Here is a 57,671-nt window from a genome sequence, read left to right as displayed (position 1 = left end):
AACAGCGGATGTTAGCTTATTTGGTGAAACAACAAGGGGTCAAAACGATTGTCCTGGAAGCTGACTTCTCTGGGAGCCAGGTGATGAATGATTACCTGATAAATGGTAAAGGTACTGCAGCACAATGTCTCCTTGGAATGGGGTTTTATGGTGTCAGTCAGGAGTTTCTTGACTTAGTTCATTGGTTAAAATCTTACAATGATACACAGTCCACTGAAAACAAAGTGAGCCTGTATGGTTGTGATATGCAGTATCCGGTATTTGCTGCCAATAAAATAAAAGATTATTTACTACAAAAAAACCTGCTTACTTCAGACCTGAAGGCAGGATTTGATGCCATGAACAAATATTACCCTGGCTTAACGAAAAATGAAAAAATGGCAATCCACAATACGATTGCTAATTTATCTGCTCTTAAATTTGAAGACCCGGATGTAGCTAAAAATCCCCTATACGAGCGCGACCTAAGACTATTACAACAATTTATCGGGCTTACTGATTCCCAATCAAAGCTATACGGATCAAAGGCAGCTATCCGTGATCAATATATGGCTGAAAATTGTGACTGGATTTACAATTACACGAAGCAAAATAAGATGATGCTTTGGGAGCATAATCAGCACATTTCCAAATCAAAAAACAACTCTGGTCAGGTTCCCATGGGTAATTTCCTGGCAGATACACTAAAGGATAAATATTATGCGATAGGCTTTGATTTTTACAAGGGCAAAATGAGGTCCTTTGATGTCACATCAATGAAAAAAGTGGATGTTGAGTTACCTCAGGCAAAAGATGGTTCAAGCGGAGCAATCTTTGCACAATGCAGCGCACCAAATTTCATTCTTGATTTTAAAACGGCCGTAGTAAACCCGATAGTTAGCGAATTTTTAAACACTAAACTACAATCATCTGCTTATGGTGCTGATTTTAAGGAAGGACAAGCCCCTTTTTACATCAAACATAAGCTAATGGAGTCTTATGACGCCATCATTTTCATCAAAGAAACAAGTCCCGCAACAGATATGAAATCTGCGAACTAAAACCTAGTAAAGTTTCCAAACCGAAATACGATTTGATTTTAGGAGGGTTTCCCCGGCATATGTGCCAGTTTATCCCTTAAAACCTGGTATTCTTTTTCCAGGTGCCGGAAGGCTTTGCTTCCAATGACTCCCTCCGCGTAGTCCATCTTTTTCTTTTCATAATCCGCAGCAACCTGAACAAAACGCGCTTTAATCCCTGTGTATTTCTCTTTTTCTGCTTTTTCAAGCGGACTATCCGGAGCACCATTTAGATTTCCTAAATAGGCACTATCAGAGATTAATTTCTCATTGGAAGATTTAAAGCAGACGTAAACTTCCATTTGTTCCTTCAGCATCCAGTCTTTGTCCAACGGAATGAAACAGCTCCCATCCCCTCTTCTGCCAGCATTCAGAAAGGTACTTGCCCGTTTTCTTGTTGGGTGACTAACCAGTACCATCATAATATCATCGAGAGCGCTATGCTCCTCCATCCCGGAATCCCAGCTTAACTGCAGGCCATCTGCTGCTTTACTGACTTTCAGATCTGTTGCCATTTCCAATAATCCCCGGCTCAATACAACTTTACTATAATCGACCTTAATATTAGGATAATCGCCTGTTAAAGCCTGTTTTTTGTTATAGGAAGTCGCCAGATTGTGCGGGTTTTTAACCGACCCTGCTGATTCCATCTTAAAACTGACATTGATAAAATCCTTCATCGGTTTCAGTAGTTCCATCGCCACCGACATTTCCTGACGATTGGCCTTTTGTTTTAGACTTACTTTACCTGGTTTACCGTTAGAACGGCACACCGGCTGCCCTTTTAACATATAGAAAATCGTATTGCCTATTTTCCCGGAAGGATGTCCAAAAGGACCTGGTTTGCATATTGCCATGATATTTAGCGTTAGTTCGTCTGAATTGACTGCTAACCAAGATACAGACAAACTTTAGTATATCCTATGAATCCCCTATAAAGTTACTAATTTTATTAGCAACCCTACAAAAACCTCCTACCCCTCTAAATCAAGGTTTTCAGGCCATTTTGCCCAACAAAGCCCTAGAAACATACAGCAAAATTCGCAAAAGAACTTACAATTTTAAAAGCTCATCATCCATTGTATTGCTCAAAATCCGCCCATGGCCAATACTAAAACAGCTTATTTTAACAAATAAGTTGTAACCCTGACTACTGTTTACGAGTCTCACGATTATTAAAACCACAACCTACCCTTATTTTCAACGAAAAACCATGAAATACCTCTTTACCTTATGCTTATTAGCAGCTACTCAGTTTACAAGCTTTGCGCAGGACTCCAATAAACCAACTGATGCCCGTCTGGCGGGAATAGACACCTTACTCAATAGAATATTAAAAGATCAACATGTAGCTGGCTTCTCTGTGGCTATAATTGATGGCGATCAGGTAATTTATAGCAAAGGATTTGGTTATAGAGATGTGAAAAACAAGAAACCAGTGACTACAAACACCCTATTTGCCGTCGGATCAACCACTAAAGCATTTACTGCCGGAGTGTTGGGAATGTTGGAAAAAGAAGGAAAGCTCTCCCTTGATGGCAATGCCGTTTCTTATCTACCGCAATTGCGTTTTATTAATGACCAGATGAATAACCAGATTACCGTACGGGATCTGATGACGCACCGTACAGGGATTTCCCGCTACGATATGTCCTGGTTTATCTTTAATACCAGTAATCGCGATAGCCTGATTAAAAGAGTGAGGTATATGCAGCCAAGTGCTGGTGTCCGGGAAAAATGGCAATACAACAATTTCATGTATTTAGCCCAGGGCATGATTGCTGAAAAACTAACCGGAAAAACCTGGGAACAAAACATAAAAGAGCGCTTCTTTTTACCCCTGGAAATGAGTCATTCGACAACCTCTTTAGCGGAATTTCAGAAAGATCCTGACGCTTCTCTACCCTACACCTATGATGGAAAAGAGATCAAAGCAGTAGATTATTATGATATTGATGGTATGGGCCCGGCCGGAAGCATCAATAGTAGCGCGAACGACATGGCCAATTGGGTGAAATTATGGATCTCAAAAGGCAGTTATAAAGGGAAAGAGATTTTACCGCCGGCTTATATTACAGCAGCCTCCAGTTCTCAGATGGTGATGAATGATGGATTGCCAGATACAGAAAATGACATTTATACGGATAATTACGGCTTAGGCTGGATGATCAGCTCTTACAGAGGTCATTACAAAGTAGAGCATGGTGGAAATATTGACGGCTTTAGTGCCAGTGTTTCCTTTTTCCCTACTGATAAACTTGGTGTGGTCATATTAACGAATCAAAGTGGCTCTGAAGTACCAGGAATTGTGCTGAATAGTATTTCCGATCGGTTATTCCAATTAAAACCTATTGACTGGAACGCTAGAATCGTTAAGAAGAATGAAACGAACGCTGCAAAAGCGAAGCAGCTGAAAAAAGCCGCAGATTTAAAGCTTATTCCAAACACAAAACCTTCCCATCTTTTAAAAGATTATGCCGCAGTATTCAGCAATCCCGGATATGGAGAGATCAACATTTCTCTAAAAAATGATACGCTATTTGCAAAAATGGGAAAATACAATACCTGGTTAAAGCACAATCATTACGATGTTTTTGAGGTAAAGGATGTCAATAAAGACGGAAGCGCAGATACCGCAGCAAGCAGTTTAAAGTTTAATTTTAGTACAGATATGGATGGTAAAATAGCAGGCTTGTCCGGTACATTTGAACGGGATATTCAGCCTATAGTGTTTACCATGAGCCCTAAACTGATTAACCTGGATATCAAAACGCTGGAACAATATACCGGAGAATACATGATGGGAAAGGTGCCTGTTAAAGTCTCTCTCAGGGAAAAAATTCTGTATGTATTTGTACCGGGACAATCAGATTATGAAACCCTTGCCTTAGGCGATCATACTTTTAGAATAAAGACTTTGGACGGTTTTAGCTTAAAGTTTGAGGTTAAAGACAAGAACAAGGCTGAATCTATGACGTTTATCCAACCTAATGGTTCTTTTAAAGCCATTAGGAAAGCAAAATAAGGTTCTTTAGATATTAATGAAAAGCTGCAGGCAGGATTTCTTCAATGATGACCTGTTGCAGCTTTTCTGGTTCAGAATTAAAAACGGTATGTCCGGATTTTTCAAACCAGAACATGGCTTTCTTTGGCGCTTTTAAAGCCTTATAATAATCGGCCACCAGGTAATGGGATTTCTGGATTATTCGTTACCGCCTGCTTCCACATTGGAACCCAGATGGCTAACCATGGATGACACCTATCAAACATGGTCTCAAACACCCCCTAAGATTGTCTTATTTTAACGCGGTTAAAACCAATTATTCCTGGCAACTTTATACTGCCGGGAAAACAGATCAAAAATGTTCCCCGGAAAATTGGAGCAGCGACCAACGAAAAACGGGCGAAACCGAAAAGCCAGACGAGTAGGAAACTAAAAACAATACATCATGTCGGATAACAGTGTTTCTCTCCATAGAGTGCTTAAAGCAACTCCGGAAAAAGTATATCGCGCATTCACTCAAGCCCTGGCAATTGCTTCCTGGCTTCCTCCATATGGCTTTCTTTGTACGGTTCATGAAATGACTGTAAAAACTGGTGGGATCTTCCGAATGTCCTTTCTGAATTTCTCTACCGGTAATGGTCATTCCTTCGGTGGAACATACCTGGAGCTCAAACCCAATGAGTTTCTGAAATACACCGATAAGTTTAATGATCCCAATCTTCCAGGGGAGATGATTACCTCTGTTTGGTTGCGAAAAACCATCGTTGGTACGGAAATAAAAATCACACAGGAAGGAATTCCCGAAATGATCCCTGTAGAAATGTGCTATTTGGGTTGGCAGGAATCCCTGGAGAAGCTGGCAAAATTAGTAGAGCCTGAGATACCTGATGCCTGATAACTATTAGTGCTGAAAGTAGTAGTTTTTTTTCTTTATAATTGCCGGAACCCCGGCAGTCAGGGTATGGTGTGGTGTATTCTTGGTTACAACGGCTCCAGCAGCGATGGTGACATAATTCCCTACAACCACCCCTGGCAATATAACTGCTCCTGATCCAATGTGCGTAAAATTACCAACCTTACAATGCCCCAAAATAATCGCGCCAGGAGATATTTCAACAAACTTCCCGATCACCACATCATGGTTGATCAGGCTATCATAGTAAATCATGGTTCCCATCCCTATTTCAACACTATTGGAGATTTTTACACCGGCCAAAATATTGCAACCCTCGCCTATATTTACATCATAGTGCCCTACATCTATCTTCTGACTAATGGTAGCCGTTAATACCCCACCTAAGGCTATAAACTTATGATACATTTTACCTCTTAAATTAGGGTTTCCAATCCCAATTGAAAACCTGTTATCAACGTTTAACAAGTATTGCCTGGCAGCCTCCATAGAGTTTATGATTGGGAACTCCCCAAATAATTTATCTTCAGTATCGGTATTTAAATCATCATAAAAAACCAAATGATTTAGTTCATTATTTTCATGAAGAATTCCCAACACATCCTTAGCAAACCCTTTAGCTCCTATTATTAACATAATCGATTTTGATGACAATTAACATTTAAAATAGAGCGCTAATTATTTGACATTTCAGTATCAGGGAAAAATGTACTTACAAGGCCTGAAATAGCCTTTCCATAACTTTACCACTTGGAAATTGAAAACGTAAAAGCCTGGCTGATTGATATTAAATTTGCAAACGATCAGAATTTGATAGCTGGCAAGAAATATTGACTTCGGGATAAACAACAGGTAAAGCATGCCGTTTGTTTTACCCTATTTTTAACCCCCTTTACTTCCGAAGAATCTTATCCATCGCTTTTCCTTTAGCCAATTCATCAATCAGCTTATCCAGATAACGTATTTTTTGCATGAGCTCCTCCTCGATTTCTTCGACACGATAACCGCAAATTACACCGGTAATTTTTGAAACATTTGGATTTAATTGCGGTGCCTGCGCAAAAAAGGTTTCAAAATCGGTTTTGTTATCGATAACCTCTTGTAGTCCTTGTTGATCATAACCTGTCAGCCAGAATATGATTTCATCTACCTCATCTTTTGTCCGTCCTTTTTTCTCTGCTTTTTGAATGTAATGCGGATACACACCTGCAAAAGACATTTTATATACTCTTGTATTGTTCATTTTAAGGGTTGCTAACTTTCAATTTATTCATTTTTCCGGAGAACTAAAAATAGGGAAAGCGAATCAGGTATTCCTAATTAAGGCAGGAATTTTTATGGAGTACTTCTATGTTTTTAAATCCCACCTTACGAAAGCGGGTCTGGGCGTCTCCATATTACCATTATCACTAAAAAAACAATACGATTCCTTAAAAGTATCCTTTATTGAACTCATAGATATTCCAGTGAATACCGAGGTTGTGGTCGCGTATAAATCAAGTAATAAAAATCCAGCATTGCAATGGTTTATTGACAATTATAGTAGCAAAAACGACTAAAACATGGAGAATCCGGTGCGGTATGAGTAAACCTTATTTGTTCATGATTTCATCTACGCTATTCAAAAACTTTCCTTGTTGATCTACAAAAGGATAATGGGAGCAATTTTCTATGGCGTAAAAATTCGAAGAGCCCGTGATCTTTTTTAAATCTGATAGTTGTTTCTTAGAGAAAACACCATCTTGAAGTCCATAAATAGCCGAAAGCTTTATCTTTTTATTTAGGAGGTCTTTTAGAATGGGCTTCGTGTCAATATTGACCCGTGATTCATTTTCATAAAACAGTAGCGGAGCTTTATCATTACGAATATTGGATTTGGAGAAGCTACTGTTCTCATACTGCTTATCCACTCTTTTTGATGCTTCGGTCGGTGCAGGCATTTTGAAGAAGCCATTGTGCGATGCCACCTCATAAGTCTGTTTCCGATAAACTGCACTTCGCTTGTCAAAGGATTTAATATTGGAAATCTTTTTAAGGATTGCTGTGTCCTTTTTTTGCGTTGCAATTTTTAGACTAGTATTAAGTATATGGTCATAAGATTCCTGTTGCGAAAACAGCCCCCCAACTAAAATGAGCCGCTCTACTTTTTCGGGAAAGGTGTTTGCAAACATGGTGGAAACCAGACCACCGAAACTGTGCCCTAAAAGACTCACTTTTGCTAATCCGTATTTTTTCATCAGACCATTCAGATCTATACCGGCCTCATCAAATGTCAGTTTTGCACCAGGATCAGCAGACCGCCCTTCACCTCTTCGATCATATACGATTACATAATAACCCCTCTCTGAGAGCGCTGCTGCAGTGGTTCCTTCAAATAAGGTGGAATTACCCCGGGGGCCACCATGTACATATATTAAAGCCGGATTCCCTTTTTCACCATAGGCTTTCGAATATATTTGTTGAGCAATTGTTCTTTGGGGTTTGACAGATAAAACGGCAATAAAAAGAACCAGTGTTATTTTAAATTTGAGGTTAGTTATGCGATTGCACATACAGGAAAGGCTAGACATTTGATGATGAATTCTGCTTTAAAAACTTGGTGAAGATAGGATTAAACTCATAATTTTTTGGGGTGTTCCCAATAAATTATACCTTTCCGGAAAAAACTGATGAAGAAAACCAACCTACTAATTCTATCCCTTTTTATTGCCAATTTCAGTTACGCACAAACCACATTAATGGATAGTTTAATTCAAAAAAACTACTCCAGCTTTAAAAAAAACAATAACAACGCTTTCGAAGGTAAAGGCTGGACTATCCTACAGGATGAGATCAGCAAAAGCAATTCTGTTTTATTGGGTGAATCTCATTTCTCCAATGAAATCCCTTACTTCACCAACGCGGTTGTCAACAACAATAAATTCGATAACTACATTCTGGAAATAGATCCATATACGGTAAACACCATAACGACAAAAATAAAATCCTTATCCCCTGCTGAACTCGACAAATTCCGTAAGGAATCCGGTTCGGCATTATCTTTTATGCAGGGTGAAGCCGAGTTCGAAATGTTCGCAAACATCATTAAGCATAACATTAAACCTTATGGAGCAGAACAAATCAGTTTATTTTCGGACAAGTTGCTCCTTTCAGAATTGAGTAAACAATCCAAAAATGCTAAAGCAAAGGAAATTTACGCGCAGATGATCGCTGCTTCCAGTGCTTTTGACACGAAAAAAAACACCACCTTCTATTTGTTCTCTGAGGATTTTTTAGCAAAAACAAACGCATTAGCTGCGCTGAATTTATCAGCCAATGAAAAAGAGCAATTGGAAGCGCTAAAATTAAGCAGGGAACTATATATGACCAGAATTCATCCTTTAAGGATTCAATACCTGAAACACCTGGTTCTTGAAAAACTCCCTGAATGGAAAGACAAGAAGAACCTGTTCAAATTTGGCGCTGTTCACCTACCTAAAGGCGAGAGTTTAAAGGAAATATTTGATGTCGGTAACCTTGTTTCCAATATTGAAGATGCAAACTATCGGAAGTCGCTCCACATTATGATCATTGGAAAAGAAGAAAGTGAAACATTGGCTGATTTAGAGGAATACAAACCTTTCCTAAAGGTCGTAAAAGATGACAATTGGTATGCTTACGATTTAAGGCCTTTAAAACAAGCGATCTCTAAAAATAAACTTAAAGTAGATGGCCTGGAACTGGAAAGAATCATCAAAGGCTACGACTATTTCATTTTCATTCCAAACCTTACTAAAACCCCGAAAACAGGAAAAATAGACCATTAAAACTGGTTAAGAGTCGGCTGCCTCACAGCAAGCCGACTTGCTAAAACCCTCATTTACAGCACCAAAATCCGGATTCTAAATCCGCTCTAATCTTCTGCTTATCCTATTCACAGGCGCTGATTATATAATTGTAATATGAAAAAACCATATTTCAGCTATATATTCTGTTTCCTCACCCTCGCTTCCCTATTGAGCGCCTGCCAATCCAAACAGGCAGATCAAAGTGGAAAGACCTACCCTATCCTTGCCGTAGATGCCTCCGGCGATACCATCCGACTTACAAAACCTGCACAAAGGGTAGTTTCCCTGGTACCAGCTGCACTTGATGCACTCTATATGCTTCAGGCAGATTCTGCTATCGTTGGGATTCCCAACCGCATTTATACCGACCCAAACGTCTATCCATACTTCTCAAAAATTGATGTCCGCATTAAAAACAAGCTGATTCCTACCCCTACTTTAACAGAAAGCGGTATGAACATGGAAACGATCATCAAGCTGAACCCGGACCTTGTCATCATCCCTTCGAACAACACCGACGCCATCCAGATGCTGAAAGAACTGGGGATTGCCGTATTCGGCATCAGCTCACAAAACTTCGGAGAGCTCAACCTGGAGGTACTTAATCTTGGAATCCTACTTGGAAAAGAAGCCAGGGCAAAAGAACTGATCGCCTTCAGTCAGGGGAAAATCGAAGAATTAAAGAAAATAAACAAAGACATTACCGATAAGAAAACCATTTATTACGCCTGGTCTGGTGGCCGGATTTACTCCACAACAGGCAGGAAAGGACTGATCAATGACTGTTTTGAAATGGCCGGACTAGAAAATGCCTGCCCATACGAAATTGATGCACCCAATATATCTCCGGAAACCCTCATCAGCTGGAATCCAGACATCATGTTACTTTGGAATACTGATGAAAGTGTATTATATGGTAAAAAAGAACTTTCCTCACTGGATGCGCTGAAGCAAAAACGGGTCTTCAATCTTAGTCCGCCATTCTTATACGATCCACATACCCTTAAAATTGTACTGGCCTCTATCGCCATTCATCATTACAGTTACCCAACCGCAGCTGCCAATAACCTTAGCGAAGCGCAGCTGGAGATTCTATCTGCCTTATATGGTCCGGAAAAAGCTAAACTAATCTTACAATAATGCGTCGTATATTCATCAATTTCATCATTTATGGGCTGCCCATTCCGGTAATCATCATTTCATTACTAATTGGCTCATCCGACAACATTGGCATCGCCGCATTTTGGGATTGGATCAGGAGCCTGGTCGATAGCAGCCATCCAAGTCCGATGGTTGTGGAAAACGTGATCTACAACATCCGCTTGCCCAGAGCATTGATGACATTCCTTGTCGGTGCGGCATTGGCTACTGCCGGCGGCGTACTGCAAGCAATCTTCAGAAACCCATTGGTAGACCCATATATCCTGGGAATCTCTTCAGGCGCAGCATTTGGCGCTTCACTGGCGATATTAGTACCCCTATTGTCTATTCACATCACCGCATTTATTTTCGGGGCCGCAGCCGTTTCCCTGACTTATATCTTTGGCTACACCAAAAACTCCTCTTCGATTACTATAATCCTGGCGGGAATGATTGTATCGGGCTTATTTTCCGCCAGTCTGGCCCTGGTTCAGTACCTCAGTGACCCTTTCAAATTACAGGCCATCATCCAATGGACGATGGGAAGTTTACACCTGAGTTCCTGGCATAAAGTACAGCAAAGCGTGCTTCCCATATCTTTAGGACTCCTCGGCTTGTATTTAATCCGCTGGAAGCTCAACCTCCTTTCTCTTGGAGATGATGAAGCCCGGGCGGTGGGTGTGAATCCTACCACGATCAAAATCATTGCGGTTTTACTGGCCACTATTGTTACGGCAGTTGCAGTGGCGAGTGCCGGTATCATCAGTTTATATGGTCTTTTTGTACCCCACATTACCCGCATGCTGGTGGGTGCGAGTAATACCAAAACCACGCCGGCAAACATCTTCTTTGGCGGTACTTTTCTGCTGATCATCGACAACTTTTGCAGAACGGTATTTCCCTACGAAATTCCGATTGGCATTTTTACGATGATCATCGGTGCGCCCTTTTTTATATTCCTTATCAAGAAACGAAAAATCAACTGGTCATGAGTGTAGCTGCGATAAACATAGAAAATGTGTCCTATTCTATTCAAGGAAGAACGATACTCGATAACGTTTCCCTTTCCCTGGCTGCCAATCAGTTTAGCGTCATACTAGGCCGGAATGGTTGCGGGAAATCAACGCTATTCAACCTGATTACGGGTAAATATCCTTATGCCTCAGGTCAGATTGACCTCCTGGGGAAAGAGCGCTCCGGCATCCCACAAAAGAGCCTGGCGAAAACGATTGGATTCCTTCCTCAGTTTCACCAAAGCGTATTTCCCTTTTCAGTATTCGATGTGATCCTCACCGGAAGAGCCGCCTTTTACAGGTTTGGTCCTTCGGCTAAAGACCGTGAAATCGTCCTGCAAACACTCGAAAACATGGGGATAGCACACCTGAAAGACAAATCGTATACTGACCTCTCCGGAGGAGAACGCCAATTGGTATTGATCAGTCGCGTGATGGCACAAGGACCAGAAATACTGGTTTTGGATGAACCGACCAATCATTTGGACCTCCATTTCCAGACCTTGGTTTTAGAAAAGTTAAAGACTTATTCCCGCAGCGGTCATACGGTGATCTGTATCATGCACGATCCGAATATGGCCAATATCTACGCGGATCATACTTATTTCATCAAAAATCAGAAGGCTTATGACAGCACATTATTGAAAGCTGAAAGCGATTCGGGGAACATCTACGAAGACCTTTACGATACGCCATTGATGCAAATCCAGGTCAAAGACAAGACCATTATTATCCCACAATTCTAACATGTCCTACTATATATCAACCCCCAAAGGCGCACAGATTGAACGCGCCAGAGGCTTTTCCTTCCAATCGAGAAAAGAACTTTTCCCGATGCTGAGTCATGCTCAACTTCCAAAAGATTTACAGCAATTTGAGGAAACCTACAATAACGGAAATTCGGGTGTATTCCTGATCGCCACAAATCCTGATGGTCAAATTATCGGATGCATTGCAGCCGTACCTTACGACCAGAGGTTTAACCATTTCCAGCTCGCTTCAAAGGACCCGGGCTATGAAGTTTGCAGATTATTTGTCCTCCCTGCTTATCGTCATCAAAACCTTGGCCGCAGGTTGTTTGCTGAACTCCAAATAAAGCTCCGGAATCAAGGCATCAGACAACTGTATTTACACACCCATCCCTTCCTGGATGGCGCACAGTTGTTCTGGGAAAAGATGGGTTTCGACTTCCTTCATCAGGATGATGATCAGCCTTTTTACACCATTCACATGCAACAATACCTGAACACCTAACAACACCTCCCTTACCTATAAACACCTCCTAAAAAATCATGAAAAACCTTTGGTTTATTCCAACAATTTGCGCTATTTCCAGCCTCACAAATCAAGTACAAGCCCAGGAAATGGGCACTATAAAAGGCCTGGTTCAGGACCAGCAAGGTATCCCGGCAGCCAATATTAATGTTCGTATCGCTAGCGCTACCGGCATCAGAAAAACCGATCCTAATGGCATATTCATACTCCGGAACCTCCCTTTCGGTGATCATCGGCTGATCTTTACCGGCATAGGTTTTCAGTCGGATACGATCCTCGTTTCCCTAAATGAAACACACAAAGAACTCCGGGTGCTTTTGAAAGACAGTGACGATCAGCTACAGGAAGTCGTCGTGATGGGTAGAAAAAAACAATCCTATGTAAACACGAAAAGCTTTCTGGGCTCCAAGATAGAATCTAAAATCACAGAGATCCCACAAACCATTTCTACGGTTACCAAGGAACTCATGGAAGACAAACAAGCCTTCTTAATCACCGATGTAGTGGCTGATCTTCCCGGCGTCACACAATTCTCGGCCTACGACGACCTCACGATCAGAGGTTTCAGAAACGGGAATGAAACCGGCTTTCGCCTGGTGAACGGACTACGCTCCGGATATGGCTACGGAACCAGTTATTTCAGGATTCCTTTAACCCTGAATCTGGAAAGCATAGAAGTGCTTAAAGGCCCTGGTGCTGCGCTATTTGGCGACATCAGTCCAGGCGGAACCGTCAATTTAAATACCAAAAAACCGCTGGAAGAAAAAAGACATAGCATCTCCGTCAGTGCCGGTTCTTTTAACACCATACGTTCCATGCTGGATTTCACCGGAAATCTGGATGATGAAAAAAAGATCCTTTACCGGCTAAATGTCGGACACGAAACCACCAATACCTTCCGGGATGTGAACGCCCGAAAATCAGTCATGATTGCGCCTACTTTTACCTTCAGACCTACCGCCAATACCACCATCAATGCGGAACTGAATTACAGCAATTTTGATGGTTATCTGGATAGAGGAATGGGCATCAGAGGCGGCGACTTTTATGCCTTAAAACGTTCTTTTACGTTGAGTCAGCCCAGTGATTATTTCAAGGTCAATGACATTTCCCTGAACGCTTCCCTGAATCATCGGATTAACGATCAGCTTTCTTTCAATGCCAACTATATGAAATTCATTTATGCGGAGAATCTGTCTGAACACCGCACGTTAAATTCCTTTGCTGATGCGCCTTTAAATACGGTAATGAACATGCGTTATATCCAGAAGCAGACGAAAGAATTTACAGATAATGTATCTGCTTACCTGCATTACAAGGGCGCAAAACATGATTTTAAATACGATGTCGTTGGCGGGCTGGATTATGTGCAGTATGAAACCGATAAAAGAGGTCACCAATGGGAAGCCAGATCGCAGACCATAGACGGCAAAATAGTTCCCTTAACTTTTGACCTGAACAACCCGACTTATGAATTGAGAAATCCTGCTTTATATAACCGTTTGCCATTAGCTCAGTTTTTTACAGATTACCTCAATTCCTCTTACCAGACGACAGGTGTTTTTATCCAAAACAGAATCAATTACAAAGAAAAACTGAACCTCCTTTTCGGACTGAGATATGAAAGCTACGGCGATAACAGAAAGTTTGAAGGTGCGCAGTATGAAAAGATAAAACAGGCCGTATTCTTACCCAGAATCGGCTTAACTTATGCCATCAACCGCCAGTTGAATTACTTTGCCAGTTACAGTCAGGGCTTTATTCCAATCAACCCGATGTTTGTCCGAAATCCGGAAAACTATGGCCGTAAGGAGCCTTTTAAAAGTCAGACCAGCTACCAGATAGAAACCGGTTTAAAAACTGAATTCTTCAACCAGCGCGTATTTTCCAGTCTGTCCTTTTACCACATTGAGCGTAAAAACATGCTGGTCAACAGCGGACAAATCACCGACAGTGGCAACCCGGTTTACAGACAAAATGGAAGGGTAAAATCACAAGGTATAGAGTTTGATATCAAAGGGAGCATCCTCCCATTCCTGGATTTAAGCGCGAACTATGCCTTCAACATTACCGAGGTTATGGAAAGTGATTTAAAGCTGGAAAAAGGGATGGTGAATGCCAATGCGCCTAAACATCTGGCTTCATTATGGGCTAAATATACCCAGCGTCAGGGTGCCATGAAAGGATTAGGAATCGGCCTTGGCGGACAATATGTTGGCGACAAGAGAATGGAAAATGCCGTCCAGAATATTCAGTCGGGCGAGATGGAATGGAAGTTCTGGCCTTCTTATTTCATCGCCAATGCAGCCGTTTATTATAAGCTGGACAAGATGAGTTTTGCGGTAAATGCCAACAACTTATTTGATAAATACTACTTTGTAGGTGGCTTCGATTATACCAGAGCATTTCCGGGTAGCCCAAGAAACTTCATGACTTCCATCAAATATACCTTCTAAAATAGCACAGCACTAAATGCAAAAACGTTACTAAAAGAATAAGGCGAATGGTGATTACCATTCGCCTTTAATATGACCTGAGTTTTTTAGTTTCTGAGCTGTTGCTCATAGATATTGCCATAACAATTCACTATCTGTGAGGGATCTAACCTGTAATTAGCTAACGTAACCGGCGAACCGTATTTTTGCTGGAGTGCAGGAAACAACTTGCCATCATACGCAATCGCGATCTTATTGTCATCGATCATGTAAATGGGCAGATGTCTGTTACCTACATCAAAGCAAAACAAGCCTACCAATTCCAGGTCATTGGAATGAAGCACAATACAAGTGCAGGGTTTAATGAATATCCGGACCACAAAATTATCGTCCTGATAGATCACTGTCCCCTGTTGAAGTACTGTTGAAGTCGGTTTATCCAGATGAATCATCCTGCCGGACATCGTCTCCCTTTTAATTTTTGTCCGGTTCACTTCATACCATTCCAGGACCAAACTGTCCTCTTCCTGCTGGCCCGGAGGCTGAAGAACAGGCAGTTTGTCGATCCTGATGATTTCTTTATTTAACATTTTTCGCTTTTTTGTCGGCTACTTTGGCTTTCAACCAGTTACACCATTCGTCCATTCCTGTATCATGCAGACTGCTGATAGAGATCACATCCAGATTAGGATTTACTTCTCTTGCATCTTTTGCTGCTGCTTCTACCGAGAAAGGAACGTATGGTAATAAATCTGCTTTAGAGACCAACATCAATTCCGAGGTTAAGAACATACGTGGGTATTTCTTAGGTTTATCGTCACCTTCTGTCGTAGCCAGAACCGTTACTCTGTAATCTTCACCAAGATCAAAGGCTGCCGGACAAACCAGGTTACCTACGTTCTCGATAAACAACAGGTCACAGTCGGTCAGGTCAATATGATCTAAAGCCTGTAAAACCATTTGTGCTTCAATATGGCACATACCACCGGTTACAATTTGTAAGGCATTAATCCCCACTTCACGCATACGGATCGCATCTCTTTCTGTCTCAGGATCTCCTACCAACACGGCAATTTTAAGATCATTCCCTAAACGTTTACCCGTTTCCTGCATCAAAGTTGTCTTTCCAGAACCTGGCGAAGAACAAATATTGATCACACAGATCCCTGGAATTTTATCGCGAACTGCTTTAGCTACATAATCATTAGCTTTCAACAAATTAAGCGTTGTATTGTCACATTGTACCGACCCTACCGGCATTTGATTACTTTTCGGTGTTGCTGTCATGTTTATATTGTTATTTTATCGTTAAAAATTACTTGACTAATTCGAAGTTCCTCTCCCTGCACAATCTGATCAGAAGGCTGCCCACATACGCATACAAACTTGTGAAAGCGTACCTCAAATTCAGAGGTACAGGCTTTGCAGTAAGCGATAATTGGCAGCAGCTCGATTTCTAATTCCGTTTCACTGAACCTCGTTTCTTCCAATACAAAAGCCTCAAAGGCATTTTGAATCAGAATTGGCTGGACATTACAGAGTAAGCCCGCCTGTATTTTTATCTTGTTGATATTTTCATACGTTTCCGGATAAGCATCCTCTAACGTTTTAAAAATATCCTTGACTATTGCTATTTCATGCATAATAATGATGATTAGGTAAGTTCTGCTACCGGTTTTTTATGTTCCATAAAATCCGTACACATACTGGCAACCGTTTTCAAAAAATTATAAAGTAGATCTCCGTTATTACCCAGGGCGCGGACTAAAACCATCTGATCGGCACACATCGTGAAACCAAAAGTGATGTCTTCATACTCCCCTCTAAAAATCTCGTCCAGTTCCTTTTTAAATTCCGCGGCTAAATCTGAGGCAAAAACCAGGGTGCCCTGATGGGTGTATCCCTCATGAAACAGCATTTTATCAATCGGCTGTTCTTTGGGTTTTAACACCTGGTTGTCTACATACACTATTTTACCTTCCCTGAAGATCTTCGTGGTACTGTGCAGCTTTTCAAATTGAAAGATCTCCTCACGGGAAACGCGGCCTGCACAAATAATATCCCCCCAAAGCAAAGAAGCTCCTTTTTCAAGATGTACCTGATTCACCGTATGGAATATGGAATCTTTAAAAGGGGTGATCGGATAAGGGATATACTGAAAAAACGCATCCTTCCCTACCTTCACATCCGTATGCTGTGTAGCACCGGTTTTCATGGGGTGCAACTTATTATAAGACTGCGAGTACAGATGAAGTTCAGCCTCATCTCCTACCTCAATATCAATTTTCAAATGATCCTCATCCATAATTCCCGGAGAGGAACTCATGATGATTAACTCAAGATGTTGATTTTCGCGTTGCGACCCATAAGGCACTATTTTGTATGGCATATTGTAAAAGCTGTCTTTTAAAACGCTTTTACCTTCTTCTACACATACGCTGATCTTAATTGCACTATCCATGATTTTTGTTTTTTATCCTTCTAATAAGGCATATTTCTTAATCCAGTTCTGAACCTCATCTAAACCTTGTAAGGTCATCATATTGGTCAGGATAAAAGGACGCTCTCCGCGCATGCGTTTTGCATCGCTTTGCATGATATTCAGATCCGCACCAACATATGGCGCAAGGTCAATCTTGTTGATCAACAACAAATCAGACCTGGTAATTCCAGGGCCACCTTTTCTTGGAATCTTCTCTCCTTCAGCCACATCAATCACGAAAATGGTCACATCGGCCAGATCCGGACTAAAAGTAGCCGTCAGGTTATCTCCACCACTTTCTACGAAAATGATCTCCACATCAGGGAATTTCTCTGCCAGCTCTTCAACCGCTTCGATATTCATCGAACAATCTTCCCTGATTGCAGTATGCGGACAACCGCCTGTTTCTACACCAGCAATACGCTCTGCAGGCAGAGAAGAATTCTTTTGAAGGAATTCCGCATCCTCACGGGTATAAATATCATTGGTAACCACACAGATGCTGTAATCATTACACATCGTTCTGGTTAATCTTTCAATTAATGCGGTCTTACCTGACCCAACGGGGCCTGCAACCCCAATTTTTACATATTTTCTCTTCGTCATTTCTTATGAAATATAAATCCGTGTATATAATTTTTCATGCTGCATACATCTGATATCCTGAGCAATACAGCAAGTCCCTAACATTTCCTCAGGCATCTCCTCCTGACTTTCCACCAGTTGATCGATCAAACCGTGTAGGTTGTACAAAATCTTTTGCGCATCCATCTGGCTGATCGGTACGAGCTTCGCACAATTGGTCACAATACCGTTTAGCGTGTTGTAATAAAAAGCATGCAAGGCATCCTTCATCGGGATTTTAGACGCATGCGCATACATGGCAAAAGCCATTGCATAGTGTCCATGAACCTCGCCGGCCTTTATCGCCTGAAGGTATTTTGTACACCTCGCTACTGGCTTCAGGTTTTCCGTCACCTTTAAGAAACGAATACCCAGTTTCTTGCTGGCATCTCTGATTTCAAAAGGCGCTTTATAAGCGGCAATCAAATCATCCAATTCCTGGACTTTTACCTTGGTGGCATTGCCTTCGCACATCTTCCAGGCCATCATAAAAAAGGCCGCATCATTGTAGTAAAAGCTGTGCTGCAACATCGTTTCCGCATATACCTTAACGGCTTTGCTATCATTCACAATCCCCTTGCTCACATACGTCTCCAATCCGTAAGACTGGGTAAAGCTGCCGATTGGAAATGCAGAATCGTTAATCTGTAATAGTGTCAGTAATGCATTCATCTTATTGGCTTGCTAAAGAAATTACCTGCCCTGAGGAACTCCATTTGTGGATCATCAGGGTGGAGGTTTTTTCAATGATTAGATTCTCTTTTCGCGGTTTGAATCCGCCCCTTTTTAAGAACCGATAAAGGGGGGATTCATAGGCGATAATGACTTCTTTCTCTTTATTTATAAAGATCGGGCAATGCTTGTTTCCAATTTCAAAACATACAATGGCCATATCCCGAAAGGTAGCCGGTTGAAATACGATACAATCGCAGGGTATGATCTGAACCACGATGATGTCCTTTCCTTCATGGTAAATAATATCCCCATGAAATAGCTGCTCCTGAGCCAGATGGTGGATCGCGATTTCGCGTCCCCCATCTGTTAGCATGCGCAGGATTCTCTTCGTCGTGTCATACCATTCCAATTGTAAAATATCAATCTTACAGTTCGAATAACGCCTCGCATCGTCGTATAGATTAGCAATAACCCGATCTACTTTTATCATACTAGAAAAGGAAATAACGTTGTGCCATAGGAAGTACAGCCAAAGGCTCGCAGGTAGCAATAACGCCATCTACACGTACATCATAAGTTTCCGGATCTACCGAAATTACTGGCATTGCATCATTGTGAACCATGTCTTTTTTCATCACCGTTCTGCATCCTTTTACCGGAAGACTGGTACGCGCCAATCCGTAACCTGCGATCGCTCCATTTTCTAAAGAAACTTTAGAAACAAAGTTGAAACAGATGTTAGACAAGGCTTTACCATGGTTACCAAACATCATTCTATAGATAATCGGCTGTGGTGTTGGAATAGATGCATTCGCATCACCCATCTTAGCCCCAAGGATCATTCCTCCTTTGATCACCAACTCTGGTTTTACACCAAACATTTCTGCTTTCCATAAAATCAAATCGGCAATTTTACCTGGTTCAATTGATCCTACATAAGTATCAATACCATGCGCTTTAGCCGGGTTGATCGTATATTTAGAGATGTAACGTTTCACCCTGAAGTTATCATTACCTTTTCCTTCATCCTCTTTTAAAGGACCTCTTTGAATTCTCATTTTATGAGCAGTCTGGAAAGTACGGGAAATCACTTCACCTACTCTACCCATCGCCTGACTATCAGAACTCATGATGCTAAACACACCCATATCCTGCAGAATATCTTCTGCTGCAATCGTCTGAGGACGGATTCTTGAATCCGCGAAAGCCACATCTTCTTTTACGTTTTTGTCTAAGTGATGGCATACCATCAACATATCCAAATGCTCTTCAGCAGTATTGATCGTGTAAGGCTTAGTTGGGTTAGTTGATGCAGGCAGGATGTTAGGATACATCGCAATCTTCATAATATCCGGAGCGTGACCACCACCAGCACCTTCCGTGTGGAAAGTATGGATCACACGACCGTCAATTGCACGAACGGTATCTTCTAAGAAACCAGCCTCATTTAACGTATCAGAGTGGATCGCCACCTGGATATCATATTTATCTGCAACCCTTAGTGCCATATCGATCGTCACAGGATTAGCCCCCCAATCTTCGTGGATCTTAACACCAAGAGCCCCAGCCTCTACCATTTCTTCAATAGGTGCCATGGTGGATACGTTACCTTTACCGAATAAACCTACGTTAATTGGCAAAGTATCAAATGCCTGAAGCATTTTCTCGATATACCATTTACCGGAAGTTACCGTAGTTGCATGTGTACCATCAGCCGGACCTGTACCACCACCAATAAAAGTAGTTACACCACTGTAAAGTGCAGTTTCCACTTGCTGTGGACTGATAAAGTGAATGTGGGTATCAATTCCACCAGCAGTAAGGATCATCCCTACACCACTATGAACTTCTGTAGAAGCACCAATAACCATTCCCGGAGTTACGCCGTCCTGAACATCAGGATTACCAGCTTTACCTACGGCAACAATTTTACCATCTTTAATTCCAACATCACCTTTCACAATACCCCAATGGTCGATTACCATCACGTTAGTGATACAGAAATCCAGTACCCCTTCGTCTGCTAATGCACGGGCAGACTGGCCCATACCATCACGGATCGTTTTACCACCACCAAACTTGTTCTCTTCACCGTAAACCGCGAAATCTTTTTCAATCTCGATAAACAATTCTGTATCGGCTAAACGCACTTTATCACCTGTTGTAGGACCAAAAAGCGCTACATATTTTGCTCTTGGGATGTAAAGGTCGCCATCAATATATTTAACGGAACCTGCTTCAAGGCCAAGTTTGTCTAATCCTAAAGATCTTAAACCAACTACACTACCCATAGCAGTCATTCCAACTACCTTAATCCATTCTCTTCTATTCCATTCTGCCATAATATTCTATCTTAATTTTACGGTTCTATACTTTTCTGCATTCATTTTTTCGATCGCTGCCGCTTTCACTTTCTCATCGGTGTACTTGCCACTGGTTAAGCCATTGAAACCGTGAATCTCTTTGTTACCACCAATCTCAACAAGGATAATGTCCTTGCTTTCTCCTGGTTCAAAGCGGATGGCAGTACTTGCCGGAATGTTCAGTCTCTTTCCAAAAGCACGTTCTCTATCGAACTGCAAATGACGGTTTACCTCAAAAAAATGATAATGTGAACCTACCTGTATCGGTCTGTCTCCTGTATTTGTAACCGACAAATGCATGGTTTCGTAACCTACATTGGCCTGAATGTCTTCTTTTCTAATAATGTATTCTCCTGGTATCATTTCTTATGATTTTAAAGATTAGCGAATAGGGTTGTGAATGGTCACGAGTTTCGTTCCATCTGGGAAAGTAACTTCAATCTGAACATCATGGATCATTTCAGGAACGCCTTCCATTACCTGTTTTCTACTCAGTAACTTGGTTCCGTAATCCATCAATGCGGATACAGTCCTTCCATCTCTTGCTTTCTCCATGATTTCTGCACTGATATAAGCAATGCACTCTGGATAATTTAGCTTCACTCCTCTTTTGAGGCGTTTGCTGGCAAGCTCACCTGCAAGATGCAGCATCAATTTTTCGGTTTCTCTGGGTGTTAAACGCATAAAATATTATTGTATTAATTTATTGTCTGTAAAATTTTCAATGTTAAATGGCCGACAGGTTAAAGTAGGTACCCAGGATAAAGCGGTTGTTCTTTTCTGAAGGAAGTGCCATCCTGTTTTTGTAACTGATGTTATTGTCGATATATCCTGCAAAAAGTTTCCAGTCTTTAGTTACAATTGGTTTGTATTCCAATGCCGCATAGCCGGTCCAGTTTCTTCTGAAATCATTGCCGATTTCTTTGTCCTTACGGGCGCTCGCAGTTTCATAAGCTCCTTTTAAAGAAATGCCCCAGCTTTTGTTCAATTGCTGATCTAACCTCAACACTGCGGTTTTATAAACCACATCTCTAAGCATAGTTCTATCTGTACCTACATTTCCTTTGAAGGCATGAATCGGACTGGAAGCCAGCATCGTATGATCTACGCCATAATCAGAATATTGTAGATCTAAATAGATTTTTGTGTTTTTGGACTGATACATATTGGCCAGGGAAAGGGCGTGATTGTCACCATTTGCAACCAATTGCGAGTAGTTATAAGACCATTTGGTCTGGAGAGCTTTATTGAAAAACTTACCTTCCCAGGTTAAATAAGCACCCATCGGACGCTCAGATTGTTTGAAATCTCCGGTACCATATCCAGAAGTTTTGATCAGCTGATCAAAAGTCTCGGTAGAGGTATTATAAACCTGTAAATGAAAAGTGTTTGTCTCGTTAACTTGATGAGAAAACGTAGCACCTACTACAAAAAGATTCAGGATACGATCCACATAATCTGTGAACACATATTCGTAAACCGGGTTGTTGGCAAATTCATAACTTCCAACCATAGCAGCTTGCTTACCCAGAATTACTTCCCAGTCTTTTTGCTTACCAAAGCGATAGTTGATCTGCGCCCAATCCAATGCCCTGGACCCATTGTCCTGAGTAGTGGTATTAAAGGACTTGTTTAAACGAAAACGAACTTTATAGGATAAATCCGGATTGATATTTCCACTCAATAAGAGTCTGGTTTCATCCAGTCGGAAGCCGGCATTTAAATGACGTTCTTTATTCTGGCCGATATTTAAGGAGGTACGGCCTAATACATTAAGGTTAAATATAGAAGAGTCCGGTTTTTTAGCCGGCTGGATGATTTTAGTTGCTGGTTTTACGCTATCAATTGGCGTTTGTGCCAATGCTACTGCCGGACAAACGGCACATAAAACTACTCCTATACTGGTTCTTATTTTCATATCGCTTTACTTATTGATACAAGTATAAGCGACAGACCTAATAACGCGTTAAACCGGGTATTAACGCGGTATTAGGCAAATATAAGAGCGAGATTAGAAATCAGCGATAGGACAGGTTATAGTCACGATAGTGCCCTTTCCCTCAGTAGATTCGATCGTCAGACTGGCGTCATGAAGTTCAAATATGTTTTTTGCAAGGACCAATCCGAGGCCATTTCCATAGATACTGCCCACATTTGAAGCCCGGAAAAAGGATTCAAAAATATGTGGTTTATCACGATCCGGGATTCCTATCCCCTGATCTATGACCCGGATTACAATTTTAGAATGAATCACTTCAATACTCACCTTTACTTCCTTATCATTGCCATATTTACAGGCATTGGAGATAATATTGGAAAGTCCGATGAAAAACAAGTCCTGATTTACATAAACACTCAATAGGTTGCTATCCTCCGGGATATTCGAGAAATCAAGGAATATACGGTGGTTATCATTCAGGTATCCTTCCGATTCTTTCACACTATAAAGTAACTCATCTATCCGGACCAGACTCATATTTTGCACTTTCCCATCATAACCGGTTCTGGAAAGCAAAAGCAGGTTATTGACGATCAGGTTCATCCGATCCACTTCTCTGGACACCATTTCTAAAGAATAATGTGCAGGATGTTTGGGATCCAGACTATTCAGCGCCAATTCAGATTCGCCACTGATAATGGTCATCGGTGTTCTCAGAGAATGGGAAGCATTACTGATAAAGCTCCGCTGCGATTTCACTGCAATCTCCAGTCGGCTTAACATATCATTGATATTCGAGATCAACACTTCGATCTCGTCTTTTTCTTTTGTTTTCTTTACAGGCAACCTCATATTTAGGTTACTGATATTGATCTGCCCTATTCGTTTATTGATCGATGCAATCGGATTCAGCAGTTTATCTGCAAAATAGAAGGAAATTAAGACGATTAAAAACAAGAAAATCGCGACGCCTGAGATCAGTGCGCGGTTCAGATCTGCATGCTCTGCATTTCCAAAATCATCTACTGCCGAAGAAACCACAACCAGATTTTTATCGTGGTCTTTGTCTTCGAAAAACAGCGCCACATAGGCCGTATCGTTTAACATCAGCTCGGCCTTTCCCTTTTCAATAGCTTCTTCAAAAAAAGAATTGTCCATTGGCAACAGCGGCTCGTAGTGAGGTTGCTTTTTGTCTTTAGAAACCCTCACCAGGAAATTCTTTCCAAAGGAAAACTGATCAATGAACTGATTGCTCAACTCATAATAGCTCTGGTCTTTATAACTTTTGGAATTAAAGACATGAGTCCCTAACATCTGGGCATTTTCCTCTAACCTGAGGAAAAACTTACTTTCCAGCGTTCTGGCCGTAAAATAAGAAACGTAAACCGCAAATGACAACAGGATAAAGGTTCCTATGGCCGAAGACAGCAGAATGATTTTGGTTCTAATTTTCATAGTTATCCTGGACTCTCAATACATATCCCATACCAATCACGGTATGGATCAATTTAGGACTAAAGTTCTTGTCAATTTTTTTTCTCAGGTAGTTCAGGTATACATCCACTACATTGGTACTGAGGTTGAAATCCATCCCCCATACCTCTTCCAGGATATCCACACGGGTAATGATCCGGTTCATATTCTGCATCAGGTATTCGAGTAATCTGTATTCTGTAGCGGTGAGTACGATGACTTTCCCTGCCCTGGTCACGGTTTTACTGTCTTTATCCAATACTAAATCGGCAATAGACAGGATATTTGCAGGAGTCGTACGTACCGTTCCCGATTTACGCGATTTACGGTACACACGAGCCTTTAATTCGTCCATTTTAAAGGGCTTAGTCATGTATTCGTCGGCATCCTGATTAAAAGCTGCCACAATATCTTCCGTTTGATTTAAGGCGGAAAGAATGATAATAGGGACATCAGGATCTGTTAATCTGATGTTCCGGCATACTTCAAGGCCATCCATACCGGGTAACATGACATCCAGAATAATCAGGTCGAACTGATGCATCCCTGCCATTTTTAAACCTGTCAGTCCGTCCATAGCTACACTGATATCCAGCTCACTATTATCGTCCATCAAGCCTCTTTTTATCAAAGAAACTACCGCTATTTCATCCTCTATTAAAAGTACCTTCATCTAAACTCCCTATTTTTAGCTATTGTCAAACTGCAATTACAAATTTAGTGAAAAATGACGGGCTCCTTTTTTGATCTCAAAAAAAAAGACATTCAATCCAGAAGAAAAGGCAATAACACAAAGCTTCGGATAAGACCATCAATTGATCTTTTTAGATAAAAAAGGATCAAATTGGTTTAAAATTATCCTATTGATATTCCATATTATTGAAATTAATAATATTTTTCAAAACGCAATCCTTAAATTTCCGATGATTACACATACGGTTAGAAAACTTGGCATAATTGATGATAAATGCGGCCGATAGGTTAAAATAAACATGCAATTTAGATTAACTTAGAGAACTTACTAAAAATACCCGATGGATTCAGTATACAATTTAAATCAATTGAACGCGCTGGTTCAGGCCTCCCCTTCAGCTACTGCCATTTACAACAGTAGAAATATTACGATCGCTTCCGCCAATGAACACATGTTAAAATTGTGGGGGAAAGACGATTCGGTGATCGGAAGGAATATGATTGATGCGATTCCTGAATTGAAAGATCAGCCCTTTATTCAATTGCTACAGCAGGTATATGATACCGGCATCACCTACCAGGGTGAGCAGGAACAGGCAGACCTGGTGGTGGATGGCAGACTTCAGTCTTTCTTCTTCAACTTCAGCTATAAAGCGATATTGGCTGAAGATGGAAGTACACTAGGCATTATACATACCGCAATTGATGTGACTGAGCTGGTCCTCGCCAAGCAGAAGATCAGTGAGACGGAAGAGCGTTTATCCTTCGCCATTCAGGCCGCAGAAATTGGCACCTGGGAATTGAATCCATTAAGTCAGGCCGTGTTCTGGAATGCGAAATGCCGCGAACTTTTCGGCTTTGAATCGGATCGGGAAATCGATTACAAATCCGTCCTCACTTGTATCCATCCCCATGATAAAGAAAATGTTGACCTTGCCGTTCAGGCGGCCATCAATCCGAAAATCGCCGCAGATTATGATCTACGATACCGCACCGTAAGTGAGCATAACCAGCAATTACGCTGGGTTCATTGTAAAGGAAAAGCTTATTTTAATACACAAGGAGAAGTATACCGCTTTGCCGGAATCGCAGTAGACATCACCAATGAGGCAACGGCCAGTTTAGGTGAACAGCAACTTCTTTCCCTCATCAATAACAATGCAGGCCATATGTCTATCGCTGATATGGATGGAAGGCTCATCTATATGAATTCTTCAGGCAGAAAAATGTTAGGCGTCCCCGATGATATAGACATCAGCAGCATGACTGCCGCCGACTTTTATACACCGGAAGAGCTAGACCGGGTTCAGAATACCATCATCCAGCAAATCACGGATCTTAATGGATGGCAGGGCTTGATTCACCTCCGCAATTGTGAAACAAAAACCGAAATACCCTGCGAAGTAAACTATATATTGATTAAAGATCCTTTCTCGGGAGCCATCATCGGAAGAGGTGCCAGTGCCCGTGATTTACGAACAGAGATTAATGCTAAATCTGAACTGAAACGCCTGGCTACTATCGTAGATATTAGTGAGGATTTTTGTAATTATTGTGACCTTAACGGCAATACCATCTATATCAATGAGGCAGGTGGGAAATTAATTGGTGTTGACCCACTAAATACGCAAGGCCTGAATTTGTATACTTACCATAGTGTACAATCTTCGGAAGAAATCAGAACGGCCATCCTACCTGAACTCTATAAAAACGGAAAATGGTCGGGAAGATTAGACCTGGTACATCAGATTACAGGAGAAATCATTCCAATCCACAAACAGCTGTTTATGATACGTCATGAACTGAACAATGAACCGATTGCGATCGCCGGAATTGCCCGTGATTTAAGAGCTGAAATCAATGCTAAAAACGCAGTCGATAAAAAGACTAAGGAATTGAAATCGCTCTTACAGGAGATGAAATTCCTTGCAGACTCTGTTCCTGCGGTCGTATGGACGAGTATGCCCAATGGTATGCTGGATTACATTAATGAGCGTTGGCATGAACGTAATGACATCAGCATTTCCGAAGCACTGGAAATAGGCTGGACAAAAACAATACATCCGGAGGACATCAAATCGGTGATCGATCGTTGGTCTGTCAGCCTCAGCACCGGTGATCCTTACCAGACTGAATTCCGAGCTATGGATAAACATGGTGCTTATCGATGGTGGTTAGTTAGAGCATTACCGCTCAGAAATGCGGATGGCGAGATCGTAAAATGGTACGGAACCAATACCGATATCACTGATCAGAAAGAATTAGAACGTCAAAAGGATAATTTCCTGGCCGTGGCTAGTCATGAGCTTAAAACTCCGGTGACCAGTATAAAAGCCTATGCCCAGGTGTTGGAAATGATGCTTAAAAGGGCCGGAGACACCAAAAATGGAGGTCTGATGGCAAAAATGGATAGTCAGATTAACAGGCTGACCAGCTTAATCGGAGATTTACTGGATGTCACCAAAATCAATTCAGGTCGGTTAGAGCTGACGAATGTCCCTTTCGATTTTAACCAGATGGTGTTGGATATCATCGATGATATCCAGTTTACTTCCGACACCCATCAGATCAAACATCAGCTATCCTTTAAACGAATGGTCACAGGAGATCGCGATAGAATCGCTCAGATAGTGGTTAACCTGATGACTAACGCCATCAAATACTCCCCTGATGCTAACCATATCATGGTTTATACCGAAGACCATGATACGGAAGTCAGATTGTGTGTACAGGACTTTGGCATCGGCCTCAGCAAGGATAAAAAAGACCGGGTTTTTGAGCAGTTCTACCGCGTAAGTGGTACGAAGGAACATACCTTCCCCGGCCTTGGCCTCGGACTTTATATTTCTTCGGAAATCATTAAACAACTGAATGGTAAAATCTGGGTGGATTCTGTTATTGGACAAGGCTCAACTTTTGGCATTTCGATACCGCTGATCAGGAATTAAAACCTGATCAGCTCCTCGCTAACGGTTAAAATCATCCCCATCAATATTCATTAAAAAGCTGAGTAAAAAACTTCGTTTTGCAGGGGGAAGAACCGCTTCCCTCCGACTCCCATCATAAGCATAACGATACCCATATACATTTTTCAAGCCCAGCACATTATTGATGTTCAGGTTAAAAGCAGAAAATCCTTTAATCCAACCCGGCAGATGGGTAATCCCAAGGCTGACATTGTGGTTATTCTGAGTCCTGTCGGACATAAAAACCTTGCTTAAAGGATTAAAATAACTCCTGCCGCTGCTAAAAGTATAGGTTCCTGAAAATTGCCAGTGAATATCCCTTGTACTCCTCATCGCGACCAGGTTAAAGGTATGCTTCGGAGCAAAAGAAGGCCTTGCTGCGCTTTCAAAATCTATATAATCACGTTTAGTATCCAAATAAGAATAGGAAACATAGTATTCCGTTAAGTCCACACTCTGCTTGTCTTTCCAGAACACATCAAGGCCTCTGGCATATCCTTTGCCTTTATTGTTGAAATCAGAAATCTCCAGCGGCGGACCATAAGCCTGAAATCCCGAAAAGACCGGTGTTTTAATTTTCACGAGCTGCTGATAATCTTTCTGATAAAGGGAAAACCTCAAGATCCTAAACAAGATTTTCAGCTCATATTCCAGTGCATATTGAACAGACTTTTCATAATTCAGTGAAGCGGTTTGGGTAAGAAAACTATCATCAGGTTTCTGGTAGTAAATGCCATAGGAAGCCATCAGTTTATTTTTTGCATCCGGCTGAAAATATAAGGCCGTTCGCGGGGCCAGATTCATCTTTTTAAGGTAGGAAGATGACTCCAACCTCAACCCCGACTTTAAGTTCAATTGATCCGTAAAATAGATTTCTGATTCTACAAATCCCGCAGCCAATACATCGCTATAGCTTCTGGAAGTTCCGGCATAGCCTTCTGATCTGGTATTCTCAAATAACTCTCCTCCCAGGTTGATCAATGAACTCCCCCTGAATTTCCTGGTAAAGTACAACTTCTGATGTCCTACTTTATCATCCTGATGATAAGCAACATCATTCACCTCACCAGACTCCAGCGTGCTATTGTAAGCAGCACCTGCATATACTTTCCAGTCTGAGCCCATAAAGTCCTGATAATTCGTGTTTAGGTATAAATTCTTGTTCCGGTTATAAAGCAGATCTTGCTCCGGATGATTTGGATTATTGATTTTAAAGGACAGTCTGGTATCACTATAATCGGTAAAAACCTTTACCATTCCTGTGCCCGAAGTTTTCAATTTATAATGAAGTGATAACTGTTCTTGCTCCGGACTCTTTTCCCATAAAGTGTTTTGTTTTACCAGCGCATTATAGGGAGAAAAGTTGTAATAATTTCCGCCCAGCGTCAGGGAACTGTTCTTAAAGCGATGGGTATGCGCCACGCCAAGGCCCAAACTAATTAAGGCAAACTCCGTAGAAGATTTGTTGGCTAAACCCCGGGTGTCCATCGTTAAAATGGAAGACAGAGCTTGTCCATTCACAGCACTATACCCATTGGTACTGAAAGTCGTTTTATCAAAAATGAAGGCAGAAAATCTACTTCTATTCGCCAGATCCGGCAAGCGGCTACCGAAAGCATTTTTAACGAGCATACCATCAAAAAGCACTGTAGTTTCTGCCGCAGTCCCTCCCCTTACAAAAAATCCGGTTTCATTGCCTGCGGGGGCAGCACCTGGAAAAGTTTGCAAAGCGGCGGCAACATCGACCGCAGCACCGGCAGTGAGCACCATCGCGATGGCCCCAAGAGTATAATTGCGGTTAACCTCCGTCAGATTGCGCGTATTCAAAATCTCAATTCCCGCCAGGTTATGCTTGTTTTCATGGAGTCTAAAATTAACACGAAGGCTATCCCCTTTGATCAGCAAACGCAGACTGTCGGCTACATACCCAATTGCAGAAACCCGCAGCAAATAACTGCCGGAAATATTGGCCTTCAAGCTAAACCGTCCTACAGAATCTGTCGAAGTAGAACTCCCACTACCTGGCGCAACAATCCTGATATTTACCCCCGGCACCGGCAAACCATCGGCCGACTGAACTTTGCCAGACAACACCGTTTGTCCGTAACTAAAAAAACAGCACAATATAAATCCTGCAAGCAGGGATATCTTCTTGTTCAACATGCTTGTAACGAAATTAAAATGTGGGTATTGAAAAACAGCCTCCAAAAGACAATTGGAGGCTGTTGATACAAGATTTGAAAACGTATTGATTAACTTTTAAGATTTATGACTTTAGAAATCCTGCCCTCTAAATCCACAAGATGGTATCTATCTAAAGTTTCATGAGTTTTAGGAATCGCCAGTTTGATACTTTGCTGAAGTGATTTCAATTCCACTCTCACAAGAGAAGAAACATCCGTTTCATTGGCTCCTGCAACCTTTGTAGTCAAGACATCCAATAATGCCCCAACATAACTTTTCTGTAAGTTCCTGCGGTAGCTATCCATTTTAATGTTAGACGATTTCAACTCTTTCCAGATGCTGTTATGTACCCCTTTTAAATGTTCCACTACCGTATAAGTCCCTTTTCCGAAACGCAGGTTATTGGCCATAATCTGATGTAACACGCCAACATCCAATAAGGTATTCAGGGTCTTAATCTGCATATCTTCTACAAAATTGGCCCCTGTCGGGTTTTGTTTAGCGTCAAATGAAGGTTCCATATCTACATTCTGGATGCTGGCATTCAACAACCAAAAAGGTGTAGTAAACAGCTCTTTATCAAAAAACTGAATCGCTTCTACCTGTAGTTTTCTTGGTGTAGCCGAATATACCGCTGCCTTTTCATCTTCAGCACTATAAGTACGGTAGATACTACCCACATTGCTCAATACATGGTTTAGGTAACGGTAATACTGATCTAGTAAGGCCCCATGGGTTCTCCCCGTATTGCCATATAAACCACCTTTTTCATAAGTCCAGGTTTTTAAGTTCGGTAAGATGCGTTTCAGGTTTTTAATCCCATAAGTACTCGCTTTCATCGCGTTATCACCCAAATCTTCCGTCTGAACGCGGGGGTCGCCACGTCTGGTTTCACCATCGCCAAACCATAACCTCGGGTTTTTACCTACACGGTCTACAATCCATCGTTTCACAATCTTCTGATCTTCTTCAGCAGTAGCTGCATGCGTACTTTTATAGCCCCATTCTATCGCCCATTGGTCATAATCACCAATTCTTGGGAACAAGTATTTTTGAGGAATATGATCTTCCGGCTGAGCCACATAATTGAAACGGGCATAATCCATAATACTCGCGGTATGTCCATTCTTTTTCAGGTAACTGAGACTTCTTAAGCTATCCACAGGTGTTTTACTGCTGGAACCAAAGTTATGACGTAAGCCTAAAGTATGGCCTACCTCATGACTGGAAACAAAACGGATCAGCTCCCCCATCAGTTTATCATCAAACTTGCCTTTTCTGGCTTCCGGATCAGTTGCACCAGCCTGAACCAGGTACCACCTGTTTAACAGGTCCATGACATTGTGATACCAGCCAATGTGTGTTTGTATGATCTCGCCACTTCTCGAATCGGCAATATGCGGACCGTAAGCATTGGAAACTTCCGAAGGAAAGTAGTTGATCATGGAATATCTGGCGTCATCCATGTGCATCGTTGTATCTTGCTCCGGCCATGCCTTGCCCTGGATTGCATTTTTAAAACCTGCCTTTTCAAAAGCGATCTGCCAGTCATTAACCCCATTGATCAGCGCTGGAACCCATTGTTTTGGCGTAGCGGGATCTATATAAATGATGATCGGTTTCTTAGGCTCTACCAATTCTCCTTTTTTCCATTTCTCTATATCCTCATCTTTAGGTTCTAATCTCCAGCGACTAATAAACTTCTTCACTTCTGCACGTTGCTGTCCGTCACTAAAAGCGTTATAATCATAACCAAAATACCCGACCCTCTTGTCAAAAAACCTTCTTTGCATCGGTACTTTAGGCAATAACACAAAAGAAGTATTGGTTTCCAGACTCACTGGTGGTGTTCCCGGACTTCCAAGGACCGCTTTAGCAGTCATGGTCTTACTAATGGCAATCTCCACATTGATCGGATAAGTACGGATAGATTCAATAGCCGCATTCTTAAAATAACCTGAGTTCAGTTTACTTTCCAGACCAACACCCGGATCCAGACTGTTTACAAAGTTCGCTTCCATTAGAAACTTGGAAACATCGATAATACAGCTACTCGAATCCTTAGCATAGGCAACGATTGGAAAAGAAGCCACCAATGGATTTAAATTGGAGCGTTCTACGGCCTTACTGATGGCACTATTCGGGCTGGCTTCAGAGATTAAAATACTGTAACGGATACGCAAAGTAGAATCAGCACCCTTTTCAAATTGTATCGTTTTTTCATCAAGCTGCTCCCCCGCATACATCCCATAACCACCTGGTGCTTTAGATAAGCGGTTGATCACCATAATGTCTCTTTTTAACAAACTATCCGAAATCTCGAAATAGGTCGTATCTCTATAGCGGTGGACCGTAAACAGGCCTTTCTGCGTCTTAAAGTTCTTGCTAATGATCGCCTCATAAGGTTTTATCTTTTTAAGGGGATTGATTTTCGGCTTCGCATCTACCTTTTTGGCGGTATCAGCTACTGCATTCTTCCCTTTTTTTGAACTTCTGTTCTTTTTTTCCTGCGCATTGATCGTAAGCGTACTGCCCGCCAAAGCAAGGAACAACAGGTATTTGCTATATTTTTTTATTTTCATTTTTTTATATAAACTTGGGTTAATCATAAGATAATTCTGGGGTGACCTTTACACTGGTGATGCCTGGTAGGTTACCCACTAACTGTTTAAATGAACTGGCTCTTAAGGCCGATGCGCTATCCCAAAGAATAATTACCGGTATAGAGAAAGACTCCCCCTTCTCGAGGTTATAATCTACTCTGGAGCCTTGCTGCTGGCGGTTGCTTCTCAGGTCGAGCATAATGCCCTTTTTTTCCATTTTTGCCCATTGTGATAAATAGATCGATGCAAAAGGTTTGAACATATTGATCAGCGTAAAAGCTGACTCATCCGCCTCAGCATCAGCAAGTGGAATACAGATATACTGATTGTTACCTGTGCCATTGTCCAGGTTTACAAGATCCGTTTCAAAACTCATTCCGCAAGAGGTATAAGCTCTTCTGGAAACCACTTCATCTTCCTGATTTAATCCGGAGCTATTAAAACGTGGCATTTTCTTTCGTTCAGGATTAGGAATTGCGTCCCCGCCTTCGCAGGACAAGAGGGAAGTGCTGAGCGCAATCAGGGCATACCCCTTCCATCCCTTGTTTTTAAATAAAGGTTTCATATTTCGATATGTGTTTAATTTAGTTAGTAACCAGGATTCTGTTTTAATTTAGGGTTATTACGAATCTCCATGGAGGGAATCGGAAACAATAACATTTCGGCAGTAAGCCCTTGTTTTTCGGGAAGAGCCCCTAGTACTGATAAAGCTTTTCCTGTCCTTTTCAGGTCGAAAAAACGATGTCCCCACTCCCCACAAAACTCCGATCTGCGCTCTTGTGCTACAGCGGCCAGCAAACCTTCCTGACCTACAGCTGTAGTTTTGCCCAATCCTGCTCTATTTCTGATCAGGTCTAAGTCCTCGGCAGCTAAACCGAGTTTATTTTGCATCACCCGGGCTTCTGCCCTGATGAGGTATAATTCGGCGAACCTCATTAACACATAATTAAGTCGCTCCTTGTTGTCCATTGCATATTTATTAACGAAATAGATGCTCTTCCCAAAATAGGGCTCCAAATTCGGACTTGGGTTAAAATCTACCCAAATGGCCTTTCTTTGATCGCCACTTTCAAAAGCATTCGCAGTCTGTTCATTTAAAATTAACCGGGGCGTCAATGCAGGAACAAATCCAGGGTAAGCCTCCGGATCAAAAATCGCGTCTATATAACCTTCCGGTAAGCTGTTTATCGGGATCAATGGCGATAAGTAAAGTCTTTCATTAATATTCCCTGCATTACTTTTGGGATCGATTTTCAATTGCAAAATGGTCTCTTTACTTTTCATATCAAAAGCAAGCTGCAAGCGCTCCAACTGACGCGAATTACTGTTAATCACCTCTTCAGAGGTTGCTTCTGCAGATGACCAATCCTTTTGGTAAAGAAATGCCCTTGCCAGTAAAGCTTGTGCGGCAATTTTAGTTACTTTGGTATTACCCGTTAAATGGGAAACCGCAGGATCAGAAAGTAAGGTTACCGCCTCCTTTAAGTCTAAAACAATCTGTTGATATACTTCCCTCTGCCCGGACCTTGTTATGTTTATGGTTTTCCTATAATCAGTAGTCAGGGCTAACGGAAGATCACCAAAGAAACCCGTTAGATAAAAATAACAATAGGCCCTGAAAAATTTGGCAGAAGCTTTCAATTCAACACGTTTTGCCTGAGTCAGTGTGCGAGACGTTGAAGCCGCCTCCCCATCTAAAATAGCATTGGCTGTATAAATTATCTTATAGCCCGCTGTCCACAAGTCTTCCAAAATGATTTTATTGTCAGGCAGCATACGGCTCCTGAATAGCTCAGTTTGATCCGGAAAGTTAACCATATCGGCAGGAGCAAATTCATCTGCGGCTAATCCGGCATAGATGGTAGTGGCGCCATTCAACAGCAATAAACCCTCTCCAATTGAGGTCATTTGGCTATACATTCCCGCCAGGGTTTGATCAGCTTGCGCATCAGATGTAAAAATCTGAACGCTCGTTACTGAATCTAAAGGTTCATCTATTTCCAAAAGTTTCTTGCAACTTGTGGCTAAAATTGCAATACAAAATACTGCGCAGGTCAAATATCTATCACTAAATTTCATCTTCATTTTTCGCTATCAATTAAAAACTACAATTTAAACCCATGGTCATTATTCTTGATGGTGGCATCAGTCCAAACGATAAGATTTCAGGATCCAATCCTTTAAAATTCGTGATCACAAAAATATTACTGGCAGCAACATTCACCGCTAAAGATCCAATACCTAAGGACTTCAATCTAGCAGCTGGTAGACGCCAGGATAGCCTAACATTTTTAAGGCGAATAAAATCAGCCTTCTGATACAGCGCATCGGAAGCCGCAAGGTATCCTCCGGAACTTTTAGTTAGATTTGTGAACTTACTATAGAGGGCCTGGTCACCTGGTTTACGCCAGCTATTTTCATACAAATACAAGCTGACATTACCATTTCCATTACCTGTTGGGTTAAAGGCTTTATCCTGTTTCACGTAATAAAAATCAGCATACAATTCAAAATTTTTGAACTGAAAAGTATGGCTCATCCCTCCTGAATAATCTGGAGCTGTATTTATGGCTACTCCACGGTCATCCTGTCCCGTACCCGCAGGAACATCAAACGATTGGAAAATTTTACCATCCCCATTCAGATCCTGATAGGTATATTCTCCGGTTTGTGGATCCAATCCGGTGAAATGAAACAAGTATACCGTTTCGAGCGATTTTCCAATTCTATAAGTAGCATAATACGGTGAATCTTCCAATCGGGGATATCCGATTAATTTGTTAGTATTCTTGCCCCAGTTAAAACTCATCTGCCAGCTAAAGTTTTTACCCCTAAAAACAGAAGCGCCAAGCATCAACTCAACCCCGCTATTTTCTACCTCCGCAGGTGAATTTAAGACCACGGAACCAAAACCACTGTAAACAGGTGTTGGGAATGCCAATAGCTGGTTGTTGGTAAAATTGCGGTAATGAACAAGATCAAACGTAATGGCATCTTTAAAAAACGCGAGGTTCAGGCCTATTTCCCGCTTATCATTTCGTTGCCAACGAAAAGCATCGTTCGGCTGAATCATTGGAATAGCGGAATTTACCCCTTCATAAGGCAATAATGGATCTGAGGTTGTACTACTTCCCCATTGACTTAAATATTGATAGTCACCTATCCTATCGGAACCAAGGATACCATAACTTCCTCTAAACTTTACCATACTAATGGCTTTAGGAAGCTGCTTCCTTATCCAGGGCTCATCGGAAGCTATCCAGGCTAAACCTATTGAGCCAAAATTCCCCCAACGATTTGCAGGGCCAAAACGACTACTACCATCTCGTCTTCCATTTAAATTAATGATATACTTATTGTCCCAGGCGTAATTTAAACTCCCAAATACCCCGGCATACTTATACTGACTTTCGGATTCTGAATTGATAAACTTAGTCGCGAAATTCATGCTTTTCAATTGCTCATCAGAAGCAAATCCAGAAGCATTCATTCGTCTGGAATTTACACCCGCGTATTCCCAGGTGAGGCCAATTAAAGAAGTTAATTTACCCTTTCCTATAAAAACACTATAATCCACTGTACTACCTATATTCATGTTTTTAGTGACACCTGTTCCCGTATTAATGGCTGATTGCGATCCCGGGTTGGTCACTAAATTAAAAGAGGAAAGGGGGATTGCCGTTTCGCTAAAGGAGGTATTAGAATTATACCCCATACTCAGGTTCAACTTAAGATTCTTTAGCAGGGAATAATCGAGCGTCAAACTGGCCATCATTCCATTTAACTGAGCTTCACTTTTATGTTTAGTCTCCGGAAATCCTGACATTGAAGTTTGCCATCCGGTAAAATTTAACATTCCTTTTTCGTCAAGAATTTCAGGACCATTAGGTGGTAACATTGCGATAGAACTGCCGGATAAATAGCGAACATTATTATCCGCATAAGTGTAGTTGGTCGTAAGAGAAAAGCTTAAGCGCTGATTAGCACTCCTATACCCTAAATTAGAGTTGAAAGTAAGTCTTTGATTTTTTCCACTTACGGCAGAAATGTCTTTGGTGTTGTTAAACCCCGTAGATACTCTGAAGGATATTTGATCCGTACCACCGCTTAATCCTGCATTAAAATCAGTCCAATTCCCTGTTCCACCCCACAAATAGTCCTGCCAATCTGTATACCTATGCTGGTCATATTTGAAGAGTTCCGGCGCATTAATCAGGTTTGGTTTGATGCCGTCATTTTTAAAACTTTCAGCTCTCATCTCCAGATATTGTTCCGTATTTAGCATTTCCCAACGACCAACAACGGCTTTTATCCCATGATTCAGGTTTGCTATTAAGGTTGGCTTCCCGGACTTACCCTTTTTAGTGCTGATTAAAATCACGCCATTTCCACCACGACTACCATAAATCGCAGTAGCATCGGCATCTTTTAAAACTTCAATAGATTCTATATCTGCTGGATTCAAGGTGTATAAAGGGCTAATAGATCCACCAACACCAGTTTCATTCAGGCCTCTGGAAACATAAGACCCGGGTCCCTTACCTGTACCCTTACCCATTCCCAGGGTCGTTAATGGAACACCATCTATGATATATAACGGTTCTGAACTAATATTACCATTGATGGAACTCCTTCCCCTTAATTCTACTTTTGGGTTGGTCATTTCATGGCCGTCTTGTGCGGTAATCATTAAACCCGGAACTGCGCCCTGAAGGGCAAATATCGGATTCGTTAACAACTGTTTTTCAATCTGTTTCGAGTCTACCCGAGCAATATTCCCGGTAGTTAACCGCTGTGTAGTTTTACCATAGGCCTGTACCACTACCGCATCCAGCGCATTGGTCGTTTCTTCCAGTTTAACGTAGATCGAAGGCACTTTTCCTATGCCAACATACTTTGTCACATAACCCATAAAACTGAATACCAGGGTATCCGTTGGCAGTGCTTTAATGGAATACCGACCATGAACATCTGAATAAACGGATCGTTTTGTTCGTTTAACCATAATGGTTGCGCCTGGCAAACCTTGATCATTATCTTTTGCAGAAACCATACCCGTGATCTCTACCTCATTCAGTTGCTGACTGATTTTCGCCAGCACCTCTTCCACAAAGGATTTTTCCTTGATTAAAATGGTTTGCTCTTCCAGCTCATAGGTTAATCCTGTCCCTGCTAAACACTGTTTAAGGGCATCGGTAACACTGCCATCCTTCACATTTAAGCTAACATTAACAGGTTTCCGCGTTACATTCGCGTCATACAAAACATCGTAACGACTTTGTGAACGAATCAGTTTTAAAGCTTTTTCTAAGCTGATATTGGTTTGGTTGATATTGATTTTCTGGCCAAAGCTACTGGCACTTACCTGTAGCATCGCCGCAAATGCAATTATAAAAATGAGTTGAATACGCATCATGATTTTTCGCCTTAAGGCTGGACTGAGCTGGTTAGACTTCATATCCGGGCATATACTCAACTTCTGCCTACAGGATTTCATCCTATAGGAGAAATTACTACTAAATTTCATACATTTGAATAGTTTGGGTTATCGGTTTAATTGTTTGTTCGCATGAATATTAATCAGGGATAATCCAATACTTTTCAGGAGTGTTAGCGCACTCCTGAATTATTAAAATTCCCTGCAGTTAAGTAGAATTACTTCATCACAGTAACCCTCCTTCCATCGATTCTAATCTTCAGGCCTGTTATCGGTTCAATAATTTTGATTAAGCCGGAAATATTCTTTGAACGGGATACCCAGCCTCCCAGCTTGATCGCCTTTGGATCAACATCCTGAAAAACCACATCCACATCATACCAGCGTTCCACTTTTTTCATCACACTGGCCAGATTTTCATCTTTAAAGATAAAGTCGCCATTTTTCCAGGCCATGACGCTTTCCAGATCTGCCTCCGCTTTTTTCAACCGGTCATGCTGTAAATCAAGTATGGCTTGTTCCCCGGGTTTCAGTAAGACATTTTGTTTTTTACTACTCGTTTTCACCTGGCCTTCCAGCAAAGTGGTGACCTGATTTTCTTCGTCCGGATACGCATCCACATTGAAATGAGTGCCCAATACCTCTACCACCTGGTTGGAAGTATGGACCAGAAATGGCCGGTTTGCAAGATGTGCCACTTCAAAGTAAGCCTCCCCGCTTAGGGTCACTTCTCTTTTCTTAGCCTTAAAATCATTGGAATACTTTAGCTTAGAAGCTGCATTTAGCCAGACTTCCGTGCCATCGGGAAGACGTACCTGATACTGACCACCCCTTGGCGTCTCAATCGTATTGATCAGGCTTGCATTTTTATTGCCGGAATCTTTAATGGTATAAATCAACTGTCCGTCTTTGGTCTTGGTAATCTGTACGCCCCCTTCAAAGTTCTGGCTTCCGTTTTTCAGGGTATCCAGTAGAATCACTTCACCTGTACCCAATACCAAACGCGCTTTATTAGAACCCGGAACAATCAAACTTGCCGCCAGTTCCTGATCATTTTGATAAGTATTGCGCTGCTGGAAATAAACACCAATGCCCAGACACATTAAAAGTGATGCTGCAATGGAAATGCTGGTCCATAATCTGCTACGACCTGGTGTTTTCAATTCCATTGCCGGAGCAGAAGAATTCAATACCGCAGTCAATATGCTATTTTCCTTTTCAGTAGAAAATGGACTTTTGATGGGCTCAAAGTCTTCGTAATGCTGGTCTATGATTGTTTTCAATTGCTGATCATAATCCCCGGAATCAATGAGGCGCAACAACTCCTCAATTTCAGCTGGACCGCCTTGCTTACTGAAATACTGCTTAAATAAATAGGAAAATCTTTCTTCTTGCATAATTATATCAGATGGGGCCAACAGAAATCTGCCTCATCTACACTAAAGAGTAATAACTCAGGGAAAAGGGGGTAATGGATTTAAATATTTTTTTTAGCGGATAATTAGGGTACTCGTTAACACCAGAATGATACTAAGATCAATCCTACCATTTACGTCTTTACGAATAAACTGAACCGCTAATTGGATATGTTTTTTGACTGTTTCAGGGGATAATTGAAGCGCTGAAGCAATTTCGTCATGCTTTAAGCGGTCGTACCGGCTCATTTTATAAACCTTTTGCTGCTGCTCAGGTAATTTATCAACGGCCATTTCTATCAATCTCCGGTAGCCATCTGCGGGATTATCGAGTTCCTCCAGCGCCAATTCAGTCAGCGCGTCTTTTTCAAATGCAGCATGAACAACGCTTTTAGCTGCCATTTTTTTAAGCACTAAAAAAGCCTCATTTCTACATAGAATATATAAGTAACCACTAAAGTTGTTGATGTCTGTCAGCGTTTCCCGCCTTACCCAGATCTTGATAAAGGAATCCTGAATAATTTCCTCCGTGAGCTCCATAGAATTTGTGAGCTTAAAAACAAACTCAGCAAGGGGTTTGGCATACCAATGAAATAATTCAGCAAAGGAACGCTCGTCGCCTTCCGCTATTTTTTTAAGAATATAAATTTCATTTTCCAGTGGTCTGACTGCCATTATTTAATTTTCCTTTTTGTGGTGGTTCGGGAAATCAATATTAGAAATAATTTGGCAATATATTATCATAACCGATGCTTGCTCCATAAAATTACCCCTATGATAATTATGGAGCAAACCCGGGTATTATTTTTATTCAGTTGTTAATGATTTAACTATTCTAGCGGCATTTTCATTTCCCGGATTCAATTCCAGGGCCTTTTTGTAATTCTCCTTTGCCAGTTGTTTATCGCCATTGGCCAGATAAGCTTCGCCCAGACTATCATAAGCATTCCCGCTTTCCGGATACAGCAAAGTGTTTATCCTGAAAATCGCGATGGCTTTTTTGAAATCTTTGGCATTTAAGAACTGATATCCCTGACCATTGATATAACTTTCAGAAATCATATAATGGCTTGGATCCTCCGCTTTTACTTTTTTAAACGCAGCTAAACCTTCGGCCAATTGTCCGTCATTTATAAATTCATACAAGGTTTTTTCTTGCTTTGTCAATTTTGGATTTTCAAATCGAACCGGATCATTAAACATGGAATACACCAGATAGGTTTTCTGGTCTGCTGGATTGACCAAAAATTTCAGCTTCCGCTCCCAGCCTTTCATCACATACGTATCCGGAGCAACTTTAAATAGCTCTGTAGGCGCATCCATATCTTTTTGAAGGAAAAGGCTTCCCTTTTCTTCATACACTTTGCTCAGTCCATGTTTATCTGTCTGGTAACGGCCAACAACCTGATTAAAATCACTGGCATTCAAGGCTAGCTTTTTATAAACCGGAAAGTCATAATCCGGCCAGTTAAAACTAGTACTAACCGCGCGCAACACCTCATTAATCAGGTCTGGTTTATTTCCATTAGTTAAGATCACTACCCCATCGCCATGATTTGTATTTCCTACGATCATACTGGAGAAACCTTCATTCCAGCCACCGTGGTTAAAATATTGCGTCTCATTTCTTTTTTCGAGGAAAATCCCCAGGCCTTCAAAAGGCTCTACAAAGGGGCTCACAAACTGTTTAGCCATGCTTTGAGATAGCACCTTATGGCTTTTCCCATTTAAAGTCGACTGTATATCAATGATGAATTTTGCAAGATCAGTTGCGGTCGTCCAGAGTCCGGCAGGTGCCATTTCCGGATAAGTATGTCTTTTACCAGGAACTTCTGTACCATTGGGTAAATAACCTGTCGCTGCTAGTTTTAATTGTCCGCCAGTTAAAGGCTGATCATAAGTACTGTTGGTCATGCCTAGTGGTGTCAGCACCAATTCTTTCATGATCTGCGGATAAGGTTTTCCTTCGATATCTATCAACATCTGCTGCATGATGCAATAACCACCACCTGCATAACGTAAAGAACCACCAGGGATTTTATCCACCCTGATCTGCGGAGAGTTTGCCGGCTTTGCACCATTGAGCACCTGAATCAGCGTAGGAACGGAATCACCAACAGCATAACCTGCAAAACCACCTACAGTAACTCCGCCGCTATGGCTCAACAAGTGTTTCAGATTTACCTTTTTTGCAGCTGTAAACTCATTATCCGGAAGCTTCCAGCTTTTCAGGTAAGTATTCACATCCGCATCCGCGTTGATTTTCCCTTGCTCCACTATTTTTAGTGCCGCATAAGCGCTGACCGGTTTACTAATCGAAGCTGCCTGAAAAAGCGTTTGAGCAGTAACCGGTTGTTTACTTGTTTTATCTGTAATTCCGTAACTTTTAACATAAGCAATCTTTGAATCCCTGATCACCGCGATAGTCAAGCCCGGAACATCGTAATGTTTCATTCTCGATTCCATGGTCCAGGCAGAATCCCCCTCAAAACGAATGACGGGGATCAATCCTGACTCTACCTTTTTGATCAGCGCTTGAGTTGAAGGGGCTGTTTGCGCAAACAGCTGCTGAGTACTTAAAGAAGCAATCAGGAATACAAGGGTTAACCATGGAAATTTCATCATGTGCTTTTTCTTAAAAGACGTCAAATAGTTTCAATAGTTACAAGTTCTAATTAATTGATTAGCAATCGTCTGTTTGGAATATCAATAGTAAGCACCTCACCTAACCAGTCCATACTCATGATCCCATCATAAATCAATCCTTCCAGAAAGTAAGCCTTAGTATCTTTCATCATCACATCCGTACCTGGAATTGATACTTTACTAAGCGTTGTCGTATAATACTTACTGCGCTTTTCAGGATTAAACTCGCTCTTATTATATTTGACCTCTGCCTTAGTGGTATCTATGCCCAGCGGCTTCATCAATTTAGAATTGAACCGATATACCTTAGCACCGGCACCACTATCAAAAGAAACCTGTAAGGTTAACTTGTCATTTACCTTTACCTCAGCGAAAACATCTAAAGCTTTTTCCCGGTCATCAGCAAGCTGCAAGGGTACCGACTGGCCGGTTTTAGCCAGAGCCTTTAAAGATTTGGCCGATTCAATCACAAGAGATTTCGTTTTATAGTTAATCGTGATGGGCGTATTTCTAAATGGCAATAAGGAAATCAATCCGTCGAAAGGGAAATCCAAATCTATGATGGAAACCAGCTGATCGGTATAATTAAGGCCACCGATGTTGATCGAATTTGCCTTCCACAACTCTGCTGTTATCGCCTCGCCCGTAGCTCTATGTGCGGTATAAGTACCATCCAATTTATTCAATCCAGCTACTTTATCTGCAAATTTCTTCGTCATCAGGTTGAGTCCGGCAGCGGTATCGAATATAAAATTACCCTCCACACCATTAATGGTGGCTTTAATCATCAGATGTCCACCATCAGACACTTTCATAGGCAGGGTTACAGGGCTATTGATTTTAACCTGACTAAAGGCAACCTGCATCTGAACAAAACTCATCACGAAGCTGAAGAATAGCACTGTTAAAAGAAAGTCCGGACGAATTATTCTGGTATTATTTTTCATGAAAATCTATTTATTATTGTTTAGGGTTAATTAAAAGTCTGCATATTACACAAAAACCTGCTAATCCAGGCAAAATCTTGCATTCCATCTCCAATAAAAGATGGAACAGTTTACATTAAAATGGCCTTCAGATCCCTGATCTTTAGTTTACCTTTGTGTAATCATGAAAAATGAGATTACATCACATCCTAAAAAAAATAGTTTCCTGTTCTTTCTTTACTTAGTAGGTCTTAGTATTATAGGTTTTTTAGCCACAGACATGTATTTACCCGCATTCGATAAAATGCGCGTAGACCTTGGCGCCTCCAAAAGCAGCATCAGTGCTACCTTAAGTTTATTTTTAGCCGGTTATGGCATTGCCCAATTGCTATGGGGGCCGATCTCCGATAAATTTGGCAAACCAAAAACCGTGTTGATGGGCTTAAGCATCTTCACTTTAGCCTCATTAGGTATTTATTTCACACACGATGTCAGCCTCTTATTACTGTTGAGATTGATACAGGCGATAGGCGTCTGTGCAGCTGCCGTAAGCTGGCAAGCCCTGGTAATCGAAAGATATCCCAAAGAGGAAACCAATAAGATATTTGCCTCGATTATGCCTTTGGTGGCATTGTCACCAGCATTAGCACCCCTAATGGGCGCATTCTTACTCAACTATTTTGGCTGGAGATCAATATTTGTAGCACTCGCTTTAATTGCAGTTCTGCTCATCATTTACACCTTGACCATTAAAGAAGAGAAAACAGTACAAACCGCTAAAGCGGAGGAATCCACAGCCGACAAATCTTATTTATCACTCTTAAAATCCAAAAGATATTTAGGGAATGTATTGCTTTATGCCCTTTGCTCCGCCGCATTTTTCGCCTGGCTCACCGGCTCGCCATTCTTCTTAAAAGAGATGGGCTACAATGAAAGTCAGATTGGATTAAGTTTCTTCCCCCAAACCATTGCGTTTTTAATCGGTGGTTATGGTTATAGAAGCCTGGTCAGTAGAATAGAAGGGAAAAAGTTACTCCCATACTTAATGATTCTCTATTCGGCAGCCTGTTTAGCCCTTTATTTAATTACCATCACCATCACGCCTAACTTAACCATATTAATGATCCCATTTTGTTTAATGGCTTTAGCCAATGGTGCAACATACCCGATTGTTGTGTCAGAAGCTATGAAATCAGCCTCGCATAATGTAGGAAAAGCTGCGGCTATGCAGAACACCATTCAGTTGGGGATCTGTTTTATAGCGAGTGGAGTCGTTTCCTTGTTTTCAAAAGATGCCTTATTAACCACCACTATTGTGATGACTTGTACCATCCCATTCGTTTACATAGGCTATAAACTGACGCTAAATAAAGCACTGAACTAATCATCCTTCGCTTTCCGGCTATAATGATAATCAATCACGCGACCAGCTACTTGTAGCTGGTTGTTTTTTACCCTGTTTTTTTGGCCCGAAGGAACCTCCAGCAGAACCGCTGAAGACAAGGCTGGAATCGTAAATTGAATCGCTTTGCTGACATTTCTGGCGATAAACTGCTGCGTCACCAGGTTATAAATATCCACTTTAGCAAGCGGTTTAAAGCGGAGGGTTTTAGCTACCGGATAAGGATTGTAAAACAACCAGGAAGGAAAGCCTGGAGCTGCATAAAAATCAGTCACATTGAGGTCCAGCTGTAAGATCCCTTCCACAATGGTTTTCCTGACCATACTCCCAAAAATCCCCACATGCCCACTCCCATAAACACTGAACTGGGAGACTTCAGGATTTTTACCAGGCACCCATTTTGGCCCGTCCCCTTGCGCAACAGGCGCTTTTAAATCCAGATACCGATCCTCAAATGTGGATGCTTTAGCCAAACCTTCATAAGCGATCACCCCTTTAGTCACCTCCGCCAGATCAGGCAAAGTCTGATGAGCCGCCGGCATATATCGGGGATAAAAGAACCTCGACGCATTTACCGCATTCAACATCCATTTCCCGATGGCTGTAGCGTAAGCAGGCTGATATTTCACCAGGGGGACCAGCGGCCAGGCCGCATCAAAGGTGTTCATTAGAAAACTGTAGCCCCCATGGTCTACCGTACTTCCCACCGTACCGGAAATGTCTATACCATTCCAGTTTCCGGCCAGAAAGCCCCAGCCTTCCCTACAAACCGCAGTACCGGAAAAAGTCCAGTCCAGCATTTTTGGAACATCAAAATTTGTCCCTTCCTCCGCATTCATTCTTGCGGCCAGGTAGGCTCCAAAAGGCATCAGTAATTCATAAGTGGGGTTGATTTCCGCTGCATTTAAAGCCTTCATCGCGCGGATGGCACCTTGTAAATAACGCGGATCTCCGAACTTTTTATAAGCTGCATACAATACATAGGCATGTCCGGCAGCAGCATCAGGTTGCAGACAGATGGTATTCGTTTTAGGCAACATCGCCCCATAATCAAAATAAGAATAGTGGTAATTACCGTTCAGGATAGAATCGGCTTTAAAGAACTTTTCGGCAATCTTTTTGGCAAGGCGATCAAAATCAGGTTCTGATGGATACTTTTCATAAATGGCATAAAAGAGTACATTGGGATACACATCATACCACCAATCTCTGCCATATCCACCGCCCAGCAGCGCCACTTCCGGAGCCGTATTGTTCATCATAATGTCCCAGCCCGTATCCCTGTTGAAGTAGTTTTTCAGCATCGAAACATAGTTTACACCCTGCTGATTGCTTTTATCAATACCAACCAGGGAAGCGCCTAAAACAGCGCCCATATTGGCAAGTGCCTCATGAAACATTCCCTTATTGTTGCTTGGGCCCTGTCGCACATCCCCAATAGCAGTATACATTCCCATAACCGGTTGAGGGAAATTTTTAGCCGTACTGTCCATCCAAACCAATGGCCAGTACTCCCCTTTGGCTTTAAAATCATAGACCGTACTGTCGAAACGAAGCGCCATCTGTTTCCAGTCAATGATCATTAAGGGCTGAGGAAGGTTTGCCATTTCATTGACGCGCGCAATGCGAACTTGTTTAACCTGAGCCCTGGCAGCGATGACAACAAACTGGCTGGTTAGGAAGGCAAAAAGAAAGGTTAACTTTAGGATGGATTTCATAAGCGCGTTTATAAAGGACAATCATCTCCCATAAGATACATAAATCCAACTCCTTAAACCGGTTAGGCGTAAAAAAACAAATGATCAGAACTGGTGTTTACTAGAAATCTAACCTTAAAAAAAAGACATGAAAACAAGCTACCCTATTGGAGTTTCCCTGATTGCGCTGACTTTCTTCAGTTGCAACTCTGCAAAAATGAGCAGCAGTACACAAAACAAGGATACTACAGCTACGACTGTGGTGGATACCAACATCACACCCAAACCAATTGGCGGGGATAAAGACGAACATGGCTGTTTAATCGCCGCAGGTTACACCTGGTCGGCCTTAAAGAAAGAATGTATTCGCTCTTTTGAATTAAAAACCAAAATGAAAGACCTGAACAACAGCACCCTTGCCGGATACGTCATGTTCTCTCCGGATAACAAACAGGTGGAATTATTTGCTGCTGAATTTAATCCGACAGTTATCCTGAATGCAAAAGGCACTGATGTATATGCCTCAACCGATAAAAAATACATGATGGCTAAAGATGCGCAGAAACGATGGTTCGTCACCAAATCTGAAGATGGAAAAACCAGCACCATCTTACAACAAGAGTAATTAATCCATACTTCGGCCTGGTTTTTGTCGAGGATTCCAATTCATGATCCTGAAATTATCGACATTAAACCAGGCCCTAATTTAATTGAACTTGAATAAAAAATTAATCCTCCTCTCCGGACTTTCCATTGCGCTACTTGCCTTAGCTTTTTACTGGTTTTCCAGCAGCAAGCAAATCAATAATGAACTTAACGTAACTGTTGACCCTTCCTTATCCGCAGAGAAGGTGAAAATTCAATTAGGTATGCATTCCGGCAATGTCGATTCTACAGACGAGCGTCTGATCAAAGAAGGTTTAAACAAGGTGGTGTTTAATGGGATATCCAGCAGTCATTTTGATACGATTTGCGGAGAGAATGATTTCTTTGTGACCTACGATAACCAATACTATACGGTCCTCAGACATTTTATACCCAATGATTTCTATGATGGCGTCCCTAAACCACATCAATATAACTTCGACTTCAAAAAAGTAAAAGACGGCATTCACCTGACCTTAAAGATCCTGGGGCCAGACGGAGAAGAAAGTGAAATTGACCTCGCAAAGGTTGCAGAGGCAAATCAAAACTCCGGAGGCCGTAGAAAACAATAACCAGATCCCCCTTGAAAAACCATTATACCATAGCCCTAAAATACGCCCTCAGCTGCTGTTTCTTAATAACAGCGCTGCATGCCCATGCTCAAAAACCAAAAGACGATAAAATTGTAGGGTACCATATGTCCCGAAAAACCGGAAAGATGGAGTTTTTCAATAGTAAAGCAGAAGTCGTTGCCGCATATCCCTTTACAAACATTACACTCGATGAGCATGAAGTAGGCTTTCTGGCAGTCGGCACCTCCACAAAAAGAGGATTGATGAGTGATAGAGGTGTCATGGTAGTAGATACCATTTATGATTTTCTGGCGGTAGTGGATAAAGAACTTGCGCTGGTTAGCCAAGGTCAAAAATACGGATTGATAGATTTCAAAGGGAAGATTGTGGCGCCCATAATTTATGACGACATCGATCATTTTAAAGCAAATGGACGGTTTACCGTGCAAAAGGAAGGTAAAACAGGTGTGATCAATAGAAAAGGTGAATTTATTGAGCCGCTAAAATAAAGAGATGAAAATCAAACACCTTTTTATTGCGGCCTTCGGCCTCTCCTTCCTGATGTTTATTTTGGGATTCCTGTTATATAGTGCAGACCATTACACTGCCATAGATATTGTAGAAGGTGGCTATTCACCTTTCGCCTCCGAACACCTGCTTACACTGCTTACTTTTTTCGTACTGGCGCTCTTTGGTTTGATCAGACTCTGGAAAAAGGGACGCGCACAACCCCCTTTAATGTATGTTCTGTCCCTGGTTTTTGTCTTCATCGGGATCCCGATCAGCTTTGTGGTCTGGCTCCAAATCACTTCTAATACGGAGCATTATGATGCCTGGCTATTGGGGTTTTTACCCATTGTTTACATCGTCACTGCCGTAGCGCTATTTGCAAAATCAGTTTCAGAAGAGGCCGTTCTTGCATCAGATAAGGATTACCACAATAAATTCCTCAACTACCTCAACCAAAAGATGGCGAATACAGCACATCAGCCCTACTATGTCATCATTTTACTGGTTCCGGTTTTTGTGATCGTCGTCGCCATATTAACCTTATTCGGACAAGATGCAAATTCGATCAGTAAAGTGTTCACAGAAACCACCACCTGGAATTTCTCTACCAAAACACATCCCCCATTTTTAGACCATACCGGTCATTACTTGTGTACAGTGGCTGTTTGCGGTGATCCGAAAGTGGTAAAACCGCTTCGCCTGGGAAGAAGACATGGACGGGAGATTGTGGTAAACAGGCAGTTGCTCATTGCGAATGCTTTTGAAGAGTTAATCGCAGAAAGCTGGCCCGCAGCACACCGGATCATCAGAGGCTTTTACGATAAATATGGTTACCCATTGTCAAAAAAGATTACCAGTCCGCAGGGATCAAATCTGGTTTACCGCTTGATGAAACCACTGGAGTACTTTTTCCTCCTATGCCTGTATCTGGGTAGCGAAAAGCCCGAAGAAAAGATTGCTAAACAATATAGCTCCTAAAGCAAACCGGTTCCAATTATTTCTTCTTATAATCCCCTGGTAGTTTCACCAGCATCATTTGATACAAATCAATTGATGCGACCTGATAACTATAACTAATTTCTGTTTGTTGAGGCACCTTAAACTGAATCACATCTGTATTAACCAAGGCCCATTTAAACCTGGTATTTAAGGTATCACTTTCTTTATTTGGCCCTTCAAAAGTACTTTTATAGTGTTTTACCAGCTGTAGTCTCCCAGAATGATCTCCCTCAAATTTCAGGTCAATAAACCGTTTAATGACGCCAGCGCTAAGGTTTTTGCTATTGGAATGATAATAATTATCCGTCAACGCCTCATAATCATTAAAAAACTTCCGGCATTTATCCGTTTTACACCATTCGGCAAAACCTGATCTCAACATGTAAATGGTATCCGCATTTTTGGTGTAACTTAATTTCCAATCCTTATTGACCAGCAAAGCAGCAAGATCAAACTGCTGGTTGGTTCTCTTTAGAAAAATAGTGTCGATCTGGTATTTTGCCCCCTTTGCTTGTCCGCCACCACGTGGGTTGTGTAAAATGATCGCATCACTAACAAAACCTGCTTTAACAATCGGCTCATCCACATGAAGTGGAGGTGCTTCCATGATCATCATTTCTGAAAGCAGAAACTTATTGTACCTCAGTTCTTTTAAATAAAAGCTCCCGTTTTTATCTGTTACCGTTTCTCCAACGCGGCAATCCGCAACAGGATTTTTATCATAATCGACAATCACACCAGAAATTGCTGGTCTGGCTAGCCGGGAAATACAGGAAGAAAGTAAAGCAATGGAACAGAGTGGTAATAAGAAACGTAATTTAATCATGGATGGATAACATGGTTTGTTGAAACATTTACGGGCTGATTTTGTTCCCCTTGTGTTTAAATCAGGGATTAAAACCTGAAAGTAGCCATTTAAATTAACATACAAATATGCTTATTAACGAACTTTTTGACCTGAAAGGGAAAGTGGCCATTGTAACCGGTGGTGGTAATGGAATTGGGAAGGCCTGTTGTGAAACCCTTGCCGGAGCGGGAGCAGCAATTGCGATAGCCGATTTAAAACTGAAAGATGCAGAAGCAGTGGCGGCAGAAATCGTCAGTAAAGGCGGTAAAGCCATCGCAGTGGAATGTAATGTACTTAACGATGAGGATCTGATCAACCTGGTGGAAAGAACCAACCGGGAATTAGGTGGCGTTCACATTCTGGTTAATAATGCCGGAGGTGGCGGTGGTGGTCGTGAAAACCCATTTAACATTACCGTAGACGACTTTGCGAAGGTTTTCAAACTTAACGTTTTCAGTGCATGGAGATTAGCACAACTGTGTGTACCCCTAATGAAAAAAGATGGTTATGGAAGTATCATTAATATCACCTCCATGAGTAGTGTCAATAAAAGTCCGAATATGAGTGCTTATGCATCTTCTAAAGCCGCTTTAAACCACATGACGAGCAATCTGGCTATGGATTTCGGACCGGAAGTCCGCATCAATGCCGTTGGCCCGGGCGCTACAAAAACGGCAGCTTTAGCTTCTGTACTAACGCCGGAAATAGAGGAAAAGATGCTGGCACATACGCCAATAAAACGATTGGGTGAGCCCTCAGACATTTCAGGGGCGGTATTATATTTCGCAGCACCGGTTTCGGAATGGGTAAGCGGACAAATACTGTTTGTGAACGGTGGTGGAGTTCAAACCCTGGATTAAAGCAAAACAGGTGTCCTTTACCACTTATAATAAGCTATAAAGGACACCTGACCTGTTATTTTAACAATTTTTCAAGTACTTTATCCAGCTTCTCTTTATCCTTTGCGTAACGCTCTAAATTAAACAGCTTTACTTCTTTAAATTCTATCGGGTGACTTTCGCTCTGTAGCGAGATATAGCCACCAGTTAAGGCTTTGCCATCCTGCTTCATTTTCGGATCATAGTTAGAGACATTGCCTCCACCGATTTGAGGTTTAGAATATTCCAGCACGACTTCTTTATCAATGATGTGTTTGATCACAGAATCACCAAGCACTAAAAACTCTGCCGTAACCCATTGGTCGCCTGCATAGGTTTTGGACTTAGAATCTAAACAATGTGGGGTAAACAATTTACCATCATACACCACCTGCGTACCTGGCGTACATAGATTACTGGTTGGACGAACATGTTCACCATCGCCTCCAAGGATCTGTGCTTCTATAGAAATCGGGAAATCCTGGTTCTTCAACATCGTTTCCGGTGCCTGTCCATGCAACATGGCGCCACTATTTCGGGTAGCCCATCCCTCTCCACCTTTGGCCTGATCGCCAACAAAGCGATAAGTCACCTTTAAGAGGTAATAAGAGAAAGGTTTCTTGTAAAAGATATGGCCATACTGTTGGTCAAAATTCTCATATCCGTCGTAGTTCACCTTAATCAGGCCACCTTCTACGCGAAAAGTATTGGCATAATTGTCGTTATACTCATGTTTTGCAATTTTAATGTTCCAGTCTTTCAGATCTTTTCCGTTAAAAAGATCAATCCAGCCTTTTTGGGCGGAAACCTGGTTGACAAACAGGAAGGTCAGGGATACAAAAAGTGATAAGCTGATTTTTAGTTTCATAATTTAATTAATGGTTCGACTTTAAAAATAGGGATTTAAATCAGATCCGGCAATTATTATCCTGCTTATAAGCTAAAGAATTAACCCTGATTACAAGAACAAACAACCTTTAGATAAAAATACGATATGGATGCAAACAGTAGTAGTTATATGGCCGAAAAATTTGTGTTATTCAAAAACATTACTGAGCTTTAATAAGTTATATTGAAAACAACAGCTCACAAGAAATTACCTAAACTTAGAAATCATGAATGAAAAACTCTCTGCTCATGCCACTGTAACCCGCCATTTTTCTGTAACCGCTGAAGATGTTTTTGATGCCTGGCTGAATACCGCCATGATCGGAAGATTTATGTTTGGTCCCGAAGTTAGGGAGGAAAAGATCCTAAGCCTTACATCAGATCCTAAGGTAGGTGGCGCTTTTTCCTTTGTCGTTCTTAGAAATGAGGAAGAAATCGATCATGTTGGTGAATATTTAGAGATCAACCGCCCCCTTCGTCTAACCTTTACCTGGGCAGTGGGTAAGGATTCTAAAGACTCTTCCGAAATTGAGGTAGATATTGTGCCTACTTCTACAGGTGCTGAGCTTACCCTAACACAGAAAATGCCGGCAAACTGGGAACATTTTGTTGGAAGTGCAGAAAGCTCATGGACAAAAATGCTGGATGCCCTGGATAAAATCCTTTAAGCCAGAATCCTGTTCCCGGGGCAGTTCACAGACCCGAAGAAACCCTGAAAAAATCGATTATCTGCCAAATCCGCCCCTTAAGGGCATCAAAAATGGAAAGAATGAGCTGCTGGAAGCAGCAAAGCGGCTCCTATTGAACTAAAAAGTTTCCCACAACATCGGCCTCTAATGGCCATCTGAGGCGGAAAAAAGCGATTATGAAATATTTTATTAAAAAAACTTAGAATTCTTTTAAACAATCCTTATTTTACACTTGTTATTAGTTTCTGTTGAGTGACTACTTTGTAGGAACAATAACACTTATCTTTAATAATTAAATAAACTACAATGCCAGAAGGAACAGTAAAATTTTTTAATGAGTCAAAAGGATTTGGCTTTATCGTACCAGAAAACGGAGAAGCAGAAATCTTTGTACATGTAACTGGATTAGCAGGCCCTGTTAGAGAAAACGACAGAGTTACCTATGAAGTTGAAAACGGCAAAAAAGGCCTGAATGCAACAAATGTTAAAGCCATCTAATTTATTGATGATTTATCAAAGCATCTCCAAAAGAGATGCTTTTTTTGTTTCTAACCTTTTCGGAAAGGGATAAAATAAAAAAGCGGCAGCATTTCAGGAATGAAAACGCCTGCCGCCTGAAATGATTTACTTCGAATTAGCCGAAGTACTTTGTATTTTCAATACCCATGCATATTTGCCAGGCAAGGTTTCCGGCAATTTCACCACAACCCCACCATTACTTTTACTCCAGGTTAAAGGCTTACTAACACCTAGTAAATAGATCTTTGATCCTGCTTTAGGCTGAACGGAAGCGATAGAGATCTCATTGTTCTGCTGCTTGTTAAAGATTGCATAAGTGGTTTTACCATCCTTACTTTGCGTAAAACGCAGGTTATCGCCTTCTTTATAATTCGGCAGACTGTTTGTCGCATAAATGGCCTGTTTATTAATTTTAAGCCAGTCCCCCATTTCACCCAGGCGTTCTACACTAGGTGCAGGAATTTCACCTTCCGCAGTTGGTCCAACATTTAATAGGTAATTCCCTCCTTTGGCGGCCACATCAACCAGATTATTGATCAGGGCTTCTGCCGTTTTCCATTTGAAGTCGTTCTTCACAAAACCCCAGTTGTTATTGATGGTCATGCAACTCTCCCAATACTCCTGAGAATTTGTCTTTAAAATCTCCTGCTCAGGCGTACCAAAATCACCCGCTGCATTTTCATACTTATTCATGCCTTCCATACCGCCACGGGCTTTACTGATCCTGTTATTGATCACTAAAGAAGGATTAAGACCACGCAAATAGTTATAAAGATCTTTCCCCTGATCTTCAGTCCATTCAGAAATCCATTCTCCGTCGAACCACAAAATATCCGGGTTATATTTCTTAATCAATTCTGTCAGCTGAGGTTTTAAATACTCTTCTCTATACTTCGCGAAATCAGGTTTTACGGCTGGCTTTTGTTTTGGGTTGGCTTGTGGATGATGCCAATCCATGATCGAATGGTACAGGCCGAACTTGATACCCGCAGCTTTACAGGCATCGGCTAATTCCTTAACGATATCTCTTTTAAAAGGCGTAGCATCCATGATGTCATAATCCGTCACCTTGCTGTCCCACATACTAAAACCATCATGGTGTTTCGAAGTGAATACAATATACTTAGCCCCTGCGTCTTTGGCAATACTTACCCATTTCTTCGCATCGAACTTCTGCGGATTGAATTGTGGGGCGTATTTTTCGTATTCTGCGGTTGGAATATGATGGGTTTCCATAATCCATTCTGCGCCTCCATCCTTTCCGTTGTAGGTTCCGGCAGGAATCGCATATAAGCCCCAATGGATAAACATTCCGAAAGTATCGTCATGCCACCATTGCATCCGCTCGGTTTTAGCAGACTTTGACTCTTCTAAATAATTTTTTTGTGCAAATACCGGACAGGATAATAACAATCCGGCAATAAGCAGATAGCTTTTTTTCATACTTGTGTGATTTGGTTATTACAAATAACGGAATATAGGGCATCCGGGATTCTGTGATAATGCCTAATCATTAAACGATTTTAGCTTTCTGTAACACAAGTGCTTAACGGAATAAAAAAGAAAACAAACCTCCGCAACAATTGGCTGTAGGCTAATTCCTGAGCTCGTTTAAACAGCCTTTTTAGTAAAGTTCCAGAAGCTGATTTTCCTTCTGGTCACAAACCCCAGCTTTTCATAGAGTTTTATGGCGCCAACATTGGTTTCAGCAACATGGAGGTAGGGCGTTTTACCAGCCAAAAATATCTGATTGCTGGTATGGGCAACCAATTGCTTCGCATAGCCTTTACCAGTATGGTCCGGATGGGTCACCACCGCGCTAACTTCGGTATAGTCGTCCATTTTCATGCGCTCTCCGGTAACAGCTACCAGCTCATTTTCTTTGTAAATCCCGTAATAATTACCCAATTCAGGCGTATTCTGCTTGAAATAGCCCGGTTGTACCAGATTGATGAGTCGAAGTAAGTCGGCTGTATGTTGCGCCTTTAAAGAGATGATCTTGTTGGGCAGATCCATTTCAATCTGAGCAGCCAGTACCATTTGCTCACAAACCAGCTCTTTATTTAAGGTTAATGAGGCACTATAATCCGGCTTTTCGCCAACCACATAAAAGCTTGCGGCCAGCTCAGAATACTCGTTTAAGTGTTTTTCTGTGGAATCAAGACTGATAAAACCGCCAAAGGGGCAATAGTCGGGCTGATAGAATTTGACATCACCATAGTTTATGGCGAATTTTTCATGGCTTTCTGTTAATGAAAACCAAACAGGGTTATCTAATTTATTTTCAGTTGTGATCATAGGATGTTGAAACGGCTAAATATAGCCTCAGCCCCCGGCAAATCAAAGTAAAAATACCGTGATTCAAGGATAAGGGTTTATCTTATGCCTGATATCACGGTATCTAAATATCAAAAGAAAATACCTAATCGTACTTCAATCCCGGATAGCCCAGAAGCCTTCTCCATAGCGCCAGCTGACCGATAATACTCGCCTCCCGATAAATCGTGAAACTAATCATCTCATAATAAGTCATTTTCATGAAACCCATATCGACTTCACTATCAAGTTTTTCATCATCGATACTGATCAATGCCTCCCTGGCAATTGGGCTGATCATTTCCCAATCTTTTAAATACTCTTCTTTTGTAGGGTACTTTGCCCCTTCCTGAATCCCTTTATGATCTGCAAACAGCTCATATCCTGTCTGTTTCAATCCGGGATTCGTTTCGGCAGTCATCCAAAACCGCTGTCCAACCAAAGAGCCTGTCAGCCAGGCCATGTGGTTTGCCTCCGTATTTAAACGGTTGTACATATCTTCTTCTGAAACCCCTGTAAGGGCCTTCTCAAGAAAGCTAGTCTGCATATCAAACAAGGACACGAATCCCTGTACTCTGGTGCTAACACTGGTCACCTCCATGGCATTATGATTTAAAGGTTTAAATAATAATCGTTATCTACTATTAAAGTTAAGCAGATAATTCTTAGAATAAAGGGGAGTAACAGGTCAATATAAAGGGGGAATCGCGCCAATTCGGAAACTTAATGCACAAAATTCTGTTATGCATTCATAAACCAGCGATAATGCTTAAAAACTACCAGTCGAATTTTAAATTCATCATCAATAAACCAGTCTTTTATACTTCTATATTGCTGATTGTTGTAAGTCTGGCTTTATGCCTGCTCTTTCAGCAATCCTTAGATGCCTGGTTTAACAACACCAAGCTGTTAATCACGGCAAATCTGGGTTGGTTCTTAATCCTGACCGTCAACTTTATCTTGGGTTTCTGTCTGTATCTGGCCTTTGGGAAGTTCGGCAGAATCCGTCTTGGCGGAGAAGATGCGGAGCCCGAATTTAGTAATCTATCCTGGTTTGCGATGTTATTCAGCGCCGGGATGGGAATAGGGATTATGTTTTTCAGCATTGCTGAACCTGTTTCTCACTTCGCCCAGCCTCCACGCCCGGCAGGTTCAGAGCCGGAGCTAGCCATACAAGCAATGGAATTTACCGCCTTACACTGGGGATTACACGCCTGGGCGATCTATGCCGTAGTTGGACTCGCACTGGCCTTTTTCTCCTTCAACAAGAAACTTCCACTCACCTTTCGTTCCCTATTCTATCCGTTTTTAGGGGAACGCATCCATGGTTGGTGGGGGCATTCGATAGACATCCTTTCCGTAATCGCCACATTGTTTGGTCTTTCCACTTCCCTCGGACTAGGTGTACAACAAATGAACGCCGGTTTAAACTTCCTGTTTGGCTGGGGAATGTCTACCACCCTACAATCCTTTATCATCATCATTGTGACTTCCATAGCTACCATTTCAGTAGTTTCCGGTTTAGATAAAGGTGTTAAACTCCTGAGTCAGGGAAACATGATCATGGCCTTCACGCTCATGCTGCTCGTATTTGCCTTTGGCCCCTCTATCTACCTGCTCAAAAGTTTCATTCAAAACACCGGATCTTACCTTGCTGATTTCATCGAGATCAGTACCTGGAACGACAGTTACCGGCAATCGGGCTGGCAAAACTCCTGGACGGTATTTTACTGGGCCTGGTGGATTGCATGGTCGCCTTTTGTGGGTAGCTTTATCGCAAGGATCTCGAAAGGAAGAACCATCAAAGAGTTTATTCTTGGCGTATTGATTGTCCCTGCCATCATCACCTTATTATGGATGACCGTATTTGGTGGTACCGCCCTTCATTTTATCCTGGAAGGAGACCATACTTTAATTGCTGCTGTCAATAGCGACATCTCTACCGCCCTGTTTGTCTTCCTTCAAAAGATCCCTTTTACACCAATCCTATCCGGACTTGCGGTACTGTTAGTGGCCTTTTTCTTTATCACTTCTTCGGATTCAGGGTCTTTAGTGATCGACAATATTACTTCAGGTAACGCGCCCTATACCCCACCATTACAGCGTGTTTTCTGGGCATTCCTGCAAGCTATTGTAGCCATCGTATTACTTTGGGGCGGCGGACTGGAAGCTTTACAAACTGCCGTGATCATTGCCGGACTCCCATTTGCAGTCATCATTTTACTGATGTGCTACAGCCTGAAAAAAGGATTACAGGAAGAGCTGAATAAGAACAAAAAGAAGTTGCGCTCTAAACAAGAGAAAAGCTACAGAGATACCATTTCAGACCTGATGTCTGAGCAAAAGTAATCCCTTTTAAAAACGAACAACAACAACAACAACAACAACAACAACAACAACAACAACAACAACAACAACAACAACAACAACAACAACAACGCTATGGCATCCACCCCTAAAATAAACGTACTTGCAGGTCTTGATCTTTCTGAAATGGATCAGCCGCTGATTCAATACCTGAGGTTACTGGCAACACTATTACCCTTAAACAAAGTCACCTTTTTTCATAACATCAAGCAATCAGAGTTACCGGAATCCTTCAAAAGTCCGGAGCAACT

Annotated in this window: 53 protein-coding genes and 1 pseudogene (2 of these 54 running past the window's edge); 21 read left to right on the top strand and 33 right to left on the bottom strand. The window is 41.6% G+C overall.

The features are described 5' to 3' along the window. A protein-coding gene (locus R2Q66_RS18890; RefSeq protein ID WP_316751941.1) for an erythromycin esterase family protein crosses the window boundary here: on the top strand, positions 1-1,040 show its 3' portion. The gene continues 244 nt to the left of window position 1, outside the view; 1,040 of the gene's 1,284 nt are visible here — the last part of the coding sequence; its start codon lies beyond the left edge, outside the window; the stop codon is at positions 1,038-1,040. Between the two features lie 38 nt (positions 1,041-1,078). Here the strand turns inward: R2Q66_RS18890 and R2Q66_RS18885 are convergent, their stop codons facing one another. Further along, the gene (locus tag R2Q66_RS18885) at positions 1,079-1,915 is read right to left on the bottom strand and encodes a DUF6266 family protein (protein WP_316751939.1); all 837 of its coding nucleotides are present in this window, start codon (positions 1,913-1,915) and stop codon (positions 1,079-1,081) included. A gap of 356 nt (positions 1,916-2,271) precedes the next feature. Between R2Q66_RS18885 and R2Q66_RS18880 the strand changes: the two genes are divergently transcribed. Further along, on the top strand, positions 2,272-4,083 hold the full coding sequence (locus R2Q66_RS18880; protein ID WP_316751937.1) for a serine hydrolase: 1,812 nt from the start codon (positions 2,272-2,274) through the stop codon (positions 4,081-4,083). Positions 4,084-4,096: 13 nt separating this feature from the next. On the opposite strand, the gene R2Q66_RS18875 is transcribed toward R2Q66_RS18880, so the two are convergent. Continuing rightward, positions 4,097-4,240: a hypothetical protein gene (locus tag R2Q66_RS18875; protein ID WP_316751935.1), complete on the bottom strand. Its 144-nt coding sequence runs from the start codon at positions 4,238-4,240 to the stop codon at positions 4,097-4,099. Between the two features lie 267 nt (positions 4,241-4,507). Here R2Q66_RS18875 and R2Q66_RS18870 point away from each other — a divergent pair, with 267 nt between their 5' ends. Continuing rightward, positions 4,508-4,957, top strand: coding sequence for an SRPBCC family protein (locus R2Q66_RS18870; protein WP_316751933.1), 450 nt, complete (start codon positions 4,508-4,510; stop codon positions 4,955-4,957). Between the two features lie 6 nt (positions 4,958-4,963). Here the strand turns inward: R2Q66_RS18870 and R2Q66_RS18865 are convergent, their stop codons facing one another. Both R2Q66_RS18865 and R2Q66_RS18860 read right to left on the bottom strand, forming a co-directional pair. Then, a complete protein-coding gene (locus tag R2Q66_RS18865) occupies positions 4,964-5,611 on the bottom strand; it encodes an acetyltransferase (RefSeq protein WP_316751931.1) in 648 nt (215 codons plus the stop codon). Between the two features lie 256 nt (positions 5,612-5,867). Further along, the gene (locus R2Q66_RS18860) at positions 5,868-6,218 is read right to left on the bottom strand and encodes a DUF2200 domain-containing protein (RefSeq protein WP_316751929.1); all 351 of its coding nucleotides are present in this window, start codon (positions 6,216-6,218) and stop codon (positions 5,868-5,870) included. A 94-nt stretch (positions 6,219-6,312) separates the two neighbouring features. Here R2Q66_RS18860 and R2Q66_RS18855 point away from each other — a divergent pair, with 94 nt between their 5' ends. Beyond that, positions 6,313-6,534: a hypothetical protein gene (locus R2Q66_RS18855; protein ID WP_316751926.1), complete on the top strand. Its 222-nt coding sequence runs from the start codon at positions 6,313-6,315 to the stop codon at positions 6,532-6,534. A 33-nt stretch (positions 6,535-6,567) separates the two neighbouring features. Here R2Q66_RS18855 and R2Q66_RS18850 read toward each other — a convergent pair whose 3' ends face one another. Continuing rightward, positions 6,568-7,527: an alpha/beta hydrolase gene (locus R2Q66_RS18850; protein WP_316751924.1), complete on the bottom strand. Its 960-nt coding sequence runs from the start codon at positions 7,525-7,527 to the stop codon at positions 6,568-6,570. 117 nt (positions 7,528-7,644) lie between these two features. Between R2Q66_RS18850 and R2Q66_RS18845 the strand changes: the two genes are divergently transcribed. The 6 genes from R2Q66_RS18845 (at position 7,645) to R2Q66_RS18820 (ending at position 14,686) form a co-directional block, all read left to right on the top strand. Further along, positions 7,645-8,781: a hypothetical protein gene (locus tag R2Q66_RS18845; RefSeq protein ID WP_316751923.1), complete on the top strand. Its 1,137-nt coding sequence runs from the start codon at positions 7,645-7,647 to the stop codon at positions 8,779-8,781. A gap of 135 nt (positions 8,782-8,916) precedes the next feature. Continuing rightward, on the top strand, positions 8,917-9,942 hold the full coding sequence (locus tag R2Q66_RS18840; RefSeq protein ID WP_316751921.1) for an ABC transporter substrate-binding protein: 1,026 nt from the start codon (positions 8,917-8,919) through the stop codon (positions 9,940-9,942). Next, entirely contained in the window at positions 9,942-10,934 is a 993-nt protein-coding gene (locus R2Q66_RS18835) for an iron ABC transporter permease (RefSeq protein WP_316751919.1), read from the top strand. Before R2Q66_RS18840 ends, R2Q66_RS18835 begins: the two co-directional genes overlap by 1 nt. Continuing rightward, the gene (locus tag R2Q66_RS18830) at positions 10,931-11,701 is read left to right on the top strand and encodes an ABC transporter ATP-binding protein (RefSeq protein ID WP_316751917.1); all 771 of its coding nucleotides are present in this window, start codon (positions 10,931-10,933) and stop codon (positions 11,699-11,701) included. Before R2Q66_RS18835 ends, R2Q66_RS18830 begins: the two co-directional genes overlap by 4 nt. A 1-nt stretch (position 11,702) precedes the next feature. Continuing rightward, complete coding sequence (locus R2Q66_RS18825) at positions 11,703-12,209, top strand: GNAT family N-acetyltransferase (RefSeq protein WP_316751915.1); 507 nt, start codon at positions 11,703-11,705, stop codon at positions 12,207-12,209. Positions 12,210-12,247: 38 nt separating this feature from the next. After that, a complete protein-coding gene (locus R2Q66_RS18820) occupies positions 12,248-14,686 on the top strand; it encodes a TonB-dependent receptor (RefSeq protein WP_316751912.1) in 2,439 nt (812 codons plus the stop codon). Positions 14,687-14,772: 86 nt separating this feature from the next. Here the strand turns inward: R2Q66_RS18820 and R2Q66_RS18815 are convergent, their stop codons facing one another. From R2Q66_RS18815 to R2Q66_RS18755, 13 genes and pseudogenes are all read right to left on the bottom strand, one after another. Further along, positions 14,773-15,255, bottom strand: a complete 483-nt coding sequence (locus tag R2Q66_RS18815; RefSeq protein WP_316751910.1) for an urease accessory protein UreE — start codon at positions 15,253-15,255, stop codon at positions 14,773-14,775. Beyond that, a complete protein-coding gene (gene hypB, locus R2Q66_RS18810) occupies positions 15,245-15,952 on the bottom strand; it encodes a hydrogenase nickel incorporation protein HypB (protein WP_316751909.1) in 708 nt (235 codons plus the stop codon). Before hypB ends, R2Q66_RS18815 begins: the two co-directional genes overlap by 11 nt. A 2-nt stretch (positions 15,953-15,954) precedes the next feature. Continuing rightward, the gene (locus R2Q66_RS18805) at positions 15,955-16,308 is read right to left on the bottom strand and encodes a hydrogenase maturation nickel metallochaperone HypA (RefSeq protein WP_316751907.1); all 354 of its coding nucleotides are present in this window, start codon (positions 16,306-16,308) and stop codon (positions 15,955-15,957) included. Between the two features lie 11 nt (positions 16,309-16,319). Next, entirely contained in the window at positions 16,320-17,126 is an 807-nt protein-coding gene (locus tag R2Q66_RS18800) for an urease accessory protein UreD (RefSeq protein WP_316751905.1), read from the bottom strand. Between the two features lie 12 nt (positions 17,127-17,138). Beyond that, entirely contained in the window at positions 17,139-17,753 is a 615-nt protein-coding gene (gene ureG / locus R2Q66_RS18795) for an urease accessory protein UreG (RefSeq protein ID WP_316751903.1), read from the bottom strand. Between the two features lie 3 nt (positions 17,754-17,756). Further along, positions 17,757-18,443: an urease accessory protein UreF gene (locus R2Q66_RS18790; protein ID WP_316751902.1), complete on the bottom strand. Its 687-nt coding sequence runs from the start codon at positions 18,441-18,443 to the stop codon at positions 17,757-17,759. A gap of 1 nt (position 18,444) precedes the next feature. Next, positions 18,445-18,936, bottom strand: a complete 492-nt coding sequence (locus R2Q66_RS18785; protein WP_316751900.1) for an urease accessory protein UreE — start codon at positions 18,934-18,936, stop codon at positions 18,445-18,447. A 1-nt stretch (position 18,937) separates the two neighbouring features. Next, positions 18,938-20,788: an urease subunit alpha gene (gene ureC, locus R2Q66_RS18780; RefSeq protein WP_316751898.1), complete on the bottom strand. Its 1,851-nt coding sequence runs from the start codon at positions 20,786-20,788 to the stop codon at positions 18,938-18,940. 87 nt (positions 20,789-20,875) lie between these two features. After that, positions 20,876-21,172, bottom strand: a pseudogene (gene ureB / locus R2Q66_RS18775) (urease subunit beta); the annotation flags it as partial. An 18-nt stretch (positions 21,173-21,190) separates the two neighbouring features. Next, entirely contained in the window at positions 21,191-21,493 is a 303-nt protein-coding gene (gene ureA / locus R2Q66_RS18770) for an urease subunit gamma (protein WP_062548395.1), read from the bottom strand. 43 nt (positions 21,494-21,536) lie between these two features. Continuing rightward, a complete protein-coding gene (locus R2Q66_RS18765) occupies positions 21,537-22,727 on the bottom strand; it encodes a porin (RefSeq protein ID WP_316751889.1) in 1,191 nt (396 codons plus the stop codon). A 93-nt stretch (positions 22,728-22,820) separates the two neighbouring features. After that, complete coding sequence (locus tag R2Q66_RS18760; protein ID WP_316751888.1) at positions 22,821-24,203, bottom strand: HAMP domain-containing sensor histidine kinase; 1,383 nt, start codon at positions 24,201-24,203, stop codon at positions 22,821-22,823. Further along, positions 24,193-24,894, bottom strand: a complete 702-nt coding sequence (locus R2Q66_RS18755) for a response regulator transcription factor (RefSeq protein ID WP_316751887.1) — start codon at positions 24,892-24,894, stop codon at positions 24,193-24,195. The genes R2Q66_RS18760 and R2Q66_RS18755 overlap by 11 nt, the downstream gene beginning before the upstream one ends. A gap of 361 nt (positions 24,895-25,255) precedes the next feature. Here R2Q66_RS18755 and R2Q66_RS18750 point away from each other — a divergent pair, with 361 nt between their 5' ends. Continuing rightward, positions 25,256-27,862 carry a PAS domain S-box protein gene (locus R2Q66_RS18750; protein ID WP_316751886.1) on the top strand — a complete coding sequence of 869 codons (2,607 nt, stop codon included), beginning with the start codon at positions 25,256-25,258 and terminating at the stop codon, positions 27,860-27,862. A gap of 18 nt (positions 27,863-27,880) precedes the next feature. Here the strand turns inward: R2Q66_RS18750 and R2Q66_RS18745 are convergent, their stop codons facing one another. The 9 genes from R2Q66_RS18745 to R2Q66_RS18705 all read right to left on the bottom strand — a co-directional run bounded on the left by R2Q66_RS18745 (position 27,881) and on the right by R2Q66_RS18705 (position 43,112). Continuing rightward, on the bottom strand, positions 27,881-30,043 hold the full coding sequence (locus tag R2Q66_RS18745; protein ID WP_316751885.1) for a TonB-dependent receptor: 2,163 nt from the start codon (positions 30,041-30,043) through the stop codon (positions 27,881-27,883). Positions 30,044-30,132: 89 nt separating this feature from the next. After that, on the bottom strand, positions 30,133-32,646 hold the full coding sequence (locus R2Q66_RS18740; protein WP_316751884.1) for a zinc-dependent metalloprotease: 2,514 nt from the start codon (positions 32,644-32,646) through the stop codon (positions 30,133-30,135). 19 nt (positions 32,647-32,665) lie between these two features. Beyond that, positions 32,666-33,232: a hypothetical protein gene (locus R2Q66_RS18735; RefSeq protein WP_316751882.1), complete on the bottom strand. Its 567-nt coding sequence runs from the start codon at positions 33,230-33,232 to the stop codon at positions 32,666-32,668. A gap of 23 nt (positions 33,233-33,255) precedes the next feature. Continuing rightward, positions 33,256-34,671, bottom strand: coding sequence for a RagB/SusD family nutrient uptake outer membrane protein (locus R2Q66_RS18730; protein WP_316751879.1), 1,416 nt, complete (start codon positions 34,669-34,671; stop codon positions 33,256-33,258). A 94-nt stretch (positions 34,672-34,765) separates the two neighbouring features. Then, positions 34,766-38,125, bottom strand: a complete 3,360-nt coding sequence (locus tag R2Q66_RS18725) for a SusC/RagA family TonB-linked outer membrane protein (RefSeq protein WP_316751876.1) — start codon at positions 38,123-38,125, stop codon at positions 34,766-34,768. A gap of 197 nt (positions 38,126-38,322) precedes the next feature. Next, entirely contained in the window at positions 38,323-39,501 is a 1,179-nt protein-coding gene (locus R2Q66_RS18720; RefSeq protein ID WP_316751874.1) for a FecR family protein, read from the bottom strand. A 93-nt stretch (positions 39,502-39,594) separates the two neighbouring features. Then, positions 39,595-40,194, bottom strand: coding sequence for an RNA polymerase sigma-70 factor (locus tag R2Q66_RS18715; protein WP_316751873.1), 600 nt, complete (start codon positions 40,192-40,194; stop codon positions 39,595-39,597). A gap of 132 nt (positions 40,195-40,326) precedes the next feature. Further along, positions 40,327-42,144, bottom strand: a complete 1,818-nt coding sequence (locus tag R2Q66_RS18710) for a serine hydrolase (protein WP_316751871.1) — start codon at positions 42,142-42,144, stop codon at positions 40,327-40,329. A 50-nt stretch (positions 42,145-42,194) separates the two neighbouring features. Further along, positions 42,195-43,112, bottom strand: a complete 918-nt coding sequence (locus R2Q66_RS18705; RefSeq protein WP_316751869.1) for a retropepsin-like aspartic protease — start codon at positions 43,110-43,112, stop codon at positions 42,195-42,197. 163 nt (positions 43,113-43,275) lie between these two features. On the opposite strand from R2Q66_RS18705, the gene punC reads away from it, so the two are divergent. Then, positions 43,276-44,475 (top strand): purine nucleoside transporter PunC, encoded by a 1,200-nt coding sequence (gene punC / locus R2Q66_RS18700; RefSeq protein WP_316751867.1) that lies wholly within the window; start codon positions 43,276-43,278, stop codon positions 44,473-44,475. Here punC and R2Q66_RS18695 read toward each other — a convergent pair. Beyond that, positions 44,472-46,211: a hypothetical protein gene (locus tag R2Q66_RS18695; RefSeq protein ID WP_316751864.1), complete on the bottom strand. Its 1,740-nt coding sequence runs from the start codon at positions 46,209-46,211 to the stop codon at positions 44,472-44,474. The genes punC and R2Q66_RS18695 overlap by 4 nt on opposite strands. Positions 46,212-46,338: 127 nt before the next feature. Here R2Q66_RS18695 and R2Q66_RS18690 point away from each other — a divergent pair, with 127 nt between their 5' ends. The 4 genes from R2Q66_RS18690 to R2Q66_RS18675 all read left to right on the top strand — a co-directional run bounded on the left by R2Q66_RS18690 (position 46,339) and on the right by R2Q66_RS18675 (position 48,895). Continuing rightward, the gene (locus tag R2Q66_RS18690) at positions 46,339-46,815 is read left to right on the top strand and encodes a hypothetical protein (RefSeq protein ID WP_316751863.1); all 477 of its coding nucleotides are present in this window, start codon (positions 46,339-46,341) and stop codon (positions 46,813-46,815) included. Between the two features lie 91 nt (positions 46,816-46,906). Further along, positions 46,907-47,407, top strand: coding sequence for a hypothetical protein (locus R2Q66_RS18685; RefSeq protein WP_316751861.1), 501 nt, complete (start codon positions 46,907-46,909; stop codon positions 47,405-47,407). An 11-nt stretch (positions 47,408-47,418) separates the two neighbouring features. Continuing rightward, positions 47,419-47,916 (top strand): WG repeat-containing protein, encoded by a 498-nt coding sequence (locus tag R2Q66_RS18680; protein WP_316751859.1) that lies wholly within the window; start codon positions 47,419-47,421, stop codon positions 47,914-47,916. A 4-nt stretch (positions 47,917-47,920) separates the two neighbouring features. After that, positions 47,921-48,895 carry a DUF6688 family protein gene (locus R2Q66_RS18675; RefSeq protein ID WP_316751857.1) on the top strand — a complete coding sequence of 325 codons (975 nt, stop codon included), beginning with the start codon at positions 47,921-47,923 and terminating at the stop codon, positions 48,893-48,895. A 16-nt stretch (positions 48,896-48,911) separates the two neighbouring features. Here the strand turns inward: R2Q66_RS18675 and R2Q66_RS18670 are convergent, their stop codons facing one another. After that, a complete protein-coding gene (locus tag R2Q66_RS18670; RefSeq protein ID WP_316751855.1) occupies positions 48,912-49,742 on the bottom strand; it encodes a hypothetical protein in 831 nt (276 codons plus the stop codon). 107 nt (positions 49,743-49,849) lie between these two features. On the opposite strand from R2Q66_RS18670, the gene R2Q66_RS18665 reads away from it, so the two are divergent. Further along, positions 49,850-50,623: a glucose 1-dehydrogenase gene (locus R2Q66_RS18665; protein WP_316751853.1), complete on the top strand. Its 774-nt coding sequence runs from the start codon at positions 49,850-49,852 to the stop codon at positions 50,621-50,623. 55 nt (positions 50,624-50,678) lie between these two features. On the opposite strand, the gene R2Q66_RS18660 is transcribed toward R2Q66_RS18665, so the two are convergent. Then, entirely contained in the window at positions 50,679-51,509 is an 831-nt protein-coding gene (locus tag R2Q66_RS18660) for a DUF1080 domain-containing protein (protein ID WP_316751850.1), read from the bottom strand. A gap of 247 nt (positions 51,510-51,756) precedes the next feature. Between R2Q66_RS18660 and R2Q66_RS18655 the strand changes: the two genes are divergently transcribed. Next, entirely contained in the window at positions 51,757-52,197 is a 441-nt protein-coding gene (locus tag R2Q66_RS18655) for an SRPBCC family protein (RefSeq protein ID WP_316751848.1), read from the top strand. Between the two features lie 327 nt (positions 52,198-52,524). Further along, the gene (locus R2Q66_RS18650; RefSeq protein ID WP_316751846.1) at positions 52,525-52,716 is read left to right on the top strand and encodes a cold shock domain-containing protein; all 192 of its coding nucleotides are present in this window, start codon (positions 52,525-52,527) and stop codon (positions 52,714-52,716) included. A gap of 126 nt (positions 52,717-52,842) precedes the next feature. Here R2Q66_RS18650 and R2Q66_RS18645 read toward each other — a convergent pair whose 3' ends face one another. The 3 genes from R2Q66_RS18645 to R2Q66_RS18635 all read right to left on the bottom strand — a co-directional run bounded on the left by R2Q66_RS18645 (position 52,843) and on the right by R2Q66_RS18635 (position 55,654). Next, complete coding sequence (locus R2Q66_RS18645; RefSeq protein WP_316751845.1) at positions 52,843-54,180, bottom strand: alpha-L-fucosidase; 1,338 nt, start codon at positions 54,178-54,180, stop codon at positions 52,843-52,845. 168 nt (positions 54,181-54,348) lie between these two features. Further along, a complete protein-coding gene (locus R2Q66_RS18640) occupies positions 54,349-55,035 on the bottom strand; it encodes a GNAT family N-acetyltransferase (protein ID WP_316751843.1) in 687 nt (228 codons plus the stop codon). Between the two features lie 124 nt (positions 55,036-55,159). Next, positions 55,160-55,654 (bottom strand): DinB family protein, encoded by a 495-nt coding sequence (locus R2Q66_RS18635; RefSeq protein ID WP_316751841.1) that lies wholly within the window; start codon positions 55,652-55,654, stop codon positions 55,160-55,162. Positions 55,655-55,818: 164 nt separating this feature from the next. Here R2Q66_RS18635 and R2Q66_RS18630 point away from each other — a divergent pair, with 164 nt between their 5' ends. Then, on the top strand, positions 55,819-57,402 hold the full coding sequence (locus R2Q66_RS18630) for a BCCT family transporter (RefSeq protein ID WP_316751839.1): 1,584 nt from the start codon (positions 55,819-55,821) through the stop codon (positions 57,400-57,402). Positions 57,403-57,495: 93 nt separating this feature from the next. Next, positions 57,496-57,671, top strand: the 5' end (the start) of a protein-coding gene (locus R2Q66_RS18625; protein ID WP_316751836.1) for a universal stress protein. The gene runs 703 nt beyond the window's last position; the window shows 176 of its 879 coding nt (coding positions 1-176); the start codon lies at positions 57,496-57,498; its stop codon lies off the right edge, out of view.

The organism is Pedobacter gandavensis, assembly GCF_032677645.1.
In the GTDB taxonomy this organism is placed as follows: Bacteria; Bacteroidota; Bacteroidia; order Sphingobacteriales; family Sphingobacteriaceae; genus Pedobacter; species Pedobacter gandavensis_A.
This window is presented reverse-complemented; position numbering and strand designations above follow the sequence as displayed.

Excerpts from the sequence above, each read along its gene's own strand:
- R2Q66_RS18885 (WP_316751939.1), bottom strand. The coding sequence starts at position 1,915 with ATGGCAATATGCAAACCAGGTCCTTTTGGACATCCTTCCGGGAAAATA.
- R2Q66_RS18880 (WP_316751937.1), top strand. The coding sequence starts at position 2,272 with ATGAAATACCTCTTTACCTTATGCTTATTAGCAGCTACTCAGTTTACA.
- R2Q66_RS18870 (WP_316751933.1), top strand. The coding sequence starts at position 4,508 with ATGTCGGATAACAGTGTTTCTCTCCATAGAGTGCTTAAAGCAACTCCG.
- R2Q66_RS18865 (WP_316751931.1), bottom strand. The coding sequence starts at position 5,611 with ATGTTAATAATAGGAGCTAAAGGGTTTGCTAAGGATGTGTTGGGAATT.
- R2Q66_RS18860 (WP_316751929.1), bottom strand. The coding sequence starts at position 6,218 with ATGAACAATACAAGAGTATATAAAATGTCTTTTGCAGGTGTGTATCCG.
- R2Q66_RS18855 (WP_316751926.1), top strand. The coding sequence starts at position 6,313 with ATGGAGTACTTCTATGTTTTTAAATCCCACCTTACGAAAGCGGGTCTG.
- R2Q66_RS18850 (WP_316751924.1), bottom strand. The coding sequence starts at position 7,527 with ATGTGCAATCGCATAACTAACCTCAAATTTAAAATAACACTGGTTCTT.
- R2Q66_RS18845 (WP_316751923.1), top strand. The coding sequence starts at position 7,645 with ATGAAGAAAACCAACCTACTAATTCTATCCCTTTTTATTGCCAATTTC.
- R2Q66_RS18840 (WP_316751921.1), top strand. The coding sequence starts at position 8,917 with ATGAAAAAACCATATTTCAGCTATATATTCTGTTTCCTCACCCTCGCT.
- R2Q66_RS18835 (WP_316751919.1), top strand. The coding sequence starts at position 9,942 with ATGCGTCGTATATTCATCAATTTCATCATTTATGGGCTGCCCATTCCG.
- R2Q66_RS18830 (WP_316751917.1), top strand. The coding sequence starts at position 10,931 with ATGAGTGTAGCTGCGATAAACATAGAAAATGTGTCCTATTCTATTCAA.
- R2Q66_RS18825 (WP_316751915.1), top strand. The coding sequence starts at position 11,703 with ATGTCCTACTATATATCAACCCCCAAAGGCGCACAGATTGAACGCGCC.
- R2Q66_RS18820 (WP_316751912.1), top strand. The coding sequence starts at position 12,248 with ATGAAAAACCTTTGGTTTATTCCAACAATTTGCGCTATTTCCAGCCTC.
- R2Q66_RS18815 (WP_316751910.1), bottom strand. The coding sequence starts at position 15,255 with ATGTTAAATAAAGAAATCATCAGGATCGACAAACTGCCTGTTCTTCAG.
- hypB (WP_316751909.1), bottom strand. The coding sequence starts at position 15,952 with ATGACAGCAACACCGAAAAGTAATCAAATGCCGGTAGGGTCGGTACAA.
- R2Q66_RS18805 (WP_316751907.1), bottom strand. The coding sequence starts at position 16,308 with ATGCATGAAATAGCAATAGTCAAGGATATTTTTAAAACGTTAGAGGAT.
- R2Q66_RS18800 (WP_316751905.1), bottom strand. The coding sequence starts at position 17,126 with ATGGATAGTGCAATTAAGATCAGCGTATGTGTAGAAGAAGGTAAAAGC.
- ureG (WP_316751903.1), bottom strand. The coding sequence starts at position 17,753 with ATGACGAAGAGAAAATATGTAAAAATTGGGGTTGCAGGCCCCGTTGGG.
- R2Q66_RS18790 (WP_316751902.1), bottom strand. The coding sequence starts at position 18,443 with ATGAATGCATTACTGACACTATTACAGATTAACGATTCTGCATTTCCA.
- R2Q66_RS18785 (WP_316751900.1), bottom strand. The coding sequence starts at position 18,936 with ATGATAAAAGTAGATCGGGTTATTGCTAATCTATACGACGATGCGAGG.
- ureC (WP_316751898.1), bottom strand. The coding sequence starts at position 20,788 with ATGGCAGAATGGAATAGAAGAGAATGGATTAAGGTAGTTGGAATGACT.
- ureA (WP_062548395.1), bottom strand. The coding sequence starts at position 21,493 with ATGCGTTTAACACCCAGAGAAACCGAAAAATTGATGCTGCATCTTGCA.
- R2Q66_RS18765 (WP_316751889.1), bottom strand. The coding sequence starts at position 22,727 with ATGAAAATAAGAACCAGTATAGGAGTAGTTTTATGTGCCGTTTGTCCG.
- R2Q66_RS18760 (WP_316751888.1), bottom strand. The coding sequence starts at position 24,203 with ATGAAAATTAGAACCAAAATCATTCTGCTGTCTTCGGCCATAGGAACC.
- R2Q66_RS18755 (WP_316751887.1), bottom strand. The coding sequence starts at position 24,894 with ATGAAGGTACTTTTAATAGAGGATGAAATAGCGGTAGTTTCTTTGATA.
- R2Q66_RS18750 (WP_316751886.1), top strand. The coding sequence starts at position 25,256 with ATGGATTCAGTATACAATTTAAATCAATTGAACGCGCTGGTTCAGGCC.
- R2Q66_RS18745 (WP_316751885.1), bottom strand. The coding sequence starts at position 30,043 with ATGTTGAACAAGAAGATATCCCTGCTTGCAGGATTTATATTGTGCTGT.
- R2Q66_RS18740 (WP_316751884.1), bottom strand. The coding sequence starts at position 32,646 with ATGAAAATAAAAAAATATAGCAAATACCTGTTGTTCCTTGCTTTGGCG.
- R2Q66_RS18735 (WP_316751882.1), bottom strand. The coding sequence starts at position 33,232 with ATGAAACCTTTATTTAAAAACAAGGGATGGAAGGGGTATGCCCTGATT.
- R2Q66_RS18725 (WP_316751876.1), bottom strand. The coding sequence starts at position 38,125 with ATGAAGTCTAACCAGCTCAGTCCAGCCTTAAGGCGAAAAATCATGATG.
- R2Q66_RS18720 (WP_316751874.1), bottom strand. The coding sequence starts at position 39,501 with ATGCAAGAAGAAAGATTTTCCTATTTATTTAAGCAGTATTTCAGTAAG.
- R2Q66_RS18715 (WP_316751873.1), bottom strand. The coding sequence starts at position 40,194 with ATGGCAGTCAGACCACTGGAAAATGAAATTTATATTCTTAAAAAAATA.
- R2Q66_RS18710 (WP_316751871.1), bottom strand. The coding sequence starts at position 42,144 with ATGATGAAATTTCCATGGTTAACCCTTGTATTCCTGATTGCTTCTTTA.
- R2Q66_RS18705 (WP_316751869.1), bottom strand. The coding sequence starts at position 43,112 with ATGAAAAATAATACCAGAATAATTCGTCCGGACTTTCTTTTAACAGTG.
- punC (WP_316751867.1), top strand. The coding sequence starts at position 43,276 with ATGAAAAATGAGATTACATCACATCCTAAAAAAAATAGTTTCCTGTTC.
- R2Q66_RS18695 (WP_316751864.1), bottom strand. The coding sequence starts at position 46,211 with ATGAAATCCATCCTAAAGTTAACCTTTCTTTTTGCCTTCCTAACCAGC.
- R2Q66_RS18690 (WP_316751863.1), top strand. The coding sequence starts at position 46,339 with ATGAAAACAAGCTACCCTATTGGAGTTTCCCTGATTGCGCTGACTTTC.
- R2Q66_RS18675 (WP_316751857.1), top strand. The coding sequence starts at position 47,921 with ATGAAAATCAAACACCTTTTTATTGCGGCCTTCGGCCTCTCCTTCCTG.
- R2Q66_RS18670 (WP_316751855.1), bottom strand. The coding sequence starts at position 49,742 with ATGATTAAATTACGTTTCTTATTACCACTCTGTTCCATTGCTTTACTT.
- R2Q66_RS18665 (WP_316751853.1), top strand. The coding sequence starts at position 49,850 with ATGCTTATTAACGAACTTTTTGACCTGAAAGGGAAAGTGGCCATTGTA.
- R2Q66_RS18660 (WP_316751850.1), bottom strand. The coding sequence starts at position 51,509 with ATGAAACTAAAAATCAGCTTATCACTTTTTGTATCCCTGACCTTCCTG.
- R2Q66_RS18655 (WP_316751848.1), top strand. The coding sequence starts at position 51,757 with ATGAATGAAAAACTCTCTGCTCATGCCACTGTAACCCGCCATTTTTCT.
- R2Q66_RS18650 (WP_316751846.1), top strand. The coding sequence starts at position 52,525 with ATGCCAGAAGGAACAGTAAAATTTTTTAATGAGTCAAAAGGATTTGGC.
- R2Q66_RS18645 (WP_316751845.1), bottom strand. The coding sequence starts at position 54,180 with ATGAAAAAAAGCTATCTGCTTATTGCCGGATTGTTATTATCCTGTCCG.
- R2Q66_RS18640 (WP_316751843.1), bottom strand. The coding sequence starts at position 55,035 with ATGATCACAACTGAAAATAAATTAGATAACCCTGTTTGGTTTTCATTA.
- R2Q66_RS18635 (WP_316751841.1), bottom strand. The coding sequence starts at position 55,654 with ATGGAGGTGACCAGTGTTAGCACCAGAGTACAGGGATTCGTGTCCTTG.
- R2Q66_RS18630 (WP_316751839.1), top strand. The coding sequence starts at position 55,819 with ATGCTTAAAAACTACCAGTCGAATTTTAAATTCATCATCAATAAACCA.